Source organism: Bacillus cereus group sp. MYBK220-1, assembly GCF_051916445.1.
GTDB lineage: Bacteria > Bacillota > Bacilli > Bacillales > Bacillaceae_G > Bacillus_A > Bacillus_A cereus.
On sequence record NZ_JBQAGQ010000008.1, the window covers coordinates 57,672 to 115,342 of the forward strand.

The following is a 57,671-nucleotide window of genomic DNA, read 5'->3' on the forward strand; positions in this document are numbered from 1 at the left end:
ATTACTGTTTATGACAGACGATGAAGTAGAACATATTTATAATGTAACGTACTTTTTATATGAGGAAATTGCAGAGTAGTATAATAATCCCCACCTTATTAAAAATATAAGGTGGGGATTATTTCGTTATTTAGCCCACTATTTACAGGCAGTAAAACTCCCACCTTAAAATTCAGGTGGAGCAAGAAGTTAAGTTGAAGTCGCGCTTTCTATAAAGCTCAATTGCTTCAACTTTATACATGAGAATCATTTTCATGTATAATACTGTAAGATTGGAGGAATTTTACTATGAGTTCGTGGCTCTTATTTGCACTATTATCAGCAATTGCTGCTGCCCTTGTATCTATTTTTGGAAAGTTTGGTTTAGACGGCATCGATGCAAACGTTGCAACAACAATTCGATCTATTATTATGGCATTATTTATGATAGGCGTTATTATCATACAAGGTAAATTTCAAAATATCGGCGACGTACTGCTAAATAAAAAAGCACTGCTATTTATCACATTAAGTGGGGTTGCAGGTGCTTCGTCATGGCTATTTTATTTTCTTGCCCTCAAAACAGGAAAGGTTTCACAAGTAGCTCCTGTCGATAAATTAAGCGTCGTATTTTCTATCATTCTCGCTATGATTATCCTCGGTGAAAAGTTAAACTTTATGACCGGTGTTGGTGTAGTCTTTATTACAGCTGGTGTATTATTTATTGCTTTCAGCTAAAAAAACCGCTATTAGCGGTTTTTCTTTTTCTTTATGTACAACCATACAACACATGTAACAACTGCTGAAATTAATAAAATCCATATTCCATAATGATGTAAACTATACTCAACGAAGCGCCACTTCTCGCCTAACTTCCAGCCAAGCCCAATAAAAACACTTATCCAAATGAGCGCACCACCGTAAGCGTACAAACAAAAACGCCAAAGTGTCAAATTTGATACCCCAGCAAAATATGCCGTTAAATGACGTACTCCCGGTATAAAATAACCAATCATTAAAAGAAATGGCCCATATTTTTCAAATAAAATATGTGTTTTTTCAATGTGATGTTCTTTAATTCTAATTTTCGGCCCATATTTCTTTAAAACAGGGAGCCCAAGTTTTAAACCTAATATGTAGCTTAACGTGATCCCTAACATCGCACCAGCCATCCCACTTAAAAAAGCAGCAGTTCCTGACATAACTCCTTTTGAAACATTATAACCAACAAAGGTCAATAAAAACTCGTCTGGTATCGGTAATCCGACAATACCACCAGCCAAAGCTATAACAATTCCAAAATAGCCATAATGCGCGATTAACTCGCCAATATGTTGTTCCATTCGGAAGACACATCCTATGCACGATCGTTATTCCACATTGTACCCTTTCTATCTTTAAGGCAAACATGGTATACATATTCACTATACATTGTTTTTATAATGAACTCTACTTCTATTCTTTCCTTTAACAGAGATAAAGTGAAACTTTAATCAGTGGGAGTTTTGTTCATCCTCTACTAATTATTAACCTATGCCAATCTTGCTTCTACAGACATCCCGACTCCCACATAACTTACTTATATTCAACAATTTTGAGATTAGATTCTTACTGCCCGTAAATAACCCGATAAAAAATAAAAATTCATATGCGTGTTTTTTTGTTACAATAAAGGAAAGTTACTTTTCGCAACGGTTTAACTCTCAAGAAAAATGATATATCTAGCAAAAACATAGTTTGGTCTATATAATGCAACTTCTACCTATTAAAAGAACATACACCCTTTTACATACGACATCATTTTTCTAAATTATACAGGGGGGAACGAACATGACCATTGAAAATCAATTTATTCAAAAAGTTTACTATAAAACATTTTTAACAGAAGAAACTTCTACTCCTGCATCGGAAGTACTCGGTGAAGCATATATAAATGAATCTAAAAATGAATTCTCCAACATTTCTAATATTCGATTTGCTCAAGGTGAATTTTATTATCAAAATAAAGATTTTGAAGCAGCTATATTTAAATGGGAAAAAGTAAATAATGCTCTTGCACTTTGGGCGACAAAAAATATTGCAGATGCTTATTTTGAACTAGGATTCTTACCAAAGGCAGAAGAAATTTATCAATCTATTCAAACGGAAGATACAACTCTTACGATGGAGGTTTCCTTACAACTTCTTTCTCTTTATATCGAACAAGATCGTTTAGGACTCGCTTTTAAGACGATTAGTGAAGCTGTTGCATTCCAACCGGATTATCCAAATATTACTGCAATTGCACGTTCTTTCTATGAAAAACAAGAAGATTGGAACAACGCTATCGAACTAGCTGTTCAAGAAGGTATTCGAACACAATCTTTACACTGGTTTGATACGTTAATAAATTACATAAACAAAGGATTTACAAAAAATATTAAGCCTGAATATTTCTATGAGTCTTTAAAAGCTCTATATGCTGTTGATCAAGCTCAATTTAAAGAGCTTGTTATTGCTCTTTGGAATAGCTATCAACATGAATCCTTATACCTTCCTTGGATTCAAAGTATTAATCATTTATTCTTGCATATTGAAACAGACAATAATGACGATTGGAATGAAATTTCTACTCGCTATCAAGAAACATACTTTGCATTAATTACCGGAAATCATTTTATGCATGAATTAAACGGACTTGTACCAAATTTATTAACAAATTGGTTTAGTTTAACGAAAGCAAAAGATTCTCTAGTTGTCTCTGCAGCAGTGTTAGCATGGAATGAAGTCTCACCTACAACTTTAGAATCATTACTCGTAAAAAGTGCTGGATCCTTACTTTCTAATACATCAGCTGAAGCAGATGTAAATATGGAAACAGTTTCTCATTTATTCGAAACAATCGCTGTATGGGCTGAGAAAAATGATGTAGATTTAAGTCATCAATTTACGCTACTAGTCCATGAACTATGTGATTTAAATGTCACACCACTACTAATAGCTGGAACTAGTGACCATGATAAAACATCATTTGTTAATTCAATATTGGGAGAGAACATCTTAACTGAAACTTTAACAACTCCTATTCTATTTAAAGACGCTAGTCAAACTGAAATAACAGAATTTACCGAGTTAGATATACGAAATATCCCTAACCTTGATGAATTCCATCAAATAACGGCTACATCTGCTCAGTCAGAACTTGAGAAAAAATGTATAGAAATTAAGCTACCAAGTAGGTTTTTAAGAAAAAATAAGTTTACATTTCTTCTTACACCATCCATTCAAGAGCAATTGGATAAAAACAATGCATACTTTGAATACTTACAAGCAGCAGATAGTCTTGTTTACGTATTAAATTCTTCTTCACCATTGCATAGTAAAGAAATTGATACATTAATTTATTTACGTGAACAAGTACCAAACTTACAAATTCACTTCGTATTACACACAAATAATACGACTACTAATGAAAAACTAATTAGTAAACTTAAAGTACATTTTCCAGATGCACAATTCTTCCCATACTCTCCTTCGCAAGAGAGTAGCCAGCAACTTGGAGATGTAACAGAATCTATTCTCTCTAATCTTGCAAAACGCGATATAGAAAAAGAACGTATAGAAAAGCTAATATGGTTTACACAAAAGACAATTGCTTATCTCATAAATGAACGTGTGGAATTAGAAAATACATTAGTAAAATCCGTACGCTGGAATAAACACATCTCAGTGAAACTTACTGGATTTATTAATAACCTTACTGCTCTTGAAAAAGATAAAATTCGCTCTATTACCGAATCCTATCTTTTAACGAAAGAAGAAATTACACGAGATATACATTCTCAAATTCCTGAATTATTACAGAGTTGCTCTGATCTTGTTCAAGAAGATAGTGATTTCAAACTAGTTCATGAAGAATTAAATGCTGCAATGAATGAACGTGTTCAAAAGCATGTACAACAGGTACTTCTTCCTAAATTTACTGGGTCTATTCAAGAATGGATTGAAACAGCACATAATGAATTTATTCAAGCTCAAGCTTATTTAGATGAAATGAGTGAAACGTTTAATAAATTATATAAAGAAGAACGTATGAAACTTCCTTGCGATTTCAAATTATTAGATGATTGGAATCGAGATGTTGCACGAATGACAAATCGAATTACAGTAACGAACATCAATATTTTATTACGCTTTACACCGACACAGTTTTTCTTAAAAAGTGCCGGAAAATTATTTGGTAATATGCAAAAAAACCAATCTATGCTCGCCAACAAATATAAACAATATATTGAAACAGAAGACTATACAGAAATTGCTCACACAATTTCCAAACAATTCTTCCTTCAATTTGAAGTATTTGAAGGTGCATTAGAACGTGATATCATGATGTTCTTCAAAGATCCACTTAATATATTGAAACAAAATGTAGATGCAGCTCAACTTGAGATACAGGAAGACGAGCAAACATTAGCGACGCTAAGAAGCAATCCAGAAACATATCATGATCCTTTGGCGTTATTTAAACTACAATTACTACAACATAAATTTGTTTTAAGTACTACAAAGAAACATGAAGATATCTTTGTATCAAACGAATCTCCTACTGTTTAACAAAAAAACCAAGCAAACTAAAATTTGCTTGGTTTTTTTTACTTTATTATTTTCATATGTTCAAACGGATAATAAATGCCTGCTAACTTTCCTAACACATCTTCTCTATCAATAAAACCTAAACCATTTCTACTATCTTTACTTATTAAGCGATTATCTCCCATAACAAAAATCTTATTTTTAGGAACTGTAATCGGTCCAAAGTCCTCTGTTAAATTCATAAGTTTTTTTTCTGCTTGTTTTTTATTACTATCCAAATACTCTTCATCTTTCACTTCAGAATTTACATATAATTGATCATTTCTCATCTCAATTATATCTCCAGGCAATCCAATCACTCTTTTGACATAAAAATTATCTGTTTTCACAACAATAATATCTTCTCTCCCATAGCTTTCAAATTGTTTTGCTAACTTATTAACAATCACCTTATCTCCATCTTGCAACGTTGGCCTCATAGATGCTCCTTTTACAGTCGTCGGAAAAAACACAAAAATTTTCGCCAAAAACACCAATAAACATGCAATTGCAATAGTTCCAAAGAATTCACGCCAACGTTTTTTCTTTTGCATCATTTCACCATCTCATCATCTTTTTACTTTTATTATAAATAATACAACCGATATTTTTCTACAAAATTCTGAATTATAAAATTATAATATTAGAAATTTCAAAATGGTAATACTGATCAAATTAAACAAGCAAAAAAGATACTCTCAAAATAGTCTATCCACTATTTTGAGAGTATCTTTTTATAATCCCACATATACAATACACATTTGAGCAGCTACATATGTAAACCAAATCCAAAGTGGCTCATACTTCAATTTACGCCCTCCGATATCTGTCACGCCAATAATAAAATCAGAAATCACAAACAGTAAACCACCAAACGCTGGTATCCACCATATTCCTGTATTTTCATAATATAAGGCGAATGCAAAGCAAGCCATTCCTCCAACCCACAATCCGTAAATTAGAGCTCCTATCGTAAACAATTTATCCTGTTTATCATTTCGGATAAAGAAGAACCATCCTACAATTAGAAAGAGCCCATATACGAGTAAACCAATCCAAAAACCATTCCACGAAATTCCTGTTTGCAAAAATGCTTTTACATAAAAACAATGAGCAAGAGCGAAAGTAACCATCCCTCCAATTAACCTGTGACCAATTGGAATCAGCCCAGCCATAAACAAATCTCCCACAGTCGATAAAGTCATACCAAGTGCAACCCACGTACTATACTCTACAGATGGATCTTGTAACCATATCCAAATTGCACTACCTGTTAAAGAAAAACTAAGAATAAGACGGATTGCTAAAGGTAACGGCATATTATCTTTCGTTCTTTTTGTCTGCCGCATTGCATAAATTGCACCGATTAAAAAAAGAAGTATTTGCCCAATTAACACCACGTAAAGTAGATTCATAATATGTTCTCCTCAATAAATGCTTTTTGTATCTTTTTTCGTTACACTTAGTCTATTATCCTTTTTCTATAAAAAAAGAAGAACAGTACTGTTCTTCCATTGTAATCGCTTTTCTGCTTTCTATGCTACTTGTTTTTCTTTCTCTATTTTTTGCTTAGCTGGCGTCCGATTTACCACAATAATTCCCGCGGCTACACATGCTAAACCGAGTAACACAAATGAATGAATTGCTTCACCTAAAATCATGCTCGATAATAACACACCAAATACGGGTATAAAGAACATATACATAGATACTTTTCCAACCTTATTGTACTTCATAATTGTATTCCAAATGCAAAAACCAGCTGCAGATAAGAAAGATAAATAAATCAGCATAAGTAGTGCATGTAGACTAAATGTAAATGGCATGACTCCAACTTGTAAAGCCCCTATACATAATAATCCTATAGAACCAAACATCATTTGGTATGCTGTCATATAGCCAACATCTAATGTTTTACTACCTTCTTTTGCTAATATGTTTCCATATGAATACAGCATTGCTGCACTAAGAAGTAATAAGCTTCCGATTCCAAAATGAAATGATAAGCTACCATCACTCGGCACATTTACTAAAACGACGCCACAAAAACCAATCGATACCCCAATTATTTTTCTTATATTGAGAGCATCATCTTTATATAAAAAATGGGCGAGTAAAATTTGAAAGAATGATGATGTCCCTGAAATGATAGCTCCTTCAATTCCTGAACTATAACTCATTCCAATGTAAAAACAGATATATTGAAGAAACGTTTGGAATAAACCAATTTGTATTAACTGTTTCCCCGTTCCTTTTTTGAAGCTCATATCTTTTCCTAACACTTTAAAGAATAATAAGAGCATGACTCCAGATAACAAGAAACGATAACCGGCAAATAATATTTGTTCTCCAACTTCTTGTGGTTGAATTCCAAGTTCAGCATAACTTAACTTAATAAAAGGAAATGCGCTTCCCCATAAAAAAGTTGCTACTATTGCAGCAATAAATACGCCAATCGGATGGGTAAAAAATTTCTCTGTCTTCACTTGTTGTCTTCCTTTCCGACCTTTTTATGAACAATATTCATATATACCAAAGGAATTGCGAAAACACAAGTTTTCCGTTTATACTTGAAACAAAACCGTACCATCTCATAAAAACATATGATATACTATAGAATAATTACAACATAATAACTATTAAAAACAGATTCAACAGAAATGCTGCTATCCATTATGGATGGCAGCTTTCGTCGTTTTATAGGGGTTTCGATTTTGATTATTTTTCTCAATAAGAATTCGGAAGGAGCGAGTAGTAATGAACTCAGAAGTAAAAACGTTACACGCAAAAGAAACAATTTCTCATCCCTCTTTATGGGACACATTAAAAAAACATTATGAACTTGTATTTGCATTGGCATCTGGTATTTTTATTTTAGCTGGCTGGCTATTCACAAAGAACGATGCAATGAATGCAGGTATTACTTGCTATATCCTTGCTTATATAGTTGGTGGATATGCAAAAGCGAAAGAAGGAATTGAAGATACGATTGAAGAAAAAGAGCTAAATGTTGAAATGCTAATGCTCTTTGCAGCTATCGGTGCTGCAATTATTGGCTACTGGGCAGAAGGGGCTATTTTAATCTTCATCTTTGCGCTCAGCGGTGCTATGGAATCTTATACATTAAGTAAGAGCCAAAAAGAAATTTCCGCTCTTCTTGACTTACAACCCGAAGAAGCATTACGCATTTCCAACGGAACAGAGGAACGTATTCCTGTTGGAGAGTTACAAATTAACGACATTATTTTAATTAAACCAGGTGAACGTGTTCCTGCTGACGGTACGATTCATAACGGTGAAACAAATATCGATGAAGCAGCAATCACGGGAGAACCTATTCCAAATGAGAAAAGACATGGCGATGAAGTATTTGCAGGTACTGTAAATTTACGTGGTGCTATCGAAGTTAAAATTACGAAGCCGAGCGATCAAACATTATTCCAAAAGATTATCCGTCTCGTACAAAGTGCACAAAGTGAAAAATCACCATCACAACTATTCATCGAAAAGTTTGAAGGAACATACGTAAAAGGTGTACTACTCGTTGTTGCGCTTATGATGTTCGTTCCTCATTTCTTACTTGACTGGAGCTGGAATGAAACGTTTTATCGCGCTATGATCTTACTTGTAGTCGCATCTCCTTGTGCACTCGTTGCTGCCATTACACCAGCAACGTTATCTGCAATTTCTAACGGAGCAAGAAATGGAATTCTCTTTAAAGGTGGCATACATTTAGAACGCCTCGCTTCAGTAAAAGCAATCGCCTTTGATAAAACAGGAACATTAACAGAAGGAAAACCTACCGTAACAGATATATATGTTCGAGAAAATATGACAGAAAAAGAAGTACTTTCTATTACAGCATCAATTGAAAGTCACTCTACACATCCTTTGGCTGAATCTATTGTTAAATATGCACAACATGCGTACGACATTACATTAAAAAAACCAGAAAAGGTTGAAGATGTAACTGGTTTTGGGCTAAAAGGAATATTCGAAAACAACGCTTATAAAATAGGTAAAGCTGATTTTATCGGTGAAGAAACAAAAACATTTCATAATGGTATTTCTGCCTCACTTGAAAAGGAAGGTAAAACTGTCGTTTATATTAGTGATGAGGGAGGCATTCTTGGACTTATCGCTTTAAAAGATACGCTTCGCCAAGAAACAATAGCTGCTATTCGTGATTTACAAAGCATTGGTGTCGAAGCAATTATGATTACTGGAGATAATGAAGAAACGGCAAAAGCAATTGCCTCTGAAAGTAATATAAAGGAATATTACGCATCATGCTTACCAGAAACAAAAGTTGAAACGATTAAAAAGTTAAAAGAAAAATACGGTACAGTAGCAATGGTCGGAGACGGTATAAATGATGCACCTGCACTAGCTACTGCTAGCATTGGTGTCGCAATGGGAGAAGGAACAGATGTAGCTTTAGAAACTGCGGATGTTGTACTGATGAAGAACGAACTATCTCGTCTTTCTCAAGCAATCCGTCTATCAAAACGAATGAATCGTATTGTGAAGCAAAACGTAATCTTTTCGCTAGCCGTTATTGCCATGCTAATTTGTTCAAACTTCTTGCAATTTTTAGCTCTTCCATTCGGTGTTATTGGCCATGAAGGAAGTACGATTCTTGTCATTTTGAATGGCTTACGATTATTAAAAGGAAGCAAATAAAACGGGTCCCTCATAGAGGACCCGTTTTTTTTAATGATAGCTATTATGACCGTTCGCACTGCTACTCGTTTTATGCTTTGGGTGCGAACTGCTCTTTTGTTTATTATTACTTTTATTATTATGGTTCTTTTTATTATTACTCATGAAATATCCCCCCTGTTCCTTTTTATTATGGAACAAGAGCTCATTATTCATTACGGGAATTATTGTCACCGGTTCTATAATGGTGGAGTAAACCATTAATTTCACCGCCAAGTAAAATTACCCATCCAGTTAAGTAAAACCATAACATTAAAATAATGATACCACCGAGACCACCATATGTATTGGCGTAATTCGCAAACTTATCTACATAATAAGCAAATGAGTACGATACCACAATCCATCCTACAGTAGCAAATAACGCCCCTGAAATAACTTCTCTTCTTTTTAACTTTCGATCTGGTGCAAATGTATATAAGAAACTAAACAAAGCAAATAGCACGAAGAAACTCGCTACTAATCGTGTAATGCTCCATACGAAAGAAAAACTATCTGATAAACCGAGTGCTTTAAACACTGCTGCTCCAATAACTTGTCCGAATACCGGAACAATTAACGCAAAGACAATCATAAAAATAATAGCTAATGTAAACACAATTGATAACGCTCTTGTTGTAATAAAAGAACGTGTTTCCTTCACGTCATAAGCGCGGTTAAAAGCATTCATAACCGCATTAACACCATTTGAGGCAAACCATAACATGGATAATAAACCAAATGATAATAAACCACCATTTTGCTGGTTTACAACTTTATCTACATTTACCTCAATTAAGTTCATTGCATCATCTGGTACATAAACCTCTAATAAACTAAGCACATCCTCTGTTTGAATGGGAATAAATCCAAGAAGCGTAATTAAGAAAACGAGCCCAGGAAAAATTGCAAGCAAGAAGAAATAAGCGAGCTGTGCTGCCAAGCCCGCTACATCATCGCGCATCGTCCGGTCATATAAATCTTTACCAAACGAATAAGTACGATTTCTTCTCACCTTTTCTAAAATTTTTCTCATATATGTTTAAACGCTTTTCTTCTCTTCTTTATCTTGCTTTAACTCAATGTACGCTTCAGTTTTTTTTTCCACTGCATTTGAGTCTTTCATAAATAATTCACGCGCTTCTTTCATACCACCATCTTCAGCAACTATTGGCTCTTCTTCTACTTTCAACTCATCTACCTTTGGAGATACAGCTTGAATTTCAATCGTTTCTGGCTTTTCTTCTGGCTCAACTTTTTTCTTACTAAAAATTTCTTTCGTTTCTTTTAACGTCTCTACAACAGATGGCGTTAATTTTTTAATTTCTGCTACTTTCGCTTTTACCACATTGAAATCAGCAAGTTCGCGTCCTTTATCTGTAACAGTTTGCACTTTTTCTTTGATCTTTGCATTTTCGCCAATTTCAATCATCTTTGTTTTTGCTTTTTCTGCAGTATTTTTTACTTTTTCACGATTTTCTTTCTTCAACATAGATACAGCTACACCTGCAGCTACACCAATCGCAATGTTTCGAGCAATATTATTTTTCTTTGCCATATTCCTTCACCCTTTCATTTCTTATGTTAGAAAGTATTTCTTTCTAAGCTTCCTCATATTCCTTGTTCATTTCGAATGAAAGCTAATAGCTTTGCACACCCTTCTGTTACAAGGTCATATACTTCTTGGAAATTCCCTGTATAGTAAGGGTCGGGAACGTCTGTCCAGCCACCGTCTGGAACAAAATCGGACAGCCTACCAATATAGCCTCCAGTTTTACCTAAACTTTTTAAATCTGCTATATTCTTGTTGTCCATGGCAATAATATAATCAAACTTTGTTAAGTCTTCTTTTTCTACTTGCCTTGCTTTAATTCCTTCAAAAGTGACTGCATTTTCTTTTAAAATTTTTTGTGTTCCTTTATGTGGCGGATGGCCAACATGCCAATCTCCAGTTCCTGCAGAATCAATGACAATTTTCTCTTCAAGTCCCTCTTTTACGACAAGATTTCGAAAAATCGCTTCTGCCATCGGAGAACGGCAAATGTTCCCAAGACAAACAAACAATACTTGAACCATATTTTTGTTTCTTCCCTTCTTGGTGCATTTCTTAATATATACTTATAGTATAAACAACCAATTATTAAATATAAAGGAAATCCCTACTAATTTAATGGGATTGAAAAGATTCATTAACGAAAATGATAAAAAATGTTAAGATAGCCTTATGTTATTTTAAAGGGGGACACTTCGGTGGATTTATCCGTAAAGTCAGAAGAAAACGTTGAATACATGGTCGAAGCTATTAAAGAAAAATTACGTATGGTTAATGCTGGAGCGATGAGAGCTGCTAGTTTTAACGAAGAAATGTACGAAGATTTACGTGACATTTATGATCATGTTATGAAACGTGAAACATTCAGCATTAGTGAAATGCAAGCTATTACAGAAGAATTAGGTACATTAATTAAAAAGTAAAAAAGCCTCTCTTATATGAGGCTCTTTTTTATTTCCAACAAATTCATGACAACTCTTCTCTTTCCCTCAACCAACTGTAAAATATTGTACAATAGAAGTAGAACCTCACCTTAGATTTTTTCTCCATACATACTACTCACAAATAATAGCAACACTACCATTGCTAACTGTTTTTACTGGAGGTGCTTACTTATGAGCAATTGGTACAGTAAGACGAAAGATCAAACATTAATTGACCTAGAAACAAACGAACAACACGGTTTAACAGATGAAATTGTAAGTGAACGTTTAAAGCAATACGGTTCTAATGAATTAGCTACAAAACAAAAACGCACTTTATTGCAGCGTATTTTCGCCCAAATTAATGACGTCCTCGTATATGTCCTTATTATTGCAGCCCTTATTTCTGCCTTTGTAGGTGAATGGGCAGATGCAAGTATCATTGCGCTCGTTGTAGTTTTAAATGCTGTTATCGGTGTCGTCCAAGAATCGAAAGCAGAACAAGCCTTAGAGGCATTGAAAAAGATGGCGACACCTAAAGCTATCGTCAAGCGAGATGGTGAACTAAAAGAAATTCCATCTGAGCACGTCGTTCCAGGTGATATCGTTATGCTCGACGCCGGACGATATATCCCATGCGATTTACGCCTGATCGAAACCGCAAATTTAAAAGTTGAAGAATCTGCTCTAACTGGTGAATCTGTCCCTGTTGATAAAGATGCAATCTACCACCCTTCCATGCAAAGTGATGAGCAAGTACCACTCGGTGATCAAAAGAATATGGCCTTTATGTCTACTCTTGTTACATATGGACGAGGCGTCGGTGTTGCTGTTGAAACTGGAATGAACTCACAAATTGGTAAGATTGCTACCCTTTTACATGAAGCTGACGATGATATGACACCACTTCAAAAAAGCTTAGCACAAGTCGGAAAGTATTTAGGCTTTGTTGCTGTAGCTATTTGTATCGTGATGTTTCTCATAGGCTTTTTACAAGGACGAGATACACTAGAAATGTTTATGACTGCAATTAGTTTAGCCGTTGCAGCTATTCCAGAAGGTTTGCCAGCTATCGTTTCCATCGTTCTTGCAATTGGTGTGCAACGTATGATTAAACAAAACGTTATCATTCGGAAACTACCAGCTGTTGAAGCCCTCGGTTCTGTCACAATTATTTGTTCAGATAAAACAGGTACGTTAACGCAAAATAAAATGACCGTTACTCACTTTTATAGTGATAACACATACGATCGCTTAGAGAGTTTAAATGTAAATAATGATGCGCAACGTCTATTGTTAGAAAATATGGTGCTATGTAATGATGCGTCTTACAATAACGAATCACAAACGGGAGACCCGACTGAAATTGCTCTTCTCGTTGCCGGAACCACCTTTAATATGCAAAAAGATCATTTAGAAAAAATACATGAACGTGTTAACGAAGTACCTTTCGATTCAGATCGTAAAATGATGTCAACTGTACATACATACGATGAAAGCTACTATAGCATGACGAAAGGCGCTATTGATAAGCTCTTACCCCGATGTACCCATATTTTTAAAAACGGCAAAATCGAGATTTTAACTGATTCTGATAAAAATCAAATATTAAAAGCTGCCGGATCAATGTCTCAAGAAGCTTTAAGAGTACTTTCATTCGCATTTAAACAATACGATTCAAACGATGTGGATATAAATCATCTTGAAAAAAATCTTATCTTTATTGGTCTTGTCGGTATGATTGATCCACCACGAACTGAAGTGAAAGATTCAATTAAAGAATGTAAAAAAGCCGGTATTCGCACAGTTATGATTACTGGTGACCATAAAGATACCGCCTTTGCAATTGCCAAAGAACTTGGCATTGCTGAAGAAATATCGGAAATTATGATTGGAACTGAATTAGATAACGTTTCTGATACAGAACTAGCTAGCAAAATTAATCATTTAAATGTATTCGCTAGAGTCTCTCCTGAGCATAAAGTGAAAATTGTAAAGGCATTACGCGCGAAAGGAAATATCGTTTCTATGACTGGTGACGGTGTCAATGATGCACCATCTTTAAAGCAAGCTGATGTTGGCGTAGCGATGGGCATTACAGGAACAGACGTTGCAAAAGGGGCAGCAGATGTCGTGTTAACAGATGATAATTTCTCATCTATTGTGAAAGCCGTTGAAGAAGGTAGAAATATTTATCGTAACATAAAAAAATCAATTCTCTTCCTACTCTCTTGTAACTTCGGAGAAATTATCGCTTTATTTTTAGCGATTTTACTCGGCTGGGCAACACCACTACGACCTATTCATATTTTGTGGGTGAATTTAATTACAGATACACTGCCTGCATTATCACTTGGGGTTGATCCTGAAGATCCAGATGTGATGAAGGAAAAACCACGACATGCGAAAGAAAGCTTATTTAGTGGCAGCGTTCCTTTCCTGATTTTCAATGGAGTTATCATTGGACTTTTAACGCTAATAGCTTTTATCGCCGGAGCAAAATTCTATACTGGAGATACAAATTTATTCCCTCTTTTCCCAGAGCGAATTGATGACGATGCTCTATTACATGCTCAAACGATGGCATTTGTCGTTCTTAGTTTTTCTCAGCTCGTTCATTCATTTAACTTGCGTTCAAGAACGAAATCAATTTTTTCAATTGGGATCTTTACAAATAAATATTTAGTTTTCTCCCTTCTTATCGGTGTTCTTATGCAAGTTTGTATCATCTCCATCCCGCCCCTTGCAAATATATTCGGTGTACATGCATTAACGATGCGAGATTGGGGATTTGTTCTCTTATTAAGTATCATTCCACTTATTGTGAATGAGATTATTAAATTAGTGAAGAGAAACTAAAAGGCAATGAGGAATAGTCCTCATTGCCTTTTCATTTATCCTACTATTTTCCGTGCAGTAAAACTCCCACCTCAAAATTCAGTTTGAGCAAAGAAGTTAGGTGGTGGATTAACTGCCCATAAATGTCCAATTGGTGAAGGCTAATAATTAGTGGGGATGAACAAAACCCCACTGATTAAAGTTTCACTTTATCCTTGTAATTCTTTTTTGATGTTCTCTGTTAATGTAGCCATACGTTTGCGGCTTTCTTCACGCTCACGTTTGTTTTGCTCTTCAATTTGTTGTGTTTCTTGCATACCTCTTGAAATAATGTTCCAAGTTTCCTCAAGTGTTTCCATCTTAATACTAGAAGAACCTGATAATCTCGCTACTTCTACACTTTGCGTTGCGATATTTTGTGCATTTTTCTTAAGTAATTCATTTGTACGGCGATCCAGTTCAGCCATAGAATCCGCAACAAGCTTTTGACGCTTGGCATTTACCGCTTGAATGATACCATTTTTAAAGATAGGAATGGTTGTAATAAATGCTGTATTGATTTTACCAATTAATTTATTATTACCACGTTGAATCATACGAATTTGTGGTGCTGTAAGTAACGCAACCATACGTGCTTTTTCTAAATCGTCAATACGCTGTTCTAAAATTTCAACAGAGTTTTTAAGCGACTCTAATTCAATACCTGCTAATTGATCATTATTACGTACACGCTCTTCATACATCGGAACTAACTCTGTATTTAAACGCTCTAATAACATTTCTCCTGCTACTACGTACTTCTCTAAGTCTAGATAATATTTTAAGTTTTGCTCATACAAGCCATCTAACGTACCAATTGATTTTTTCATCTCATCTTGGTACTTCGTAATTTCCACATAAACTTTATCAATTTCACGGCCCATCGTTTGATACTTGCTAAAAATTTGTTCAATCATTTTATCCGCTTTTTTAAACATACGTGAAAAGAAACCGCTTTTCTCTTCCGCAAAGTCTTTACTATCGAATCGGTCCATAATTTTACCAAGCTGTTTTAATAATTCACCAGAATCTTCTATCTTTGATAATGACATTGTATGTAAAATTTGATCAGCAAAACGTGAAATTTCCATAGAAGGTTCTTTTCCAAGTTCAATTAATTCTAATTGATCTTTAATATCTACCGCATTATAAATACGTTGTACATCCGCATCTTTTCTAAGTTGTAAGCGAACATCTTGTGCTGTTTGTTCATTTAATTCTGTTTTCGGATCTAGTACGACTGGGTTATTCATATGGTATTCTCCCTTTCCTTATAAAAATGGACGAAATAGTCCTTTTATTGTTTGTGATAAATTTTTATAGGCTGATGAACCATGAAACTCAAGATCGAAATTAACCTCTTCAAGCCAATGTGAATCAAATGCCCCCGCTTCAATATACGGTTCAATATCGTTTCTTCCCGTTGGATTGAAATGAAATACATCTACTCCAATTTGATTCAAAAATAGTAATAAAACAGCATCAGAACGAGTTAACTCTCCACTCTTCTCATTATTAAATATAACAATTTTCGGTACATCTTGTGAATAATCAAATTTCTCAAGCTGTTCTAAAATATTCGGTGGTATTTGAGAAAGTTGCGCGAAAACATATAGCGCTACATCTTGTTTCGTCTCTTTCGCAATTGGTTTACACATTTCACTTTCACACGTATGGATAATCGCTTCTGCAATTCCATGCTGTAAACCTTCCGGTAAACGCTTATGCGGCCACCAATGGCTATTCATAATTAGATCAGGATGCAATTTCCCAGCTCGGTCCAATGCATCTCGATAATGATATTGGAAGTTTGCTTTTTGCTCTTTCGTAAATGGGAATGTATTAATTAATAAACTGTTATCAAATGATGTAACAGCCTTTAATCGTTGAAAATATTCTTTATCATTCTTTGAAACGCCGGATATTTTCGCAAATAAAGAAGGGATATAAATGTGTTTATTTTCAACAAAGAATGTCGGGCGTACAAACGCCTTTTCTTTCGTAATTAAAAAGAGTTCATCATATGTTGTTTTTAGTGTACGAGCTACAGGCGTATAGGAACGGAATTGCCACGGCTTGTACAGCAGTGAATTATCGTGGTGAAGTACTTGTTCAATTTCTTTCGAAGCTTGATACGCTACTGTTGCAACACGCTCACGGCGACGATCAGGGAATGGTTCAAGCGAAATGCGACTTGAATGAGATACAACAAAAGTTCTTCCCTCTTCATCAATATTTTCAAATCCATCTTTTCCTTCTGGGTGATAATAAAGCACATCACAACCGAGCATAATAAGAAAGTATAAGAAATATATACGGCTTTCCTGTGCATCACCGTACCAAATGATACGCGGCATTTGTTTCTTATAGTTAATCGTAGAGAACCACTTCGCTACGTAATTTTCGCTTAGTTTAATTATGTCGATTAAGAAACGACGGAAGCCTTCTGTCTTTAACGACTGATTATGTTGCTTCTCATATAATTTCAATAGTGAAATAAACGTCGTATGTATGTAATGCTGTAAATCAGGATTGTCTACTTTCGGTAAAAGTTGTTTCCCAGATAAGTGTGCAACTAGCCTATTTACTGTCAGACCATTTGGTGCTTCTTGATGTAATCCGAACACTTCTTGAATATGACGAAGCTTTTCCGAATCAATCACTTTGTTTAAATTTTGTTCGTGTAAAACTTCGATTCCTTTCGCTTCACTATAATCAAACAGTTCATTAAAATATTCATCTACATCATTAGGAACGCCAAGGATTCGACATGCTATATAACTAAATTTCATCTCATTCTCTGTCAGCTCATATTGTGGGCGTTTTTCTAAAAGCGTTTCAAATTGCTTTAAATCTGATTCATCTTTTAATGCATATGGTTGAAGTGTAAAACGTGAAAACACAACAGTTCACCTCCAAAAACATTTACGTTTTTTCTAAGTCCTTCTTCTATTATAAACTATTTTTGGTTATAAAAAATGGGCGCTCGCAAAACGAGCAAACCCATTTCAATTATTTATTGTCTTCTTTAGTAGCTGCAACTTCTTCTCTAGCTTGTCCAGAATTCTTCATGTAGTGAAGTATAAATGTTGCTCCAAATGCTACAACTAAAATAATAAAGAATAGTGTATGACTAATCTCAATCTCGATTAAAGACAGTAACATTTTTGCTGCAATAATTAAGATTAAAATGTATGCTGTCGTTTCAAGCTCTGGAATACGCTCTAACAATTTTAAGAATACACCAGCAATACCACGCATCATTAAAATACCTAGCATTCCGCCTAATAGTAAAATCCAAACTTCATTAGATACACCAAATGCAGCAAGTACGCTATCTACAGAGAATGCGATATCCATTAATTCAACCATCGCAACTGTTCCCCAGAAGACACCAAACATTCTAAAGAGAATACTATTTTGATTCATACCGTGAGCTTCGTCTTCTTCACTTGCACCTTTACGCTTATCAATAAAGTATTTTACTGATAACCAAGCAAGGTAAAGTGCACCAAGAAGTTTTACCCACCATAATTTAATTAAGAACATTCCGATTCCAATCGCAATAAAGCGGAACACATAAGCTCCAATAAGTCCATAGAATAATGCTTTTTTACGTTTTTCTTCCGGAAGATGTTTTACCATTACCGCTAACACAAGTGCGTTATCAGCAGATAATAATCCTTCAAGTACAACAAGTGTACCAATTAATCCCCAAGATACTGGATCCTGCAACACTTTAATCCACATGTCCAAGTCGAAAAACTGAGCATACGTATCAAGGATTCCTTGCAAAATACTCATCTTACCTTTATCCCCTATTCTTTGCTAGATTTATAGAAAGGTCAAAAAAAGGAAACGAATATCGTTTCCTTTCTATGCATCCAAGCCATACGCTCTTACAAGCGCACCTAAACCACCTTGGAATCCACTTCCTACTGCATTAAACTTCCACTGTCCATTATGACGGTATAATTCACAAAAGACAACTGCTGTTTCGATGGAGAAATCTTCCCCTAAATCAAAACGAAGAACTTCTTCACTCGTTTCTTCATTCGCTAAACGAACAAACGCATTTCCTACTTGCCCAAAGTTTTGACTACGGCCTTCTGCATCATAAATCGTAACTGTAATAGCAATTCTGTGCACATCTGCTGGAACTTTCTTCAAGTCCACAACAAGTTGCTCATCGTCACCTTCACCTTCACCTGTACGGTTATCTCCTGTATGTAAAACAGATCCACAAGGAGACTGTAAATTATTATAGAAGATAAAATCAGTTTCCTTCGTACATTTTCCGTTTGCATCTAATAAAAAGGCAGATGCATCTAAATCGAAATCGGCTCCGCCGTCATAAGATTTAATATCCCATCCAAGACCAATTACTGCTTTTGTTAAACCAGGGCTTGTCTTACCTAAATCGATTTTCTGGCCTTTTTGTAATTGAATAACCATCTATATTCACCTCTATATTTTTATCTTTAAAAATATATCCATCAGTAAACATACATTTCACCGATGGATATATAAATCAAATCTATTACTCTACATCTAAACCAAAGTTATTACATAGAGACGCTAATCCACCTTGGAATCCACTTCCGATTGCATTGAATTTCCAATCACCTGCATGACGATATAATTCACCTACTACTACGGCTGTTTCAATAGAGAAATCTTCTCCTAAATCGTAACGAATTAATTCTGCATTCTTTTCTTCATCAAGAATACGTACGAAAGAATTAGAAACTTGTCCGAAGTTTTGGCTACGGCCTTCTCCATCATAAATTGTAATTGTGAAACAAATACGTTCGATGTGAGCAGGAACATTTTTCAAATCTACTTTAATCGCTTCGTCATCGCCTTCACCTTCACCAGTGCGGTTATCTCCTAAATGCTCTACAGCACCATTCGCACCTTTTGGATTATTATAGAAAACGAAATCTTCAGCTCCTGAAACTTTACCATTCGCGCCTACTAAGAAAATACTAACATCTAAGTCGAAATCGTTTTGTCCGTCATAACGATTCGTGTCCCAACCAAGTCCTACAAGAACTTTCGAAAGACCTGGATTCGTTTTTGTTAAGTCTACCTTTTGTCCCTTTTTCAATGAAATTGATGCCATATACAATTCCTCCTCGGTTATTTTATTGATAACGTGATACAATCTCACTTAAGTTTTTATCTTGCGTGCCTTCTCCAACTGCTGAAAACTTCCATTCACTTCCGTGACGATACATTTCACCTGCAATTAGAGTTGTTTTGCCAGCATAATTATCCGATAAATTATAGCGTGCTAATTCTTCACCAGTTTGCGGGTTTTGAATACGAATATATGCATTACGAATCATCCCGAAATCTTGACGACGATTTACACAGTCATAAATATTTACAACGAATACTAAACGATTAATACGGCTTGGAACTTTATGTAATTCTACGAAAATTGTTTCGTCATCACCAGCGCCTTCACCTGTTAAATTATCTCCTGAATGAATAATACTACCACAAGTAGAAAGTTTATTTCCGAAGTAAACTAAATCATTTTTGTTTAAAAAACGATCTCCTTCTAACATAACAACAGATGCATCACAATCTACATTTGGTTTACTTCCAAATAATGAAGACAGAAATCCACCTGATTGCCCAATTGGATCCCAGCCTAAGCCAACCTGTAGTTTTGCTACTTTTGGTTGTCCTTTCGTTAAATCGATCTTTTGACCTTTTTCTAAAATAATAGGCATGAAGTTTCTCCCTTTCTACAAAGCATTTTCCAAATCGGAAAATATTGTATTCTTCTCTTATATTGTAGCATTATTTACCTAGCGATAAAAAGGATAAATTCTCAGTTATATGAAAACATTCATATAATTTACTTATGATGATGTAAGAAGTGGTAAATAGCACCAATCATTCCTGCACAATTACCGTTTTGCGCAAGTTCAATCTCACAATTATTATAAATCTCTTGATTTAAGTATTTACTGACCTCTTCTTTTACTTCTTTTAAAAACTCATTTCCTCTATCGGTAATTCCTCCACCAATAATAATCGTTTCTGGATTAAAAATATAAGCAAGATTACTAATTCCGATTGCCAAATGTTTAAAGAAAATCCCAACTGCTTGAGCAACTTCCCGATCTCCTTTATCATACAACTCGAAAATTCTTTTCCCATTCCACTTGCCTTTGCCTTTATATTTGCTTACAAGTCGAATTAATCCTGAAATCGAAGCAACCTCTTCAAACGTTTTTCCTTCTATTAACATATTCCCCCATTCACCAGCACTAAATGAATGTCCTCGGTACAATTTTCCATCTATAAAAATTGCTCCCCCAATCCCTGTTCCAAGGGTGAGCATAATAAAGTTATCTTTCTCTCTTCCACTACCATTCCACTTTTCTCCAAACGCTGCACAATTCACATCATTGTCAATCGATACTGGAACTTTTAATATCTCTTGCAATCTATCAATAATAGGAATAGTACTATATCCCGGAATATGATCCGCACCTCCCGTCACAATTCCTTTATTAATATCAACAATTCCCGCAGTGCTAATACCGATTCCGGCAATAGTATGTTCATTCATTATTTTTTTGGATACATATATAAGTTTTTGAATAATTTGTTCTCCGCCTAAATGAATTTCTGTTGCAACTGTTTGACGCTTTAATACTCTCCCTATTTCTGAAACAATACCATACTTAATTTGCGTACCGCCAATATCAAACGCTATATACTCTTTCATCTGCTGCCACTTCCTCTACCGTTATAAATGTAAATTCTCCCCCTCTACTATTTGCAGGAAATCTACATTAACTCTTTTCTGCTTTGACAAATACACCACCTTTTTCTATATATAGTTTTTTTTGCATAAAACTCTTTTTCCTAAGAAATATTACAAAGGGATGTATTTTAGATGGAACATTAATCTCTTAGGAGGAAAACCATGACGAAAATCTTCATTTTAGCATCAACACTCTCTTTATCTTTTTTTAGCGGTTTAAATATCGGTAATGCTGCAACTGAAAACTTCCAACCATTAACAAACGCTATTGTACAAAATAGCGATCATTTTGCAGAAGGAAACTCAAAGGATAATAATATACCTCCAGGAAATAACGGTTCTCAGGACGATACTGGTTCTGGCGGTAACGGTTCTCAGGACGATGCTGGTTCTGGTGGCAATGGTTCCGGCGGTAACGGTTCTGGTGACAATGGTTCTGGCAGTAACGGTTCTGGTGGCAGTGGCTCTGGTGGCAATGGTTCTGGTGGCAACGGCTCTGGCGGCAGTGGCTCTGGTGACAACGGTTCTGGCGGCAATGGCTCTGGTGGCAATGGTTCCGGCGGTAACGGTTCTGGTGGCAATGGTTCCGGTGACAACGGTTCTGGTGGTAGTGGCTCTGACGGCAGCGGTTCTGGTGGCAATGGTTCTGGTGGCAACGGTTCTGGCGGCAGTGGCTCTGGTGACAACGGTTCTGGCGGTAATGGTTCTGGCGGCAATGGCTCTGGTGGCAATGGTTCCGGTGACAACGGTTCTGGCGGCAATGGCTCTAGTGGCAATGGTTCTGGCGGTAACGGTTCTGGCGGCAATGGCTCTGGTGGCAATGGTTCTGGCGGTAACGGTTCTGGTGGTAACGGTTCTGGTGGTAACGGTTCTGGCGGCAATGGCTCTCAAGGTGGCAATCGTGTTAAAGGTGATAGCAGTTCTCAAGGGGGTAATGGCTCTCAAGGTGGCAATCGTGTTAAAGGCGATAGCAATTCTCAGGAGGGCAACGGTTCTCAAGGGGGTAATGTAAAAGATAATACGAAAAAACAAGGTGATAAATTACCTAATACTGCAACGCATTACCCTATATCTATTTTAATGGGGCTTTCAACATTCCTAATTGGTATGTTACTGTTTATTCGTCGTAAAAACGTAAAATAAGAACAACATCCTTCCATCTAAAAAGTACATGAAATACTGTATAAAACTAAAAAGGACTTTGGATTACATTTTATTATGCAGCCCAAAGTCCTTTTATCACCTATCAGAAAAAGTATTAATACGCTTTTCCCCAATACACCATTTGTTTAGCTTCTTTACCACAACAAATACATTCTTCAGCTAAATGCTCTTGCTCAAAAGGCATACAACGTGAAGATACGCCAACTTCTTCTTTTAGTTTTTCTTCACAAGCTAATTCCCCGCACCACATTGCCTTAATAAAGCCTTGCTTTTCGTCAGCTATTTTTTTCATCTCTTCGAAATTTGTCGCAACATACGTATTCTCATCGCGAAATGCTTTTGCTTTATTAAATAAAGCAATATGAATTTCTTCAAGTAATGCTGGAATACGTTCTTCTAATTGATCCATTGGTACAAACTCTTTTTCCTTCGTATCTCTTCTTACAAGTACAACTTGATTCTTTTCAATATCTTTAGGGCCAACTTCTAATCGAATTGGAATCCCCTTCATTTCATACTCATTAAATTTCCAGCCTGGTGTTTTATTACTAGCATCTATTTTTACTCGTGCAACCTTTTGAATATGTGCTTGTAACTCTGTTGCTTTTGCTAAAACTCCTTCTTTATGCTGAGCAATTGGTACAATAACAACTTGCACTGGAGCGACTTTTGGTGGCATTACAAGTCCATTATTATCACTATGAACCATTATTAGCCCGCCTATCATTCTTGTTGATACACCCCAAGATGTTTGGTGCACATATTGCCACTTACCGTTACGATCTAAAAACTTAATATCAAATGCTTTAGAGAAATTCGTTCCAAAGTTATGAGAGGTTCCTGTTTGAAGTGCTTTTCCATCATGCATTAAACTTTCAATTGTATAAGTTGCCTTTGCTCCAGCAAACTTCTCTTTTTCTGTTTTTTGTCCTTTAATAACTGGTATTGCTAAATAATCCTCACAGAAAGAAGCATATAAGTTTAAAATATTTAATGTTTCAGCCTGCGATTCTTCTGCCGTTTCATGGATTGTATGACCCTCTTGCCATAAAAATTCAGTCGTACGAAGGAATGGCCTAGTTGTCTTCTCCCAACGAACTACTGAACACCACTGATTATATAACTTTGGCAAATCATTATAGGATTGCACAATTTTTGAAAAGTGCTCACAGAATAAAGTTTCAGATGTAGGACGTACACAAAGTCTTTCCGCTAACTTTTCATCTCCGCCATGCGTAACCCATGCTACTTCAGGAGCAAATCCTTCAACATGATCCTTCTCTTTTTGCAATAAACTCTCTGGGATAAACATTGGCATATATACATTTTCATGGCCAGTTTCTTTTAACTTCTCATCCATCACCTTCTGCATATTCTCCCATAAGGCATAACCATACGGACGTAAAATCATGCATCCTTTTACACTTGAATAATCAACAAGTTCGGCTTTTTTTACAATATCGGTATACCACTGCGCAAAGTCCTCTTCCATCTTCGTAATGGCTTGCACTTGTTCTTTTGCCATAGTCAGTCTTCCTCCTTCTAGAAAATACAAAAAAGCCCGCGTCCCTAAATAGGGACCGAGCTTTGTCGGCGTTACCACCCTGATTCATGCACAAAAATTGCGCATGCTCTCTTTTTGATAACGGGAAATTCCCGCTGCATATGCAGAACTCAAAGGCAGGTTCCATATTGCCTTTTTAAGAATCTTTCAGCCTGACGGATTCTCTCTCTGCTAAAAAGGTTGAACATGTACTAGTCCTTTTTCATCGTTATAACGAAATAAATTTGTTGATTATCATAATATAAATTTCAACCCAAAACAAGAGTGAATTTTCTTATTTTTATATTCTTTTCATTTTTTACAGTTTTATACGTAGCTTTTTCGCGTAATTTTTACAAGTTGATGTGCAATCATACCGATAAGTGTACCAAGTAGGACGAAGAAACCAATAAATCCATATCCCATTCCTTCCCACCCACCAATAACCATCATTGTAACGGGAAAGGATGCTAAGCAAAGAAGTATTAAACTAAGTGCAAATATAATATCGAACTGTTTGTCTGGAAACCGTTTCTTTAGTAAATATGAAATAGCAAATACAAGGATAATCGTGACTCCGCCAATGATGTAAAAGATACCAAATCCATCTAACCAATCCATAGTGTTTCCTCCTTCCATAGATTCCCTTATACTTAATTATATGTTTAATTTTTCTGAAAATAAATAATAAATTTTCACATAGAAATATATTTTTATTACTAGGTATTAATAGTAATATATAAGAATAGGTTTTATATAATCAGGAGGGAACTTTATGGATAAAGCATTAACAAACCATGTCATTATTTTATCATTCGACTGTTTATCAGCTTTAGATTTTCCTATACTACAAAAACTACCTCATTTCCAATCTCTAATAAAAAAGGGCACGGTTGTCGAAAAAGTAGAACCAATTTATCCTTCTGTAACATATCCAAGCCACTCAACAATCGTAACCGGTAATTACCCTAACAAGCACGGTGTTGTTAGCAATACGTTACTTCAACCAGGGCGTGAATCACCTGATTGGCATTGGTACCGAAAATCAATAAAAGGAACAACATTGTATGATGAAGCGCGCAAAGCAAATTTAACGACAGCTGCCCTTCTATGGCCTGTTACTGGAAGAGCGAACATCGATTACAATTTACCAGAAATTTTCCCCAATAGACCTTGGCAAAATCAAGTGTTAGTTTCCTTATTTAGCGGTAGCCCACTATACCAATTAGATTTAAATCGTCGTTTCGGCCATATAAGAAATGGTTTATCACAACCAGAACTGGATGATTTCGTCCTCGCCTCTGCTGTGCATACAATCCAGACGAAAAAGCCTAATGTCATGTTTGTACATTTCACCGATTTAGACACACAAAGACACTATCACGGCTTTGAATCTAACGAAACAATAGCTGCTATCCAGAGACACGACGAACGTCTAGGGAAAATTATTCAAGCACTAAAAGAAAGTGACTTATACGAAGAAAGTACAATTATTGCCCTTGGTGATCATAGCGCTTTAAGTGAAAACAAATCCATCCAATTAAATGTGCTATTCCATCAAAGAGGACTTATATCTCTTAATAAAAAAGGAAAATTAGTAGACTGGAAAGCCTATTGCCAAAGTTGCGACGGCTCTGCCTATGTATATGTAAAGGACAAAAATGATACGGATACAATTCGGGAGGTACAACTACTCCTTGAAGAACTACTTCAAAATAAACAAAACGGAATTGAATTTATACTTCATGATGAAGCTGCCAAAGACTGCGGTGCAGATGGTAATTGTTTATTCATGTTAGAAGCACGAGAAGGGTATTATTTCACTGAAAACTATACAGGAGATTTTATAAAAGAAATTACCGAAAAAGATGTTACGCCTAGTAAAAAATATACATTTGGTACGCATGGATACTCTCCAACAAAACCTAACTATGAAACAATTTTTATCGCTGCTGGGAAAGGGATAAAAAGCGGCATTACCATACCGTATATGAGACTTATTGATGAGGGCCCAACTATCGCTAGACTACTCGGTTTACACTTAGGTGAAACAGACGGATCAATTGTAGAGGATTTACTCCAATTGTAAAGAACTTTGTATATATGTAAAAGTTATGTAAAATTCATCATTGTTTCTCTTTTTATAATTTTTATTTTTGTACACTGTTAGTAAAACAAATTTGAGGGGGAACATTATATGAAAAAAATGTCCAGACAAGAAAAAAGCTGGATATTATACGATTGGGCGAACTCCGTATATTCGCTCGTCATTACAACTGCATTATTTCCAATTTACTTTAAAGCAGCTGCAAAAGAAGCGGGTTTATCTGGGGCAACTTCAACAGCATATTGGGGATATGCAAACTCATTCGCAACACTTTTAATTTCTATACTTGCTCCTATTCTTGGCACAGTTGCTGATTATAAAGGATTTAAAAAACGTTTTTTCACATTCTTCTTTGGACTCGGTATCGTATTTACAAGTATGTTAGCAGTCGTTCCAACCTCTCAGTGGTACTTATTGCTAGGGTGCTATATGCTCGCCTTAATCGGCTTTGCTGGAGCAAACATTTTTTATGATGCATTTTTAGTAGATGTCACTTCTGAAGATAGAATGGATCGAATTTCTACGAGAGGTTTCGCTTTAGGCTATATTGGGAGTACTATTCCATTTATCGGTTGTATCACTCTTATCATTCTTGCTCAAAAAGGAACTATCCCTTTATCAGTTGGCATTGCTAGTCAAATTTCATTCGCGATAACAGCTCTTTGGTGGGGGTTATTTACAATTCCAATGCTAAAAAACGTAGAGCAAACGCACTATATTGAACGTCATCCAAGACCTATTAGAATGAGCTTCAAACGCCTTGCTGATACTTTTAAAAATATTAAAGAATATAAAACTGTATTTATGTTTCTAATCGCTTACTTTTTCTATATTGACGGAGTCGATACGATTATTACTATGTCTACCGCTTACGGAACCGATCTCGGTATTAGTGCAACGAATCTATTAATCATATTATTTGTAACACAAATTGTCGCTTGTCCATTTGCTTTACTATATGGAAAACTATCTGAAACATTTACTGGTAAAAAAATGTTATATGTCGGTATCATTATTTATATCATTATTTGCACATATGCTTATTTCTTAAAAACGACACTTGATTTTTGGATTTTAGCAATGTTAGTTGCTACATCTCAAGGTGGTATTCAAGCACTAAGTCGTTCATACTTTGCAAAACTAGTACCAAAAGAATCTGCTAATGAATTCTTCGGATTTTATAATATATTTGGGAAGTTTGCCGCAATTATGGGTCCGGTATTAGTCGGTGTTACAACGCAATTAACAGGAAAAACAAACGCTGGTGTTCTTAGTATTATTGTTCTGTTTATTATCGGAGGATTCTTACTAACTAGAGTTCCAGAAAATAATACATCCGTTACACCACCTAGTCCAAAGACTAAAACGCTCTAAGAAAAGATCCTCTTCTCATAAGAAGAGGATCTTTTTTATTTTTAAAGGTGCGCCTTATAATGAACGACTCTACTGCTTGTACAAAAATAATTTATCAACAGTTGTTCCTAATACTTCAGCTAAACGGAACGCTAACGCTAAACTTGGATCATATTTATTATTCTCAATTGCATTTATCGTTTGTCTAGAAACCTTACATTTATCAGCTAATGCGCCTTGTGAAATATTATTTTCAGTGCGTAATTCATAGATTTGATTTTTCACACCATTGCTCCTAACCTGTAAAATCGTTTTTACAACATCAGTATATAATTGGCTCATATAGTTGTCAAAAGTTCCTCAAAGAAAAAGGGAGCAATATTGCTCCCTTACAATAGTTATTTCGAAGCTAACGAATTTGTTAGTGCCTCTTTATTAGCAACATCTTCTTTTTTTATTTGCATACGTAGAACTGGCCCTATCGCTAATAAAATAAGTGCCATTGCTATACAAAACACAGTAACTAGTGAAGTTAGTTCCTTTAATCCTCCAGCTAGTGAAGTTCCAATTAGCATTGCCCCCATAAACAGTGGTAAAATCGTCCCATTTACTCTTCCAACCATATTTTCTGGTACAAGTTGAATCATAAGCGTACCGACAACAATATTAACACAAGCTAAACAAATACCTGTTCCAAACCTCATGAAACTAGTAATCCAAAATGATGTAGATAGCCCTTCTACTAAAAATGACATTGCTAATATGCCCATACCGAATACAAACATTTTTTTCGGATTCACTTTTGAAGCGAAAATTGCAGCAACAATACCACCAATTAACATACCTATTCCATCAGCTGCAGCTAAATATTGAACTGCTTCCTTTTCCATTCCAAGGCGTTCTATTACAAGAAACACCTCTAATGGAGTTGTTAATCCAACAGCTAAGCCTATAATGGTGAAAGTGATCGTAATCATACGTAAATTTTTCGTATGAAGAACATACTTCCAACCTTCTTTTATATCATTTTTTAATGAATCTCTCGCCACTTGCTCTTTTTCAACCCATTTTGGTAAGAATGAAAGGGCGATAGCAGATAACAAAAATAAAATGATTAAGCTATATAGTGACGTAAATAAACCAAGTTGTGTATACACAAGCGATCCTACCACTGGTCCAAAAATCAGAAATAATGACTGTAATGTTTGGTTAAATGCAATTGCATTTGCTACCTCTTCTTCTTTTACATAGCGCTTAAATATGCGCGAAGATGAGGGCTGAGAAAACTGGCCTACAATCGCGGAAATGAGTGTTGCAAAAAATATAGCCTGCCAATAATCCAGCTTTAACAACAGGACAATTCCTATAATAGACAGTACACTTAATACATCTCCAGCGACCATTGTTCTTTTCGGATTCCAGCGATCAGCTAGCGCACCACCGATAAACGAGAAAATAAAAATAGGTGCATATTCCATAACTGATAACAAAGAAACAGAAACCGGATCATTATTCGTTCGCTCCATTATGAAATATAAAAGAGCCATATTTCTGATCCAAATTGCAAATTGTTGTAAAATATCAGATGCCATAACGAGCATAAATGCTCGGTTTTTAAATAAAGCGTTCATTTTCATCCCCCTTTTACAAACCGACCGTTCGGTCTATTTTATTTTGTAAGAAAAGCAACTGACCTATTATTCAGCTGCCATTCCTTTTAACAATACATCTATTGCCTTTTTATAAATACGCTTCAACTCTTTATAATCTAGCTCGTAGTAAAGTACTCCAAGCCCTGATAATAATCCATTCACAATATACATAAGATCACGAGTATTATCTTCACGGAACTCTCCAGACTGTATACCTGCTTCAATTAATTTCTCAAACATAACATATGATTCTCTAGTTAAAGCTAATAGTTCCTCCAAAATCTCTTTACTTACAACTTGACTCATAGAGAATTCCTCTATTGCATTTGAAATTGGTTGCTGTATGTCCTCTACATGATATTCCGCGAGACCATATAGTTTTTCAGTACTAGTGCTATACAACTTCTCTTTTTCATTCCATTTTTCAACCCAATCATACGTATGCTGTTTCACTACAAATAAAAATAATTCTTCTTTACTTTTAAAGTGATAATAAATGCTTCCTTTACTTCGCTCTGTAATTTCACAAATCTCTTCCATAGATGTAGCTGCGTAGCCTTTCTGTGAAAATAGACTTTTTGCTTTATATGCAATTTCTTTCTTTATCTCTTCTGCGCTTCTTCTCATATTCACACCTCTTTAAACCGACCGTTCAGTTTAATAATAACAAATCAAAAACCTCTATCGCAAGAGGCTATATTCCTTATTTAAGAAAACGTACTTTCAAACCAAGTTCGAATCATATGTATTGTTCCAAATTTAAATGCTAATTTAACAAAAAACACGCCTCCCGCAGCTAATAAAAATAACACTACTTTCCCCTTATTTTTCACTTTCGGTTCCCTTTTCATTTCCATTCCCCTTAGTATGTTAAAAATATTAATCAAACGTTTGTTTAACTGTGTTTATGCATATGTAAGCCAACTAATCAAACGTTTGTTTAAAAAGAAATACGCCTATATAAGGCGCATTTTCATCAATCACCACCGCCACCGCAGCTTCCCCCGCTATCTCCCCCAAAAGACCCTCCACAATCATGTGAACCGCCATCATGCGAGCTATCATTATCCGATCCAGCAAAGAAAAATAATGGTGATGAGCTGTTAGATGAATTATGTATGTTATTTTGTTTCGCCAAGTTCACCTTCTTTTTGTTCGATCGAACTGCTGTTACGATTATTCCAACTACAACAAATAATAGTATGACAATAATAAATCCCATATAAAAGCCTCCCCTATTCCTCGAATAATTGAATGATTCTCTCTAGATTTTCAAGTGAAATGAAGCGTGATTCACGAAGAATTTCTTTTCCATTATGAAATAATAAAATTGTTGGCCCTGTAAATACTCCATATCGCCCCGCAATCTCTTGCATGTCTTGTAGTAATATCTCTATTTTCTCTACGTAATCATAATTCTCTAATACGCAATTTACTTTTCTTAGCATAACATCACAAACACCACAATTTTCCGTTTTAATAAACAGAAGTACCAATTGTTGTTCTTCGATATAGTTCGCTAATTCTTCTATCGTTTTAAATGTAGTCATCTTATCCCTCTTAGCGTAATTTACGAAATACTTTGTCTTGATACATACGAAAAGCTGAACTATCTTTAATCTTTCTCTTTTCCATTACCTGCTGAAAACGAAGCGTTTTTGCTGTTAACTCTTCTCGTAATTTCTTTCTCTCTTCTTCATCATAACAGCAAGCAATTAAATCCTCTATTTTTAATATATCTTTTTGTAGTTCCATTTCTGGTGGAATCATTCCCGCATTTTTTAAAATTTTATAACTCATTCTAAGTTCTGGAGGTACCATTGAAAGATCTTCTAATTGTAGTGGTTTTCCTTTTCCCGGAAGATAATCAAGATCACCATTCCGTATTGCTTGTCGAATTTTTTCTTCAGCAATGTTCAAAAACACATCCACACTATTCCCTCCTTTACATATTTTTACTATTATTTTACATGATATTTCCTTATCTTTCTACGTCTTTAATAATTGGCTCCATACAATTTTTTCTCAAATTTATTTATAATGAGCTTTTTCTTCCCATACCAATCTTTCGTTTTCATATATAGTTTGTATTCAAGCCTTTTTGTATTGAGAAAGTCTTTTTCAACTTAATAAAGCGTTTACACTAAATCTTACATTTGTTACGATTTAATCACCCCCAGCTCCCTTGTATAGACTTCGTGATGTCTGATCATTTTATCTAGACGTTTCATACGTCTAGATTCATTTTGGTTTATTGGCGTATGCCTTTAAATATATCTTTTATTTTGAAAGGAGAAATGGCTATGAGGTCTCAAAAATTCACACTGCTATTACTATCTCTACTACTTTTCTTACCTCTTTTTCTCACAAATTTTATTACTCCAAATCTCGCATTAGCAGATTCACCAAAGCAAAGTCAAAAAATTGTTGGGTACTTTCCTTCGTGGGGCGTTTACGGACGTAATTATCAAGTTGCTGACATTGATGCATCAAAGCTTACTCACCTTAACTATGCTTTCGCGGATATTTGTTGGAATGGAAAACATGGAAACCCTTCTACTCATCCTGATAATCCAAATAAACAAACGTGGAACTGTAAAGAATCTGGTGTACCATTGCAAAATAAAGAGGTTCCTAATGGTACTCTCGTACTCGGTGAACCATGGGCTGATGTTACCAAATCGTATCCTGGCTCAGGGACAACTTGGGAAGATTGCGATAAATATGCCCGTTGCGGAAATTTCGGGGAACTAAAACGATTAAAAGCTAAATATCCTCACTTAAAAACAATTATTTCCGTTGGTGGCTGGACTTGGTCTAACCGCTTTTCTGATATGGCCGCTGATGAAAAAACAAGAAAAGTATTTGCTGAATCTACAGTAGCTTTTCTTCGCGCATATGGGTTTGATGGCGTAGATTTAGACTGGGAATATCCGGGCGTTGAAACGATTCCTGGTGGTAGTTATCGTCCTGAAGATAAACAAAATTTCACTCTCCTTCTTCAAGATGTCCGAAATGCTTTGAATAAAGCAGGTGCTGAAGATGGCAAACAATATTTACTAACAATCGCTTCAGGCGCAAGCCAACGCTACGCTGATCATACAGAGCTAAAGAAAATTTCTCAAATACTCGATTGGATTAATATTATGACATATGATTTCCACGGCGGATGGGAAGCTACTTCTAATCATAATGCAGCTCTATATAAGGATCCAAATGACCCAGCAGCAAATACGAATTTTTACGTAGATGGTGCTATAAATGTTTATACAAATGAAGGTGTTCCAGTCGATAAACTAGTATTAGGCGTACCCTTTTACGGACGTGGCTGGAAAAGTTGTGGCAAAGAAAATAACGGACAATATCAACCTTGCAAACCAGGTAGTGATGGGAAACTTGCTTCTAAAGGTACTTGGGATGATTATTCTACCGGTGACACAGGTGTGTATGATTACGGTGATTTAGCAGCCAATTACGTTAATAAAAATGGTTTTGTACGCTACTGGAATGACACAGCTAAAGTACCTTATTTATATAATGCAACTACAGGCACATTTATTAGCTACGATGACAATGAATCTATGAAATACAAAACAGACTATATAAAGACGAAAGGTTTAAGTGGAGCAATGTTTTGGGAACTAAGCGGAGATTGCCGTACAAGTCCAAAATATAGTTGCAGTGGTCCAAAATTACTTGATACGCTAGTAAAAGAATTACTTGGTGGACCTATTAGTCAAAAAGATACTGAGCCACCAACGAATGTTAAAAACGTTGTAGTTACGAATAAAAATTCAAACTCAGTTCAATTAAACTGGACTGCATCTACTGATAACGTAGGAGTTATGGAATATGAAATTACTGCTGGAGAAGAGAAATGGAGTACAACAACAAATAGCATTACAATTAAAAACTTAAAACCTAATACGGAATACACATTTTCAATAATTGCCAAAGATGCTGCTGGAAATAAATCACAACCTACCGCTCTTACTGTCAAAACGGATGAAGCTAATACGACACCTCCTGATGGAAATGGTACTGCTACATTTTCAGTCACTTCGAATTGGGGCAGCGGTTATAACTTCTCGATTATAATCAAAAATAATGGAACGACTCCTATTAAAAATTGGAAATTAGAATTTGATTATAGCGGTAATTTAACACAAGTTTGGGATTCTAAAATTAGTAGTAAAACAAATAATCATTATGTAATTACGAACGCAGGATGGAATGGTGAAATTCCTCCTGGTGGATCTATTACAATTGGCGGTGCAGGAACAGGTAATCCTGCCGAACTTTTAAATACCGTCATTAGCGAAAACTAGACGTAATATCCATTAATTAATTCACTAAAGTTTGAATTTAGGTTTGAGCAATACCTCCTAAATTCAAACTTTTAATTTTATGAAAAATCAAAAATATCATAATAACCTATTATAATTATATTTAATTTCTAATATGAAGTTTATATGAAGTTCATTTGAATTTTACATGAATTTCCTTTAATTTCTATTGTCTTCCTATAATATCCATATTATCCTTTACATAAAGGAATTATTTTCATTCCATTTTGAACTATCTATATATATAAAGAAAGATAGTCACCTGTTAGGGAAAGGCTTTCGTATTATAAATATAACAAAAGAAAAAGCACGCTTATAAGCGCACCATAAGAGTGCTTCTTCATACAATTCTCATGTAAGAGTTCTCGAAAATCATGTTAATCACAAAGAAAAGGCATTAGCTCCTAAAAGCTAATGCCTTTTCTTTATTCATATTGTTCAGTATTCCAATCTTCTATATTCCATACTTTTGTTATCCACGATTCATAGAAAGAAGGTTCATGTGAGACAATTAAAACCGTTCCTTTGTATTGTTGTAACGCTTCCTGTAAAGCCATCTTAGTTTCTACATCCAAATGATTAGTCGGTTCGTCTAAAATTAAAACATCAGCTTTTTCTATTTTTTCATATAAGGAGCTAACACACTTAAAATCTCTTCTTTATCCTTTTTTAATTCGAGTGATGTTAACATATCCATCGTTCTCGGCCTAGGTAATTTCACTTGTACCTCGCCAACTATTGACGCTGGTCTTTGAGATAAAATAAATACGCGATCTGAAAGCAAGATTGCCTCATCTAAGTCATGTGTCACCATAACGATTGTTTGCTTTTCTTGATGCCAAGAGTTTAAAAGCCAGCTATGTACTTCCATTTTTGTAAATGCATCTAATTTACCAAAAGGCTCATCAAGCAGCATAATTGGCTTTTCACATAAATATGTGCGCAGAAAACTAATTCTTTGACGCATACCACCAGATAATTCATCTGGATAATGGTCTGCATATTCATCTAGTTCGAACTGCTTTAATGCTTCCATTCCTTCTGTCAGCCTTTGTTTTTTCGGCTTTCCTTCAATTTCTAACGGAAGAACGATATTTTGCAAAGCTGATCGCCACGGTAGTAATAAATCTTGTTGTGGCATATAACTAACAACATCTTGCTCTTGTACTTGTTTATCGTTATACGTTACGTTCCCGCTTGTTGGTTTTTCAACATTTGCAATCATGTTTAATAATGTGCTTTTCCCGCAACCACTCGGTCCTACAAAGGAAACAAACTCTCCCTCTTGTATAGAGGCACTAATATTCTCTAATACATTCTTTCCGTCGAAAGATTTCACTATATTTTTTATTTGTAATCCGCTCATTTTTCACTTGGAAGGAATTCATTTGTAAAAGCATCTTTTACATCGATTTTCTTTTTAATAACTTTGTTGTCATATAAGAAATTCATGTAATTCGTCCAAATTTCTTCCTTCTGTACTCCCCATGCTTTAGCATCATCTTGATACTTCGTACTTAACCATTTTTGGCTTTCTTGAACTAAATCTTTATTTACATCTGGAACAGCTTTAATTAAAATATCAGCAGCTTCTTTCGGTTCCTTAATTGCAAAATTATAACCTTCTGTCGTTGCACTCATAAACTTTTTCACAAAGTCTTTATCTTGCTTCGTATGTTTTTCACTCGTAATAATAACAGGACTATAGAAATCAAGCGCTGGATCTAAGTCCTTCACCATAATCGTATTTAACTCTTTTCCTTGACGCTTCGCTTCAATCCCATCCCAACCGTAATAAATCCATTCAAAATCTGCATCACGGCCAATTGATTTAAAGAAATCTGTTTGTCCTAAGATGATTTTTTCAACTTTATTAAAATCAGCTTGATGTTTATCCATAATCGTCTTTAATGTCGCTTCTTCCGCTGGTCCTCCCCAGCCGCCGTAACGTTTACCTTCAAAATCTTTCGGTGACGTCATATTATCTTTCTTAAGCGATGCAAACGCTGAAGTGTTATGCTGAATAATCGCTCCTACAGATACAACAGGAATTCCTTCTACACGAGCTAACGTTACATTTTCTTGTGCGCTTATTGCGAAGTCTGCTTTTCCTGATGCTATCATTTGCTCTGCTGTTACATTGTCACCTGGTTGAATAATTTCTACATCTAATCCTTGCTTTTTGTAATAATCTTTCGTTTGCGCTACATACAAGCCAGTATGATTCGTATTTGGAAACCAATCTAATACTACTTTTACTTTTTGATCTTTACTTGCACTTTCTTCTTTCTTCGCCGGATTACATCCAGCCACACCTACCGCTACTAAGGCAGCTAACATAACTTTCAAACCTTTTTTCATTTTCTGCCGTCCTTTCTATATATCCATGGTGCTGTTATTCTTGCCATAAACTCTACGATAAAATACAGGCATAATGTCACCATAACGATGATTGCTGCAACCCCAAATACTCGGGCAGTCAAAAAGGATTTTGTAGCCCTCGTAAGCATAACGCCTAATCCTTCACTTGCACCGAGCCATTCTCCGATAATTGCCCCCATTACGCTATATGTAACTGCAATTTTTAAACCTGAGAAAAAGTATGGAAGCACTGCTGGAAATTTTACTTTCTGGTAAACTTGCCATTTTGTCGCCTTCATTGTTTGTAACAGTTTCAGCATGTTTTTATCTACTGTTTGAAAACCTTCTAAAATACTAAGCGCAATTGGGAAGAAACAAACGAGTATTACGACCATTACTTTCGGCAACATCCCATATCCAAACCAAATAATAAATAGCGGTGCAAGTACAACAATTGGAATTGTTTGCGAAATAACAAGCAATGGATTTATTAAAATACGAAATAACGGTATAACGTCCATAATAATTGCGATGCTCGTCCCCAATAAAATTGCAAAAAATAGTCCAATTATAACTTCCTGCAGTGTTTGCATCGTATTTGGTAATAGTAAATCTTTCATCCCAATTAATTCTTGAACAATGGCAGAAGGCTTTGGTAAAATCCACGGTTCGATTTTAAATAATGAAACAGATCCTTCCCATATCGCAATGAGAAGGATAAGCCAAATAGTTGTAATAAGTTTAGATTGCTTCTGGTTTTGCATATTCATCACGGTACTTCCAAACCTTTTCATCTATCGTTACACCAGTGCTTGGACGATAATGGATTTTAATAGAAGTAATCACTTCTTCTGCTCCAGCATCGACGCAAGCTTGTTGCGCACGTTTAACGACATCAAGAAGTACATCTAATTCTCCTTCCAAAGTTGTTTCCATTGCCCCTACTTCATAACGAACTCCCGATTGTTGCACAACTTCAATTGCTTTATCGACAACAGAATATACATCTTTCGTTTTCGCTTGTGGTACTACTGAAAATGACATTGTAACTTGTTGTGACATAATAAAATCCCCCTTATAAAATTAAATTTCAAAAATAAGAAAAGGCTTTCCTACTGCGTAGGAAAGCCTTGTATGCAAGTTATTACAGAATAACATATGCTACATCACTTTAAGTAACTCCCTACGCTGGCATTATCCAGATCAGGTTGAGGGTCGATGTTTACTTACATCCTCTCAGCCAATTGGCTCCCCGGTCCTTAATTCGTTTTCATTGTAGCATGATTTATTTTATTGAACAAACAAAAGCATGCATAATCATTTCATTATTTTTGGAAAATAACCAACTTTTTCACCATGAGCTAATAACTGCTGAATAAATTCTTTATTAATTGCTGGTACTATCAATTCTTTTTTCTTAATCCATTTATTCGTTCTACGCGTACCCATTACAATTTCAGATTGCTGCGCTCCATCTCCTGCAACTTGAGAAGCAATTAACTCTGCTATTACTTCATTTCCCTTCGCTAATGCAAGCCCGGTATTTACATATTCTGAAAGTGGAACCATTTCAAGATTGTATCCACACTCTCCAATTAGCTGTATAAATTGTTCAAACTCAATTTGATGTGGATGACAAATATGTAACGTCTCTCCTATAATTTTCGAATCTTGCAAATACGATACAATTGATTTACTAGCAAAATCAATTGGTGTGAAATCAACTTTCCACTTCACATTTGGTGCTTTCCCAATTAATAGCATTGTTTTAATAAGACGATAAAATGCGTTTCCTTCAATATTTTGTTGGAACGAACCTGTTTCTGAATGACATGCTAAATTACCTGCACGATAAATATTTCCACGCAAACCATTTTTCATTGCTTCACGAACAATGTTTTCCGCTTGTAGTTTACTATTTGAATATACATTCTCTAAGTCTACACTGTAATTAAAATCACCAGTTTTCATGTATGTATCCCATTGATCTACCGCTAATTCTAACGGGATACCAATTGTAGAAATAAAATGGAATGTAGCACCTTTCTCCGCTAATGTTAGCATACGGCTAGTTCCTTGGACATTTATATTTTCAAATTGTTTTACATCTCCAAAATGTCTTACATCTGCACCGCAATGAATTATCGTATCCATCTTAGAACTGATGAACATAAATTCTTCTTCGCTCATCCCAAGATACTCTTCTCCCAGATCACCAGCTACGGCCTGTATACGCTGTAACCATTCTTCACATACATCATTAAAGTAGCCTGTTAATGTATCTATAATTCTTTGCTGCACATCTTTAGTTGGTCTTACTAAACAATAAATAGTAGCAGATGTATCTCTCAACAATTCATATAATATGTGTGATCCTAAATAACCAGTAGCTCCTGTTAAAAAGACATTTGAAATCTGGTTTTCTTCCAAAACGTTTGCATACGTGATAGTATTTGGTTCGTGAATCACTTTATATTCACGAAATACTTCTTCTTTCTCTACTTTTACTTCTCGCTCAATTCGAGCTAATCCATATATCGTTCTTTCTTTAAAGAAATCTTGAATTGTTAAATGTGAGAAATCTTCTTTTAACAATGTTAAGACTCGTAATACTTTTAATGAATGTCCACCAATTGTAAAGAAATCATCATGCACTCCAACTTTTGAAATTCCTAATACTTCCGCCCAGGCGTTCGCTATTTGTTTTTCTGCTTTATTAGAAGGTGCAACATATTCTTGTAGCCGAACCGGTTCATACTTTTCTTCTAACTGAGCTAACTTCTTAACATCAATCTTTTTATTAGGTGTAAGTGGCAATTCATTAATATAAATTAGTTTAGATGGCACCATATAATCTGGTAATTGCTCTTGTAACTGATAAACTAATTCTGGTATTTCTTTTTTATTTAAAGTTGTATAGAACGCGATTAAATATTGGCTACCTTCCTTACTCTTCTTAGCAAACACAGCATTTTCTTTTATATTATGATTTTGAGAAATTTTACTTTGGATTTCTCCTAGTTCAATACGATGTCCTCTAATTTTTACTTGATCATCTTTCCGATGTAAAAACTCTATATTTCCATCCTCTAGCAACTTAACGATATCACCTGTTTTGTATATATTAACTATAGGATTAAAAGGGTTCGGAATAAAAGCTTCAATTGTTTTATTAGGCTTATTAAAATACCCTTTTGCTAATCCCACTGAATCTATATATAATTCACCAGGTACACCAATTGGACAAAGATTCATATTCTCATCCAAAATCATAACTTGGTAATTAGCACATGGTTTACCAATGGGAATACTCGCAACATCCTCATTTAACTGACTAGGTATTTTATAGGTTGTCGTCACTACAGTACATTCTGTCGGTCCGTATACATTATAAATTTCAACATTTGTACCTATTCTTTCTCTCCACAATTTAATAACCTCTACAGGCAACATTTCACCGCCAATCGCAATTCTTTTTAGGGAAGCTAGCTTATATATATCTTCTTCTGCTAAATAAGTTGCTACTTGTCGAACAAAAATTGTTGCTAATGCCAAGATTGAAGTTGCTTTCACTTTATAGATTGCATTTGCAAATGCTTCTACAGACAATCGCTCTTCCTCTAATAGTACATATAAGTTTCCTCCACAGAATAAAGAAGCAAATGACTCCCATACAGAAGCATCGAAACTAAAGGAAGGAAATTGGGCAAATACATCCTCTTCTGTCAATTCATATTGCTTTTTCATCCAAGTATACAGATTAACAACGCCTCTATGTGCTAACATTGTTCCCTTTGGATTCCCTGTTGAACCAGATGTATAAATCATATAAGCTACATCATCACAATGAATAGACAACTTTACATCTGTATCTTCATAAGTTTCACTATCATACATTGAAACTGTTTGAACCCCATCACATGTTATAGGCGTCTCTTTCATCAATATAACTTTCGCTTGGCTATCTTGAATAATGTACTGTATTCTACTTTCCGGATAATCTGGATCAATCGGAACATACGCTGCACCAGCTTTTAATATAGCTACCATACTTACTACTGTGTCTATGCTACGTTTCATAAATATTCCAACATAGTCTCCTAACTGGACGCCGTTTTTAATTAACATACGAGCTATTTGATTACTTTTTTTATTTAGCTCCTCATAAGTTAAAGTACCTTCCCTTGAAGATAAAGCTATACGATTTGGAAATTGAGTAACAGTATTATAGAACATATCGACGATACTTTTCTCAGGATATACTGCTGTCGTATCATTCACTTGACTATAAAGTGCCATCTCGGCCTCTGTAATAATATTAAAACCATTTATATGATTATTCTTATTTTGTGATTTATTAATTAAAACACCTTGTATTTGTTGTGCATAACGAGTAATCGTTGTCTCTTTCCAATTAACACTATTAAATATTATTTCTACACTTTGCATATTTTTACTAAATACAAATTGTAATGTATTCGTGTCTTGTAGCTCATAATATGTTTCACCAATAATAATAGGTGACATTTCATATAACGTATTACCGTTTTGAAACTCTTCTATTTCTTCCTCATTCATTTCTTTAATTTGCTCCAGTTGCTCTTCAATTTGTAAATTTAAACTTTCATAGGAGAGAAAATTAGAAACTTCAATAGTAATCGGAAATAAACTTCCTCTTACATGATAAAGCACGACAATATGTTTTTCTTTAGAAATATGATATAACCACGTTGCAGTCGCTCCTATTAAATCTACAATGTGAGTCAAATTTGAAAACAGTTCCGTTTTCCTTTTTATCCTAAGTTCTGTTCCTTGCACATCTTTAGGTATTTTAATACTTCCTTCTACTTTTCCTAAAAATTCTTTTACCATCTCATTATAAGAAATTGCTAATTTCATATTTATGTAAATTCCTCTCTTAAATATAATAAAGGTGTGAAAATTCACACCTTTTTCATCCCTTATTAAAGGGCAGATTCGTTCAATTCATAATCAGTAGCGGAGATATCCCCTTGATTAGAATTGAACTTTCTCCTTATTCGCTTTTAAACTCACCAATAAGCTCTTGTAATTCCTGAGAAAGCCAACTTAAAGAAGTCGCTAATTCTGCAATATCTTGTACTGATATTTCTTGCTCTTTCATGCTTTCTTCAACATTACTACTGCTGTTGGCATAAGTATTTGCAATATGTGATAATTCATTTACGACTTGAACAATATTCTGACTATTTTGTAAAATATCACTCGAATTACCAGAAACAGCTTTTACTTGATCTGTAACAGATTGCGCTGATTTTGAGATTTTTTCAAAGAAATCTCCGCTACTTTGAACAAGCGAAATTCCAGTTTCTACTTCTTTTGAACCTTTTTGCATGGAAACTACAGCATCTTCTGTCTCAGCTTGTGTTTCACCAATTAATTTCGCTATATCTTTAGCAGACGCTTCCGTCTGTTCTGCTAATTTTCGTACTTCATCAGCAACAACTGCAAACCCTCTTCCAGCTGCTCCAGCACGTGAAGCCTCAATAGAAGCATTTAAAGCTAATAAATTTGTTTGATTTGAAATACCTGTAATTACAGTTACGATATCACTAATTTCTTTTGACCTTGTTTCTAACGAATAAATGATGGAAGACAAATCTTGTACTGCATTTTGGATTAAACTCATTTGATTAATAATTTGTCCAATCACTTCATTACCTTCAATTGAATGTTGTTCCATACCTTCAGAAGCAACCGCAACTTGTTTCGCAGCCCCAGTTATCTCTTCTACCTTATCTTCCATTCCATGTACAATCCCTAAACATTGTTGTACTGAAGTTTTTTGAGACTGTGCCCCTACTCTTAAACCTTCAATAGAACTTGCAATCTCTTGAACTGCCATGCTGTTTTCCTCTGTACTCGCCGACAATTCTTGTGAAGAAGAAGAAACTTGCTCAGCAGTTTGCCTTACTTTATCTATAATCCCTTTAAACTTTTCAATCGTGTTATTGAAATAAACATTAATAATTCCAATATCATCTGGTCTTTCTTTTAATTTAATACTCAAGTCACCTTCACCAATTTTACGTAACCCTTCTCGTAAATCTTTTAATGGAGCTAGCGAGTGACGCACGATAAAGAATTGAGTAATAGTCGCAATTGCTAATGAAATAATGATAAAGAGTAAACCCTGTATCATAAACTTCTCTTTTGTAATAGGAACAATGGAAGCATCTAAGTCAGCGGCAACAATTGCAATAATATTGTTTTCTCCATCTGTAATTGGTTCTAATATTGTCACCCACGAACCTATTTCATCTTCATATACTTCTGTCATTTGAGCCTTTTTCGTATCAATCACTTTATCGTATGCCTTCATCCAATGAGCGGGTTGTTCATAATAATCTCCCGGCTTTATAGGAAACGCATTTGTTAACTCTGTAGTCAAACCAACGAGTTGTAATTCTCGCTTTTCATTCGGCTTTGCTCCTGTAACATACGTTTGTCCAACGCTTTTCAATTCTTTTGATACTTCATCTAATTTCTCTGTTAACTTTTCTTTTTTCACTTTTTCGGCTGTAGGATCTTTCGCCATGTCTCTAACTAATTCTACATCCAGTTTTTTCAATACTATTTCTCCTGTTTCAATAGACTGCCTTTCAAATAAAGACATCATACTATTTTGAAACATATTGAAACTTAATGCACCCATACTTCCAACAAGTGTCAAAATAACTAATACGGTTAATAAGACGTTCTTTTGAAGGAACGATAACTTATGCCAATATTTTTTCATTAATATCCACCTTCCTTAATCAACACAAACAAAAAAACAAAATATATGGATATTTTGTTTGAAAATGTTTCTCAATATGTTCGAGAATAAAAAAAAGCCAATGTAAAAGCATTGGCCAAGACCAACCCTATCCGTCCGGTAACTGGCTAGCGTAGCCTTTCGACCTTAGCTCCTGTAGTTTTGCGTCCTCATGTTTCCATCAGTTTGCCTTTCTCGCTGAACGAGTTGAACGATATGGGAGTTCTATGAGAATTAATTTATTCTCTTTCAAAGATTACAACATATAAATCAAAATGTCTACTTATTTAGAGATATAAATACAAATTTTTAATGCATTGCTTTTTCGAAATAATTTCAAAAAGTACGTGAATGTTACTTTTTTTGTGTTATATAATAAAAAATGTATAAATAACAAGGATTTCTTCGGGTATTTATTTAATTTTCATTCAAATTAAACTATTCGAATATATCTTAACTAATGAATTTCGGAGGTAGTTTATCATGTTTTGGCTACAATTTCTTACCTTGTTACTCTGTATTTTTATTGGTGCACGCCTAGGCGGAGTTGGTTTAGGAGTAATGGGTGGAGTTGGTATGGCAATACTCGTTTTTGTCTTCCACCTACAACCAACCGCGCCTCCTATCGATGTAATGCTTATGATTTTGGCAGTAATTACAGCTGCTGGTGCTTTGCAAGCTGCTGGAGGAATGGACTATCTTGTTCATCTAGCTGAAAAAGCATTGCGAAAAAATCCAAAGCGTATTACTTTTTTTGCTCCAATTGTTACTTATTTATTCACACTATGTGCAGGTACTGGTCACGTTGCCTATTCTGTACTTCCTGTTATTGCAGAAGTCTCTCGTGAATCAGGGATTAGACCGGAACGCCCAATGTCGATTGCCGTAATCGCTTCTCAGCAAGCAATTACAGCTAGTCCAATTTCAGCTGCCACAGTTGCTCTTTTAGCAATGTTAGCTGACTATAAAATCACTTTATTAGATATTTTAAAAGTGAGTATTCCTTCTACTTTCATTGCTTGTATGTTAGCAGCATTTGTTGCTAGTAAGATGGGAAAAGAATTAAATGAAGACCCTGAATACTTAAAACGATTAAAAGAAGGAATGATTCCTAAGCTTGAAGAGAAAAAAGAATTTGTAGGTGTAAAGGGCGCAAAATTATCAGTTATCCTTTTCCTTGTAGGAACCTTCCTTGTTGTACTTCTTGGTTCATTTGAAGCACTTCGTCCAGGATGGATAGTTGATGGGAAGTTAGCCCGTCTTTCCATGCCGAACACAATTGAGATGGTTATGTTAACTATCGCGGCTCTTATTATTATTTTCTGTAAACCAAATGTAGAAAGCATTGTGTCTGGTAACGTCTTTAAAGCAGGAGCAACAGCAGTTGTTGCAATTTTCGGTATCGCTTGGATGGGAGATACTTTCTTTAATGGAAACTTAAATATGATTCAAGGATCTATTCAGCATTTAGTAACAAGTGCGCCTTGGCTATTTGCCATCGCACTATTCATTCTATCTATTTTACTGTACAGCCAAGCAGCAACAGTACGTGCCTTAATGCCACTTGGACTATCCCTTGGTATTCCACCAGCGCTACTGATTGCGATGTTCCCTGCAGTAAATGGATATTTCTTCATTCCGAACTATGGAACAATCGTTGCTGCCATTAACTTTGACCGTACCGGTACAACAGGTATTGGTAAATACGTATTAAATCATAGCTTTATGATTCCAGGCTTAATTGCAACATTTACTTCTATCGGAATTGGAATGCTCTTAATTTCAATTATGTTTTAAAGAAAAAGCACAAACCTTTATTTAAAAAGGTTTGTGCTTTTTTAATCAAACTTTTGTTTAAATTTTTTGGGCAGTCTACTTCTCGATGTAGCACTTAAAATACTACATGTCCTTTTCTACAAACTTCGCTTTACTTCTTCAGCTAATTTTCTCGTACTTTCATACGTAGATTCAGCTAAACTAATTGCTGAAATAACTGAAACACCGTCCGCACCCGCTTCTATAACTGCCGCTGTATTTTCAATTGTAATCCCACCAATACCAACGATTGGCACTGTAATTCCTTGTTCTCTAAAATAAGCTAATCCTTTCGTTCCTTGAACCGCTTTCGTATCTTTTTTCGTACTCGTTGGGAAAATAGGTCCAACGCCTAAATAATCTGCTCCGTTTTCGATTGCAAAGCGTGCTTCTTCAATTGTATGAGCAGATACACCGATAATTTTATCTCCCATTTTTTCACGAACCGATGTAATTCCTTCATCATCTTGCCCTACATGAACACCATCTGCATCTAATTCAATGGCTAATTCTACATCATCATTTACAATGAAAGGAACACTATATTCCTTACAAAGCGTCTGCAATTCTTTTGCAAAGCGCACTCTATCTCCTCCGATTAAAGAACCTTCCCCCTTCTCGCGAAACTGAAAAAGTGTCACTCCACCATCTAATGCTTCTTTCAATACAGCTAAAGGATCCCTCGTGCAGTTATTACTTCCCATAATAAAATACACTTGTAATAACTTAGACATCTTCTTTGTTTCAATGCGCATCATGTGTTTCATCCCCCTTACTCTAACTCCTCAATCTTTCCATACTTCTCAATATCACCAGCAGTAGTATTCGCTAACTGATTTAAAAATTCAATTTGGAAACTACCAGGTCCCTTTTCCACGGTCTTAGCAGCTGCCAGTTCCGAAGCTACACCATAAAACGTTAATGCTGCTACTGCTGCTTTTACATAATCTTTTTCCACTGCTACAAATGCTCCTATTACAGACGTTAGTAAACAACCTGTTCCTGTAACTTTCGTTAAAATAGGGTGACCGTTTCGAATAACAATAGTTCTCTCTCCATCTGTAACAACATCTTCTTTTCCAGTAATAACCGCAACTGTATTTAATTCGTCTGCTGCCTGCCTTGCAATACTTACAACATTGCCATTTCCAGTACCAGCGTCTACCCCTTTAATTTCCCATTTCTCATTAATAACGTTTGCTATTTCAGCCGCATTGCCGCGGATAATTGCTAAATCTATTTCGGCTGGAATATGTCTCGCAACTTCTGTTCGATACGAAGTTGCTCCTGCACCAACTGGATCAAATAGTACTGGCACATTTTTCACATTTGCTGATTTACCAGCAAGTAACATCGCTTCTACTTCCTCAGGACGAAGTGTTCCCATATTTAATACTAACGCTCCAGCAATGCTAGCCATTTCTGCTACTTCTTCTTTTGCATACGCCATTACAGGCGATGCCCCAAGTGCCAACAAACCGTTAGCAGTAAAATTTGTTACAACAACATTTGTAATATTATGAACGAGCGGATTAGATTCTCTCACCAAATCCACTACTTTACTAATTTCTTTCATATTCATCCTTTTCATCTCCTAACTATAATGATGGGAGATACACAAAAAGACACTTTGCGCGTACGCAAAGTGCCTGAATATGTGCTTTTACACTCTCCCTACGCTGGCATTATCCAACAGGTTCAAATGGTCAATGACGGACTAGTAGCCATACTCTCAGTTTGTATCCACAAACTCCCATGTGTTTCTTATTCATCTACTTCAAAGTCTACTCTTATTCTAGTAAAATAACAAGTTCTTTACTTTTTCTATTTAATATAGAGGCAACTGATAAAGTGAAACTTTAATCAGTTGGGATTTTGTTAACTCCATTAAAAACAGCTGAAATATGGAGCGAAACTGAATCTCAAGAAGATGTATGCTATATTTAACTTATGGAAATTTGAAAGGATGTTTTTAATATGTCAAAAAGCGTTGTAATCGCTGAAAAACCTTCCGTTGCACGAGATATTGCTCGTGTACTGAAGTGTGATAAAAAAGGAAACGGCTATCTTGAGGGTAGTAAATATATTGTAACTTGGGCTTTAGGCCATCTCGTTACATTAGCAGACCCAGAAAGCTATGATGTGAAATATAAAAAGTGGAATTTAGAAGATTTACCGATGCTACCGGAGCGTTTGAAATTAACGGTTATTAAACAAACTGGGAAACAATTCAATGCTGTGAAAAGCCAGCTACTTAGAAAGGATGTAAATGAAATTATTGTAGCGACAGATGCTGGACGTGAAGGAGAATTGGTCGCTCGCTGGATTATTGATAAGGTTCGCATTAATAAACCGATCAAACGTCTATGGATTTCTTCTGTAACCGATAAAGCAATTAAAGATGGTTTTGCAAATTTAAAACCAGGTAAAGCCTATGACAATTTATACGCTTCAGCAGTTGCGCGTTCAGAAGCTGACTGGTATATCGGTCTTAATGCAACTCGTGCTTTAACGACTCGCTTTAATGCCCAGTTAAATTGCGGCCGTGTACAAACCCCTACTGTTGCTATGATTGCTAGTCGTGAGGATGAAATAAAGAACTTCAAAGCACAAACTTACTACGGCATCGAAGCTCAAACAATGGAGAAGCTCAAACTTACTTGGCAAGATGCAAATGGCAATAGCCGTAGTTTTAATAAAGAAAAAATCGATGGTATTGTAAAACGTTTAGATAAACAAAATGCTACTGTTGTGGAAATTGATAAGAAACAGAAGAAGTCATTCTCTCCTGGTCTTTACGATTTAACTGAATTGCAACGTGATGCGAATAAAAAGTTCGGTTACTCTGCTAAAGAAACATTAAATATTATGCAAAAATTGTATGAACAGCATAAAGTACTAACGTACCCTCGTACAGATTCACGCTACATTTCATCTGATATCGTTGGAACACTTCCAGAACGTCTAAAAGCATGTGGTGTTGGAGAATACCGTCCCTTCGCACATAAAGTATTACAAAAGCCTATCAAACCTAACAAATCATTTGTTGATGATAGTAAAGTAAGCGATCATCATGCGATTATTCCAACAGAAGGATACGTTAACTTCTCAGCATTCACAGATAAAGAACGCAAAATTTATGATTTAGTTGTAAAACGTTTCTTAGCTGTGTTATTCCCGGCATTCGAATATGAGCAACTAACGTTACGCACAAAGGTTGGCAATGAAACGTTCATTGCGCGCGGAAAAACAATCCTACATGCCGGTTGGAAAGAAGTATATGAAAATCGCTTTGAAGATGATGATGTAACTGATGACGTAAAAGAGCAACTTCTACCTCACATTGAGAAAGGCGATACATTAGCTGTAAAGTTAATTATGCAAACATCAGGTCAAACAAAAGCACCTGCACGATTTAACGAAGCGACTTTACTTTCAGCAATGGAGAATCCTACAAAATATATGGATACGCAAAATAAACAACTTGCTGATACGTTAAAATCGACTGGTGGATTAGGTACTGTAGCGACACGTGCAGACATTATCGACAAGCTATTCAATTCATTCTTAATTGAAAAACGCGGTAAAGATATTCACATTACTTCAAAAGGTCGCCAGTTACTTGATTTAGTACCAGAAGAATTAAAATCTCCTACACTAACTGGTGAATGGGAACAAAAACTTGAGGCTATCGCAAAAGGTAAATTGAAAAAAGAAGTATTCATTTCTGAAATGAAGAACTATACGAAAGAAATCGTTTCTGAAATTAAATCAAGCGATAAAAAATATAAACATGACAACATTTCAACGAAGTCTTGTCCAGATTGCGGTAAACCAATGCTAGAAGTAAACGGCAAAAAGGGAAAAATGCTCGTATGCCAAGATCGTGAATGTGGTCATCGTAAAAATGTATCTCGTACAACAAACGCTCGCTGTCCGCAATGTAAGAAGAAACTAGAATTACGTGGTGAGGGTGCAGGACAAATCTTTGCATGTAAATGTGGCTATCGCGAGAAATTATCAACATTCCAAGAAAGACGTAAAAAAGAATCTGGAAACAAAGCCGATAAACGCGACGTTCAAAAATATATGAAACAACAGAACAAAGAAGAAGAACCATTAAACAACCCGTTCGCAGAAGCATTAAAAAAATTAAAATTTGATTAAACAAAAAGGTTCCTACCTCTATCGGTAGGAACCTTTTATTTTAGTGAATGATTTTACTTCCTTTTGCATTCTCAACAAATTTTTCACTTGATTTGTTAATTGGTGTTTTCAGTAATAACGCAGCAACAATCATAACTACTACGAAAGCACTTAACACAAGTAAATCTCGCGTTACGATATCCCAAAGCATTCCGCCAACTGTTTCACGAATTGCGCTAATTGCGTATGTGAATGGTAAGAACGGATAAATCGCTTGGAAGAACGCTGGTGTCATTTGGATTGGGAATGTTCCGCCCGATCCTGCTACTTGTAGTACAAGTAAAATGATCGCCATCGATTTCCCAACGTTTCCGAAAATAGAAACGAGTGAGTATACGATACAAACGAAGACTCCTCCAATAAATAAACTAAATAACACAAACCAGAACTTATCGACTACGTACGTACCGAGTAAGAATATATCTCCCATCGATACGATAAACGCTTGTGAAAGACCTATCGTTAAGAATGTTAATAAACGTCCGAAGTAAATTTCATGGCTCTTATAATTCGCGCCCTCTTCGTGTACTTCTACCGTTAATAATGAAACCATTAATAATGCGCCTACCCATAATGCAAGCACTGTATAGAATGGTGACATAGCTGAACCGTAGTTCGGCATCGCAAATAATTTATTTTCTTTTAAATTTACTGGATTCGCAAAGTAATCACTTTGCTTCTCAACATCATTTTTCAATAAGCGTATGATGTCTTTTAAATCCTCTTCAGATTCAAAATCACGAATTTTATTTGCTAAGTCTTTAATCTTTTTCTCAGTCTCCGGCATTTCAGCTTTAATGTCTACTAATTTCTTTCTACCGTCTACCAAGCCTTTTGATGAATCTTCTAGTAACTTTTTAACATCTGGAAGCTTTTTGTCTGCATCGTTTAAAATTTGAGTTGTATTTTTCGACATCTCTTTTGTACGAGCAATTGCTGTATTGAAGTTAGGTACAATTTCTGAATCATACGTCGATAATACATCTGTTAATTGAGCTGATCCGCCCTTCGCAGCGTTGTTAATACTTTCAATTACATCTTTTGTAGGTTTCTGTCCATTGTTAAGAAGTGTAATCCCCTTATTCGTTGCATCTACACCTTTTTGCAGACTACTTTTCGCTTTATTTAATTTTGCAATTCCATTATTAAGATTTTTATCACTATTTACATCCGCTAAAACCTTATTTGTACTTTCTAGAACAGGAATCATATCATCGATTAAACCGATTCCAGCTTGGAATTGACCATTTAAACTATTTAAAGCTACTTTCGTTGAATCTAAATCGTTAATACCTCTATTCTTTACATCTTCTTTCGCCTTTTGTAAGTCTGCTTTTGCACCTTCAATACCATTTTTTACTTTATCGTAATCTGCTTTTGCATTATCATATGCTGTATTTGCATCAACTTTAGCTTGATCGACTGTGCTAACTGCTTTTTTATAATCTGCTACAAACGTTTCATTATAATCTTTTTCAGCTTGATCAATTAATCCATTTGCTGCATCTAATTTTTGATTCGCTACATCCGTTACATCTTTCTTTACTTCTTGTCCTTTGCCAATAACATTTACAATATCTTTAATACCGTTGTTTGCATTTTCCATACCGCTTTTCAGCTTAGTTAAGCGATCCACTCGCCCTTGGAAAAAGCTTTGACCAAAATCAGTCGTCGCCGATTTTTGAAGTTCAGTAAATACATTAATAAGATACGAAATACCTTCTGTACGAGCTTGCAATTGATCTGATACCGCATTTAAATCTTTCTTTGCTTGTTCTGGATCAAATTGCCCATTTTGCAATCCATTTACAACACTTTTTCCATAAGCTGTTCCTGCACGTGATGAACTTAAAACATTATTTACTGTTTGATTAATACTTTGTGCTATATTTTTATACCCATCACTATTCAACTTAGAAAGATCTGGTTTCGCCGGGAATTCAGGTAATCCATTCATTCCAGAGAAATCAGGGATGTTTAAATCAACACCTGGATTCATTAAAAAGTCAGTAAATGCAGCAGCTCTATCCATAACGCCTTGTGCTGCTACTAAATCATTTCTTATCGTCCCTGGAGCATTTTTTAATGTTTGATCTTGTCTTGCAAAGAACTTATCTAAATTCGCCAATGCTTCCTGCCCATCATTTATTACACTCTCTACAACAGGTAAATCTTTCTGCGCCACTTTCACAATATCTTCTGCTCGAGTCGCATCATCTAACGCCTTATCCATGAGTGTATTCATTTCTGGGAACTGCGCTTCTAACTTAAATACAAGATCTTTTACTTTTTCGATACTTGGTAAGTTTGTTTCTAAATCGATTCCAAGATCATTGAAAATTTTAAAAATCTCACCGTTTGCTGTTTTTACAAAGTTTTTACTAATTTCTTCTGTAATACCTGATGCACCTTTTGCTGTAATCTTCGGTGCAATCGCGTTTACTTTTTCATTCACATAGTAATCCAGTTCTGGTTTTTTAGGATTTTCATCCAGAACAGTTGCAATTTTTTCAGAGAAATCTTTTGGAATCGTAATACTTGCATAATAATCTCCACGCTCAACTCCGTAAATTGCTTGTTTTTCATCTACAAATTTCCAGCCAAGATTTTTGTTTTTCTTAAGGGAGTCTACAATCTCTTTCCCGATATTAATATCTTTCCCTCTTAAATTAGAACCTGCATCTTGGTTAGAAACTGCAATGGGAACCTCTTTTGTATTTCCATACGGATCCCAAGAAGCTTTAATGTTAAACCATGCATATAACGATGGTAAAATCATTAATCCTAAAACAATAACAATTGCAGCCCAATGTTTGGCTACATTCCGTAAATCTGTCTTATAAATACGCCAAATCTGTTTCATAGAAGTTATCACCTAATTATATATTTTTCCTTCTTTAGAAAATGATACATACATTTTGCAATTATATCACTTTCTACATCGTGTATTAACCAAAAACGTACTATTTTTTCCCATTAACTTTCACTTACTTCATTATATAACGAAGTGAGTCAAAGTATGAATACAAAATGACCAAATCGGTTTTACATTCAATAATAACAAATATATATGAAATGTCATAAAAAATACAAGTATTTTCTCTTGGAAATACTTGTATTCCTAAAAAAAATCCTCACAGCTTTTATTCTCTGTGAGGATTTCTTCTATTATATATCTAATTGAACCTCTACACCGAAATGATCTGAAATTACATTTCTGTTTGTACCATTAAAAATAACTTTTGAAGAATGAACTTTTTTACTTTGGTTACACAATATTAGATCGATTCGCAAATTATGTTTATTTTCATCCCAACCAGCAATCTCGCCTTGGACAGTCGTTCCTTCATCCTTCTCTATTGCTAATTCATATGTGTCATACAACCCTTTTTGCATCATATACTCATAACCTTCGCCTTTCAATCGAGCATTGTTATTAAAATCCCCCATTAAGAAGGCGAGCTTATTGCTATCTACACGCTCCATCAAACGATCGACTTGACCTTTGAATGACTCTTCTTCATCATTCCACCAACCGAGATGACAAGAGTAAAACGTTATATCCTTACCATTATAAGCAATTGTTGCACTTACAATTTTACGCGTTTTCCAATACGTTGTATCCTCGTTTTCTGAAATGAAGAACGTATCTTCTTTTATAATATTATGCTTCGTTATAATCGCTAATCCTTCTTCATACACGTCATAACCAATATGAGAGAAATCCCAAGTAATATTGTAATCTTTTACATGTAGCGCTTTTAACTCTTCTAATAGTAAAAGTCCAAAATTATCTTCTTTCTTGTTACCGCATACATTTTCAGCTTGTATGGACTGACTTACTTCTTGCAATGCGATGACATCGTACTCTTCTTCTTGAATTACTTTAGCAAGGTATTGTATCTTTTCTATTTGATTCTCTTCTTGCCAAGAATGACAGTTTAAAGTTAGCAATTTCATATTATTACGCACCTAACATATCTTGAATGTCTGACTTTAATACGTCAGCTTTCGGACCATATACCGCTTGTACACCTTTATCTTTTACAATAAGCCCTAAAGCACCATTTTGTTTCCACTGTGCTTCTGGTGCAACAACATCTAAATCTTTTACTGTTACACGTAAGCGTGTCATACAAGCATCTACGTCAGCAATATTTTCTTTTCCACCTAATAAATCGATAACTTTTGTTGCTAATGAACCGTCTTGTACATTTCCTGTTCCTTCTGATGCCTCATCTTCATTATCAATATAGTTACCTGCACGCCCTGGTGTTGGTAAATTGAATTTTTTAATTAAGAAATTAAATAGTGTAAAGTTAAGACCGAAGAACACTAATGAAACAATAACAAAGTTGATTAAGTCTCTTGTTAAACCTGCGTTAACCATCATTGGCGTACGAGTAATTAACTCAATAAATCCAAATGCATGAACACGTAAGTTAATTAAATCAGCTAGCGCGAATGCAAGTCCTGTTGTAATAGCATATACAACATATAATACTGGAGCAATAAACATGAACATGAATTCAATTGGTTCTGTTACACCTGTTAAGAATACTGCTAATGCTGCTGATAAAAACATTGGTTTATATTTTGCACGCTTTTCTTTATCAACGTTACGGAACATCGCAAATGCAATCCCCATTAACGCTGCTGTTGAGCCGATAACTTGTCCAGCTTTGAAACGAGCTGGTACAACGTTATTTAATAAATCGTTATATGCCTTCGTATCTCCATTTGCTAATAAATTATTTAAATCTGTAATCCATGCAAGCCATAATGGATCTTGCCCTGCTACAACTTGTCCAACTTTTGAACCAGTTAGCATCGTATATGTTCCGCCTAGCTCTGTATAGTTCATCGGAATCGTTAACATATGGTGTAAACCAAATGGTAATAATAAACGCTCTAACGTTCCATATACAAACGGTGCAACAACTGGTGCACTATCTTTTGAAGCTGCAATCCAGCGACCAAATTCATTTAACCCACTTTGGATGAATGGCCATAGAAGTGATAATACAATCGCAGTAACTGTAGACCAAAGAATTACAACGAATGGTACAAATCGTTTTCCATTAAAGAATGCTAATGCCTGTGGCAGTTTATTATAGTTATAATATTTGTTATATAAAGTAGCTCCTAAGAAACCTGTGATAATCCCTACGAACACTCCCATGTTTAATGCAGGTGCACCAAGTACAGAAGTAAAGTAATCTTTTACAATTAAATCTCCCGCTATTACTGAAGAAACTTTCGCTTTTGAATCCGCTAACATTTCAGCGTTTACCCCAAATATAGCTCCTGTAATTCGGTTTGTTAAGACGAATGCTAATAGCGCTGCAAATGCACCACCCGCGCGATCTTTCGCCCAAGATCCCCCAATTGCTACTGCGAATAAGATGTGTAGATTTGTAATGATTGCCCAACCGATGTCTTCCATTACGCGAGCGATTGTATGAACTGCGTTAACATCCCCAGCAGACATACCAATTAACTTACCGATGGAAATCATTAAACCAGCTGCTGGCATTACGGCTACAACAACTAATAACGCTTTCCCGAACTTTTGCCAAAAATCAAAAGACGTAATTTTCATCTGTTCTTCCTCCCCTTTATTTATAAAAACATAGTGATTTAAATTATAATTTCTGTTCCCTTTATGAAAACGATTCCTTATGTTACTTTATTTTTATCTTTACGCAACCGTTTTCATAAATCTATTTTAATAAAAGCGTTTTCACTTTGCAATAGAAATTTATTTTTTTTCATAAAAAAAGATGCTCAAAGAGCATCCTTTTTTATTATGAAATGCGATAAACCCTTGTTTCATAAGGCTTTAAAGCAATTGTTGTTACTTCTTCATGTTCCGCAACTTCATAGTTATTTAAAAGCAAACGTTTGCGTTCTAGTGCAAATGAACCCTCATTATACACAGCTTCCTCTTTTGAGATATTACTAATTACAATGACTTTTTCATCCTGTAACGTACGTGTATATGCATAAATTTGTGGATCGTCTTCTAAAAGTAAATCGTACGTGCCATAGTTCAGTACATCGTGCTCTTTTTTCAGGGCAATCATTTTCTTATAGAAATTGAAAATAGACTTTTCTTCATTTTTTTGCTTCTCAACATTAATTTCTTTGTAATTTGGATTCATGCTAAACCAAGGTGTACTTGTTGTGAAACCAGCATTCATCTCATCATTCCACTGCATAGGTGTACGTGAATTATCGCGGCAAGAAGCCCATATAATCTCCATCATATCTTGATGTGGTACGCCCTCTGCAATTTTCTCGCGATATAAATTTTTAATTGCTACATCATCGTAATCTTCAATATTTGGTAACTGAACATTTGTCATACCAATTTCTTGGCCTTGATAAATAAAAGGTGTACCGTGCATAAAGAAATACATCGCCCCTAGAGCTGTTGCACTTTCACGCCAATATTGTTTATCATCTCCCCATGTTGAAACGATACGTGGTTTATCGTGATTCTCAATATATAAAGCGTTCCATCCTTTATTTTCTAATCCTTTTTGCCATTTCGTTAATACTTTTTTCAATCCTACAACATCAAGGTCTTTCTTCTTCTCTGCATCCCATAAACTTAAATGTTCAAATTGGAATACCATATTGAACTTACCTTGCTCTTCTCCAACCCAAAGCTCAGCATCTTCAATCTTAACACCATTTGCTTCACCAACAGTCATAATATCGTACTTAGAGAATGTATTTTCTTTTAGCTCTTCTAATAAAGGTTGAATACCTTTCACATTCATATGTTTATCAAAAGATGGCACATATTTTAACCCTTTTGGATTTGGCATATCCTTGAGGCCTTCTTCTTTTTTAATATGACTGATCGCATCAACGCGGAAACCATCAATACCTTTATCAAGCCACCAATTAACCGTATCGTATAGTACTTCGCGAACTTCTTTATTCTCCCAGTTTAAATCTGGTTGTTTACGTGAGAATAAATGTAAATAATATTGTTCTGTTTCTTCATCATATTCCCATGCCGAACCATTAAAAATACTTTCCCAGTTGTTTGGCTCCGCACCATCTTTACCATCATGCCAAATATACCAATCACGCTTCGGATTATCTTTAGATGAACGTGATTCAATAAACCATGGATGTTCATCACTCGTATGATTAATAACTAAATCAATAATAAGCTTCATATCACGCTTATGAACTTCATCTAGTAAAGCATCAAAGTCTGCCATTGTACCAAACTCATCCATAATATCTTGATAATCACTAATATCATAACCATTATCATCATTAGGCGACTTATACATTGGACAAATCCAAATTACATCTATACCTAAATCTTTTAAATAATCCAGTTTTGCAATAATACCTTGTAAATCTCCAATACCATCACCATTTGAATCCATAAAGCTTCGTGGATAAATTTGATAAGCAACCGCTTCTTTCCACCATGTCTTATTCATAGTCATTCTCTCCTTTTGCATCCCATCGGAAATTTTATGCAAACGTTTTCGTAACACTATCATAACAAAATATGAACAGTTTGCAACTGTTTTCATTGAACTCTATGTAGATTCTTTATTCTTATGCTTTATTTATTTCTCACAAAGGTAAATCTCATTCTTCACCTCTCCTTGTCCACGCGTATTACAGACATTTTTCATATATTAATAAAAAACTCTGATTATTTTAGAAAGGAGTAATAAATTGAAGCAAACAAAATTAACAGGTCGTATCGTTGTTCCCACAGATCCTGACTACGACGTAGCCCGAATGAATTTAAATTTAAGTATTCCAAAACTCCCTTGTATTATTGTTTTTTGTCAAAATAACAAGGATGTCTGTAACGCCTTAAAATGGGCACATGAACGTCATATACCATTTCGGTTAAGAAGTGGACGTCATAGCTATGAAAATTTTTCTCTTTTAAATAGAGGACTTATTATTGATGTGAGTGAAATGCATCGCATTACTGTTAATACAGAGAAATTAACAGCAACAATTGAGGCTGGTGCAAATCTTGGCACTGTTTATAAAGAACTTTGGAATTACGGTGTTACAATTCCTGCTGGTACAAGTGCAAGCGTTGGAATTGTTGGATTAGCACTTGGTGGTGGTATTGGTATGCTTTCGCGCTTATATGGATTAACATGTGATCAATTAATGGAAGTGGAAATGGTACAAGCATGTGGAAAATTTGGTGCAAAACTCATTCGTGCAAATGAACAAGAGAACTCTAACCTTTTTTGGGCATGCCGTGGTGGCGGTGGTGGAAACTTCGGAATTGTCACTTCATTAACTTTTCGAGTCCACCCGATAAAAAATGTATCAATTTTCTCAATTACATGGAAATGGGAAGAATTTATTGCTGCATTTCAAGCGTGGCAAAACTGGGCACCTTATATAGATGAACGTCTCACTTCATCGATCGAATTATTCGCCAAGCAACGAAATAAAATCGAAGCACAAGGCGAGTTTATCGGTTCTCCCTCTGAACTCCATTCCCTATTATCCCCTCTTCTTGAAACTGGTAGCCCCTCTCTCTTTATAGAAGAAGTTCCTTATATAAAGGCTGTTGAATTTTTTAATGGAGGTAACATCCCTGAAAATTTCAAGCGCTCTGGTTCCTATGTCTATAAACCTATTCCCCTTAAAGGCATTCAAATCATGCAATCCTTTCTTTCTCATGCACCAAATAAAGATGCTAGTATTTGGCATCAATCGCTCATAGGTGCTGTTGAAAATATTTCGCCGAATGAAACGGCTTATTTTCATCGTAAAGCAATTATTGCTCAAGAATACATTACCTCTTGGAAATGCGATGATGAAGAAAATCGAAATATACGCTGGGTTAAAGGTTTACGAGAAAGCTTAGATCCTTATACA

The 57,671-nt window shown here is 35.3% G+C and carries 48 protein-coding genes, 1 pseudogene, 3 riboswitches and 1 other annotated feature (2 of these 53 cut by a window edge); of the genes and pseudogenes, 13 read left to right on the forward strand and 36 right to left on the reverse strand.

Annotated features, from left to right (window positions below):
• A protein-coding gene (locus ACTFRU_RS24315) for a BH0509 family protein (RefSeq protein ID WP_000817786.1) crosses the window boundary here: on the forward strand, positions 1 to 79 show its 3' portion. 68 nt of this gene lie to the left of the window's left edge; 79 of the gene's 147 nt are visible here — the last part of the coding sequence; its start codon lies beyond the left edge, outside the window; the stop codon is at positions 77 to 79.
• Positions 80 to 288: 209 nt separating this feature from the next.
• Positions 289 to 717 (forward strand): EamA family transporter, encoded by a 429-nt coding sequence (locus ACTFRU_RS24320; protein WP_000100296.1) that lies wholly within the window; start codon positions 289 to 291, stop codon positions 715 to 717.
• Positions 718 to 728: 11 nt separating this feature from the next.
• Here ACTFRU_RS24320 and ACTFRU_RS24325 read toward each other — a convergent pair whose 3' ends face one another.
• The gene (locus tag ACTFRU_RS24325) at positions 729 to 1,322 is read right to left on the reverse strand and encodes a DedA family protein (protein ID WP_000434878.1); all 594 of its coding nucleotides are present in this window, start codon (positions 1,320 to 1,322) and stop codon (positions 729 to 731) included.
• 487 nt (positions 1,323 to 1,809) lie between these two features.
• Here ACTFRU_RS24325 and ACTFRU_RS24330 point away from each other — a divergent pair, with 487 nt between their 5' ends.
• A complete protein-coding gene (locus ACTFRU_RS24330; protein ID WP_000151409.1) occupies positions 1,810 to 4,572 on the forward strand; it encodes a tetratricopeptide repeat protein in 2,763 nt (920 codons plus the stop codon).
• Positions 4,573 to 4,610: 38 nt separating this feature from the next.
• On the opposite strand, the gene lepB is transcribed toward ACTFRU_RS24330, so the two are convergent.
• The 3 genes from lepB to ACTFRU_RS24345 form a co-directional block, all read right to left on the reverse strand.
• Complete coding sequence (gene lepB, locus ACTFRU_RS24335) at positions 4,611 to 5,147, reverse strand: signal peptidase I (protein WP_000983308.1); 537 nt, start codon at positions 5,145 to 5,147, stop codon at positions 4,611 to 4,613.
• A gap of 177 nt (positions 5,148 to 5,324) precedes the next feature.
• A complete protein-coding gene (locus ACTFRU_RS24340; protein ID WP_001051080.1) occupies positions 5,325 to 6,005 on the reverse strand; it encodes a lysoplasmalogenase in 681 nt (226 codons plus the stop codon).
• Positions 6,006 to 6,125: 120 nt separating this feature from the next.
• On the reverse strand, positions 6,126 to 7,076 hold the full coding sequence (locus ACTFRU_RS24345; RefSeq protein ID WP_000845697.1) for a DMT family transporter: 951 nt from the start codon (positions 7,074 to 7,076) through the stop codon (positions 6,126 to 6,128).
• 271 nt (positions 7,077 to 7,347) lie between these two features.
• Here ACTFRU_RS24345 and ACTFRU_RS24350 point away from each other — a divergent pair, with 271 nt between their 5' ends.
• Positions 7,348 to 9,273 (forward strand): heavy metal translocating P-type ATPase, encoded by a 1,926-nt coding sequence (locus ACTFRU_RS24350; RefSeq protein ID WP_006927450.1) that lies wholly within the window; start codon positions 7,348 to 7,350, stop codon positions 9,271 to 9,273.
• A 187-nt stretch (positions 9,274 to 9,460) separates the two neighbouring features.
• Here ACTFRU_RS24350 and ACTFRU_RS24355 read toward each other — a convergent pair whose 3' ends face one another.
• Genes ACTFRU_RS24355 through ACTFRU_RS24365 form a run of 3 tightly spaced genes read right to left on the reverse strand, consistent with a single transcriptional unit; the run spans position 9,461 to position 11,367 of the window.
• Positions 9,461 to 10,327 (reverse strand): YihY/virulence factor BrkB family protein, encoded by an 867-nt coding sequence (locus ACTFRU_RS24355; RefSeq protein ID WP_001226536.1) that lies wholly within the window; start codon positions 10,325 to 10,327, stop codon positions 9,461 to 9,463.
• Positions 10,328 to 10,333: 6 nt separating this feature from the next.
• Positions 10,334 to 10,849 (reverse strand): DUF4075 domain-containing protein, encoded by a 516-nt coding sequence (locus ACTFRU_RS24360; protein WP_001085389.1) that lies wholly within the window; start codon positions 10,847 to 10,849, stop codon positions 10,334 to 10,336.
• A gap of 53 nt (positions 10,850 to 10,902) precedes the next feature.
• Complete coding sequence (locus ACTFRU_RS24365) at positions 10,903 to 11,367, reverse strand: low molecular weight protein-tyrosine-phosphatase (protein ID WP_000250916.1); 465 nt, start codon at positions 11,365 to 11,367, stop codon at positions 10,903 to 10,905.
• Positions 11,368 to 11,541: 174 nt separating this feature from the next.
• Here ACTFRU_RS24365 and ACTFRU_RS24370 point away from each other — a divergent pair, with 174 nt between their 5' ends.
• Both ACTFRU_RS24370 and ACTFRU_RS24375 read left to right on the forward strand, forming a co-directional pair.
• Positions 11,542 to 11,766 (forward strand): DUF1128 domain-containing protein, encoded by a 225-nt coding sequence (locus tag ACTFRU_RS24370; RefSeq protein ID WP_000366196.1) that lies wholly within the window; start codon positions 11,542 to 11,544, stop codon positions 11,764 to 11,766.
• Between the two features lie 192 nt (positions 11,767 to 11,958).
• Positions 11,959 to 14,625, forward strand: a complete 2,667-nt coding sequence (locus ACTFRU_RS24375) for a cation-translocating P-type ATPase (RefSeq protein ID WP_088362194.1) — start codon at positions 11,959 to 11,961, stop codon at positions 14,623 to 14,625.
• A gap of 188 nt (positions 14,626 to 14,813) precedes the next feature.
• On the opposite strand, the gene ACTFRU_RS24380 is transcribed toward ACTFRU_RS24375, so the two are convergent.
• The 7 genes from ACTFRU_RS24380 to ACTFRU_RS24410 form a co-directional block, all read right to left on the reverse strand.
• Entirely contained in the window at positions 14,814 to 15,896 is a 1,083-nt protein-coding gene (locus tag ACTFRU_RS24380) for a toxic anion resistance protein (protein ID WP_001064405.1), read from the reverse strand.
• Between the two features lie 18 nt (positions 15,897 to 15,914).
• Positions 15,915 to 17,546: a YceG family protein gene (locus ACTFRU_RS24385; protein WP_000492859.1), complete on the reverse strand. Its 1,632-nt coding sequence runs from the start codon at positions 17,544 to 17,546 to the stop codon at positions 15,915 to 15,917.
• Between the two features lie 109 nt (positions 17,547 to 17,655).
• Positions 17,656 to 18,447 (reverse strand): TerC family protein, encoded by a 792-nt coding sequence (locus ACTFRU_RS24390; RefSeq protein ID WP_000025704.1) that lies wholly within the window; start codon positions 18,445 to 18,447, stop codon positions 17,656 to 17,658.
• Between the two features lie 72 nt (positions 18,448 to 18,519).
• Positions 18,520 to 19,098, reverse strand: coding sequence for a TerD family protein (locus ACTFRU_RS24395; RefSeq protein ID WP_000236643.1), 579 nt, complete (start codon positions 19,096 to 19,098; stop codon positions 18,520 to 18,522).
• A gap of 85 nt (positions 19,099 to 19,183) precedes the next feature.
• Entirely contained in the window at positions 19,184 to 19,768 is a 585-nt protein-coding gene (locus tag ACTFRU_RS24400; RefSeq protein WP_000146726.1) for a TerD family protein, read from the reverse strand.
• 22 nt (positions 19,769 to 19,790) lie between these two features.
• A complete protein-coding gene (locus tag ACTFRU_RS24405; RefSeq protein ID WP_001121586.1) occupies positions 19,791 to 20,387 on the reverse strand; it encodes a TerD family protein in 597 nt (198 codons plus the stop codon).
• Between the two features lie 128 nt (positions 20,388 to 20,515).
• Positions 20,516 to 21,394: an ROK family protein gene (locus tag ACTFRU_RS24410; RefSeq protein ID WP_000666117.1), complete on the reverse strand. Its 879-nt coding sequence runs from the start codon at positions 21,392 to 21,394 to the stop codon at positions 20,516 to 20,518.
• A gap of 201 nt (positions 21,395 to 21,595) precedes the next feature.
• Here ACTFRU_RS24410 and ACTFRU_RS24415 point away from each other — a divergent pair, with 201 nt between their 5' ends.
• Positions 21,596 to 22,576, forward strand: coding sequence for an LPXTG cell wall anchor domain-containing protein (locus ACTFRU_RS24415; RefSeq protein ID WP_440037939.1), 981 nt, complete (start codon positions 21,596 to 21,598; stop codon positions 22,574 to 22,576).
• A 115-nt stretch (positions 22,577 to 22,691) separates the two neighbouring features.
• Here the strand turns inward: ACTFRU_RS24415 and proS are convergent, their stop codons facing one another.
• Together proS and ACTFRU_RS24425 are read right to left on the reverse strand one after the other, a co-directional pair.
• Positions 22,692 to 24,122 carry a proline--tRNA ligase gene (gene proS / locus ACTFRU_RS24420; RefSeq protein ID WP_001040985.1) on the reverse strand — a complete coding sequence of 477 codons (1,431 nt, stop codon included), beginning with the start codon at positions 24,120 to 24,122 and terminating at the stop codon, positions 22,692 to 22,694.
• 47 nt (positions 24,123 to 24,169) lie between these two features.
• Positions 24,170 to 24,376 (reverse strand) — a binding site (T-box leader).
• A gap of 91 nt (positions 24,377 to 24,467) precedes the next feature.
• Positions 24,468 to 24,761: a YesK-like family protein gene (locus ACTFRU_RS24425; protein WP_000383865.1), complete on the reverse strand. Its 294-nt coding sequence runs from the start codon at positions 24,759 to 24,761 to the stop codon at positions 24,468 to 24,470.
• A gap of 154 nt (positions 24,762 to 24,915) precedes the next feature.
• On the opposite strand from ACTFRU_RS24425, the gene ACTFRU_RS24430 reads away from it, so the two are divergent.
• Complete coding sequence (locus tag ACTFRU_RS24430; RefSeq protein WP_000356414.1) at positions 24,916 to 26,229, forward strand: alkaline phosphatase family protein; 1,314 nt, start codon at positions 24,916 to 24,918, stop codon at positions 26,227 to 26,229.
• A 108-nt stretch (positions 26,230 to 26,337) separates the two neighbouring features.
• A complete protein-coding gene (locus tag ACTFRU_RS24435; protein WP_000738816.1) occupies positions 26,338 to 27,621 on the forward strand; it encodes an MFS transporter in 1,284 nt (427 codons plus the stop codon).
• A gap of 69 nt (positions 27,622 to 27,690) precedes the next feature.
• Here ACTFRU_RS24435 and ACTFRU_RS24440 read toward each other — a convergent pair whose 3' ends face one another.
• The 7 genes from ACTFRU_RS24440 to ACTFRU_RS24470 all read right to left on the reverse strand — a co-directional run bounded on the left by ACTFRU_RS24440 (position 27,691) and on the right by ACTFRU_RS24470 (position 31,184).
• Positions 27,691 to 27,942 carry a helix-turn-helix transcriptional regulator gene (locus ACTFRU_RS24440; RefSeq protein WP_002023181.1) on the reverse strand — a complete coding sequence of 84 codons (252 nt, stop codon included), beginning with the start codon at positions 27,940 to 27,942 and terminating at the stop codon, positions 27,691 to 27,693.
• A gap of 56 nt (positions 27,943 to 27,998) precedes the next feature.
• Complete coding sequence (locus ACTFRU_RS24445) at positions 27,999 to 29,231, reverse strand: MFS transporter (RefSeq protein ID WP_044307350.1); 1,233 nt, start codon at positions 29,229 to 29,231, stop codon at positions 27,999 to 28,001.
• 66 nt (positions 29,232 to 29,297) lie between these two features.
• The gene (locus ACTFRU_RS24450; RefSeq protein ID WP_001254452.1) at positions 29,298 to 29,879 is read right to left on the reverse strand and encodes a TetR/AcrR family transcriptional regulator; all 582 of its coding nucleotides are present in this window, start codon (positions 29,877 to 29,879) and stop codon (positions 29,298 to 29,300) included.
• 80 nt (positions 29,880 to 29,959) lie between these two features.
• Positions 29,960 to 30,103, reverse strand: a complete 144-nt coding sequence (locus tag ACTFRU_RS24455) for a histidine kinase (protein ID WP_326302931.1) — start codon at positions 30,101 to 30,103, stop codon at positions 29,960 to 29,962.
• A gap of 125 nt (positions 30,104 to 30,228) precedes the next feature.
• Positions 30,229 to 30,474 (reverse strand): hypothetical protein, encoded by a 246-nt coding sequence (locus tag ACTFRU_RS24460; protein ID WP_000505774.1) that lies wholly within the window; start codon positions 30,472 to 30,474, stop codon positions 30,229 to 30,231.
• A gap of 13 nt (positions 30,475 to 30,487) precedes the next feature.
• Positions 30,488 to 30,802 (reverse strand): thioredoxin family protein, encoded by a 315-nt coding sequence (locus ACTFRU_RS24465; RefSeq protein ID WP_000206514.1) that lies wholly within the window; start codon positions 30,800 to 30,802, stop codon positions 30,488 to 30,490.
• A gap of 10 nt (positions 30,803 to 30,812) precedes the next feature.
• Positions 30,813 to 31,184 carry a J-domain-containing protein gene (locus tag ACTFRU_RS24470; RefSeq protein ID WP_000382375.1) on the reverse strand — a complete coding sequence of 124 codons (372 nt, stop codon included), beginning with the start codon at positions 31,182 to 31,184 and terminating at the stop codon, positions 30,813 to 30,815.
• Positions 31,185 to 31,555: 371 nt separating this feature from the next.
• Between ACTFRU_RS24470 and ACTFRU_RS24475 the strand changes: the two genes are divergently transcribed.
• Positions 31,556 to 33,580, forward strand: coding sequence for a glycosyl hydrolase family 18 protein (locus ACTFRU_RS24475; protein ID WP_001257487.1), 2,025 nt, complete (start codon positions 31,556 to 31,558; stop codon positions 33,578 to 33,580).
• Positions 33,581 to 34,023: 443 nt separating this feature from the next.
• On the opposite strand, the pseudogene ACTFRU_RS24480 reads toward ACTFRU_RS24475, so the two are convergent.
• From ACTFRU_RS24480 to ACTFRU_RS24510, 7 genes and pseudogenes are all read right to left on the reverse strand, one after another.
• Positions 34,024 to 34,218: pseudogene (locus tag ACTFRU_RS24480) on the reverse strand (ABC transporter ATP-binding protein); the annotation flags it as partial.
• Complete coding sequence (locus tag ACTFRU_RS24485) at positions 34,215 to 34,964, reverse strand: ABC transporter ATP-binding protein (RefSeq protein WP_000016084.1); 750 nt, start codon at positions 34,962 to 34,964, stop codon at positions 34,215 to 34,217. The pseudogene ACTFRU_RS24480 and the gene ACTFRU_RS24485, both read right to left, overlap by 4 nt.
• Positions 34,961 to 35,959 (reverse strand): ABC transporter substrate-binding protein, encoded by a 999-nt coding sequence (locus ACTFRU_RS24490; RefSeq protein WP_000715573.1) that lies wholly within the window; start codon positions 35,957 to 35,959, stop codon positions 34,961 to 34,963. Before ACTFRU_RS24490 ends, ACTFRU_RS24485 begins: the two co-directional genes overlap by 4 nt.
• Positions 35,956 to 36,729, reverse strand: coding sequence for an ABC transporter permease (locus tag ACTFRU_RS24495; RefSeq protein ID WP_001057166.1), 774 nt, complete (start codon positions 36,727 to 36,729; stop codon positions 35,956 to 35,958). The genes ACTFRU_RS24490 and ACTFRU_RS24495 overlap by 4 nt, the downstream gene beginning before the upstream one ends.
• Positions 36,701 to 37,021, reverse strand: a complete 321-nt coding sequence (locus ACTFRU_RS24500) for an MTH1187 family thiamine-binding protein (protein ID WP_000082906.1) — start codon at positions 37,019 to 37,021, stop codon at positions 36,701 to 36,703. The genes ACTFRU_RS24495 and ACTFRU_RS24500 overlap by 29 nt, the downstream gene beginning before the upstream one ends.
• A gap of 101 nt (positions 37,022 to 37,122) precedes the next feature.
• A riboswitch (TPP riboswitch) is annotated at positions 37,123 to 37,224 on the reverse strand.
• 52 nt (positions 37,225 to 37,276) lie between these two features.
• A complete protein-coding gene (locus tag ACTFRU_RS24505; protein ID WP_440037940.1) occupies positions 37,277 to 40,858 on the reverse strand; it encodes a non-ribosomal peptide synthetase family protein in 3,582 nt (1,193 codons plus the stop codon).
• A gap of 136 nt (positions 40,859 to 40,994) precedes the next feature.
• Entirely contained in the window at positions 40,995 to 42,737 is a 1,743-nt protein-coding gene (locus ACTFRU_RS24510; RefSeq protein WP_000761079.1) for a methyl-accepting chemotaxis protein, read from the reverse strand.
• A gap of 134 nt (positions 42,738 to 42,871) precedes the next feature.
• Positions 42,872 to 42,956: riboswitch (cyclic di-GMP riboswitch) on the reverse strand.
• Positions 42,957 to 43,238: 282 nt separating this feature from the next.
• On the opposite strand from ACTFRU_RS24510, the gene ACTFRU_RS24515 reads away from it, so the two are divergent.
• Positions 43,239 to 44,552 carry an anaerobic C4-dicarboxylate transporter family protein gene (locus ACTFRU_RS24515; RefSeq protein ID WP_000498704.1) on the forward strand — a complete coding sequence of 438 codons (1,314 nt, stop codon included), beginning with the start codon at positions 43,239 to 43,241 and terminating at the stop codon, positions 44,550 to 44,552.
• A 116-nt stretch (positions 44,553 to 44,668) separates the two neighbouring features.
• Here the strand turns inward: ACTFRU_RS24515 and thiE are convergent, their stop codons facing one another.
• Positions 44,669 to 45,328, reverse strand: coding sequence for a thiamine phosphate synthase (thiE, locus tag ACTFRU_RS24520; protein ID WP_006916691.1), 660 nt, complete (start codon positions 45,326 to 45,328; stop codon positions 44,669 to 44,671).
• 14 nt (positions 45,329 to 45,342) lie between these two features.
• Positions 45,343 to 46,152 (reverse strand): hydroxyethylthiazole kinase, encoded by an 810-nt coding sequence (gene thiM, locus ACTFRU_RS24525; RefSeq protein WP_336457467.1) that lies wholly within the window; start codon positions 46,150 to 46,152, stop codon positions 45,343 to 45,345.
• A 72-nt stretch (positions 46,153 to 46,224) separates the two neighbouring features.
• Positions 46,225 to 46,337: riboswitch (TPP riboswitch) on the reverse strand.
• 210 nt (positions 46,338 to 46,547) lie between these two features.
• Between thiM and topB the strand changes: the two genes are divergently transcribed.
• Positions 46,548 to 48,737: a DNA topoisomerase III gene (gene topB / locus ACTFRU_RS24530; RefSeq protein WP_069604063.1), complete on the forward strand. Its 2,190-nt coding sequence runs from the start codon at positions 46,548 to 46,550 to the stop codon at positions 48,735 to 48,737.
• A gap of 40 nt (positions 48,738 to 48,777) precedes the next feature.
• Here topB and ACTFRU_RS24535 read toward each other — a convergent pair whose 3' ends face one another.
• From ACTFRU_RS24535 to ACTFRU_RS24550, 4 genes are all read right to left on the reverse strand, one after another.
• Positions 48,778 to 51,639: a YhgE/Pip domain-containing protein gene (locus ACTFRU_RS24535; RefSeq protein WP_336457349.1), complete on the reverse strand. Its 2,862-nt coding sequence runs from the start codon at positions 51,637 to 51,639 to the stop codon at positions 48,778 to 48,780.
• A gap of 305 nt (positions 51,640 to 51,944) precedes the next feature.
• Positions 51,945 to 52,736: an endonuclease/exonuclease/phosphatase family protein gene (locus ACTFRU_RS24540; RefSeq protein WP_000771986.1), complete on the reverse strand. Its 792-nt coding sequence runs from the start codon at positions 52,734 to 52,736 to the stop codon at positions 51,945 to 51,947.
• A gap of 4 nt (positions 52,737 to 52,740) precedes the next feature.
• Positions 52,741 to 54,378: a PTS transporter subunit IIBC gene (locus ACTFRU_RS24545; RefSeq protein ID WP_000705560.1), complete on the reverse strand. Its 1,638-nt coding sequence runs from the start codon at positions 54,376 to 54,378 to the stop codon at positions 52,741 to 52,743.
• A 205-nt stretch (positions 54,379 to 54,583) separates the two neighbouring features.
• On the reverse strand, positions 54,584 to 56,248 hold the full coding sequence (locus ACTFRU_RS24550) for a glycoside hydrolase family 13 protein (protein WP_001044710.1): 1,665 nt from the start codon (positions 56,246 to 56,248) through the stop codon (positions 54,584 to 54,586).
• Between the two features lie 244 nt (positions 56,249 to 56,492).
• Between ACTFRU_RS24550 and ACTFRU_RS24555 the strand changes: the two genes are divergently transcribed.
• On the forward strand, positions 56,493 to 57,671 hold the 5' portion of the coding sequence (locus tag ACTFRU_RS24555; RefSeq protein ID WP_440037941.1) for an FAD-dependent oxidoreductase. Its footprint extends 156 nt past the window's final position; 1,179 of the gene's 1,335 nt are visible here — the first part of the coding sequence; its start codon is at positions 56,493 to 56,495; the stop codon falls past the right edge of the window.

Coding starts and splice junctions, on each gene's coding strand:
- ACTFRU_RS24395 (WP_000236643.1), bottom strand. CDS start 19,098: ATGGTTATTCAATTACAAAAAGGCCAGAAAATCGATTTAGGTAAGACA.
- ACTFRU_RS24360 (WP_001085389.1), bottom strand. CDS start 10,849: ATGGCAAAGAAAAATAATATTGCTCGAAACATTGCGATTGGTGTAGCT.
- topB (WP_069604063.1), top strand. CDS start 46,548: ATGTCAAAAAGCGTTGTAATCGCTGAAAAACCTTCCGTTGCACGAGAT.
- ACTFRU_RS24415 (WP_440037939.1), top strand. CDS start 21,596: ATGACGAAAATCTTCATTTTAGCATCAACACTCTCTTTATCTTTTTTT.
- ACTFRU_RS24390 (WP_000025704.1), bottom strand. CDS start 18,447: ATGAGTATTTTGCAAGGAATCCTTGATACGTATGCTCAGTTTTTCGAC.
- ACTFRU_RS24440 (WP_002023181.1), bottom strand. CDS start 27,942: ATGAGCCAATTATATACTGATGTTGTAAAAACGATTTTACAGGTTAGG.
- ACTFRU_RS24350 (WP_006927450.1), top strand. CDS start 7,348: ATGAACTCAGAAGTAAAAACGTTACACGCAAAAGAAACAATTTCTCAT.
- ACTFRU_RS24375 (WP_088362194.1), top strand. CDS start 11,959: ATGAGCAATTGGTACAGTAAGACGAAAGATCAAACATTAATTGACCTA.
- proS (WP_001040985.1), bottom strand. CDS start 24,122: ATGGCAAAAGAACAAGTGCAAGCCATTACGAAGATGGAAGAGGACTTT.
- lepB (WP_000983308.1), bottom strand. CDS start 5,147: ATGATGCAAAAGAAAAAACGTTGGCGTGAATTCTTTGGAACTATTGCA.
- ACTFRU_RS24445 (WP_044307350.1), bottom strand. CDS start 29,231: ATGAACGCTTTATTTAAAAACCGAGCATTTATGCTCGTTATGGCATCT.
- ACTFRU_RS24460 (WP_000505774.1), bottom strand. CDS start 30,474: ATGGGATTTATTATTGTCATACTATTATTTGTTGTAGTTGGAATAATC.
- ACTFRU_RS24510 (WP_000761079.1), bottom strand. CDS start 42,737: ATGAAAAAATATTGGCATAAGTTATCGTTCCTTCAAAAGAACGTCTTA.
- ACTFRU_RS24450 (WP_001254452.1), bottom strand. CDS start 29,879: ATGAGAAGAAGCGCAGAAGAGATAAAGAAAGAAATTGCATATAAAGCA.
- ACTFRU_RS24475 (WP_001257487.1), top strand. CDS start 31,556: ATGAGGTCTCAAAAATTCACACTGCTATTACTATCTCTACTACTTTTC.
- ACTFRU_RS24330 (WP_000151409.1), top strand. CDS start 1,810: ATGACCATTGAAAATCAATTTATTCAAAAAGTTTACTATAAAACATTT.
- ACTFRU_RS24495 (WP_001057166.1), bottom strand. CDS start 36,729: ATGAATATGCAAAACCAGAAGCAATCTAAACTTATTACAACTATTTGG.
- ACTFRU_RS24490 (WP_000715573.1), bottom strand. CDS start 35,959: ATGAAAAAAGGTTTGAAAGTTATGTTAGCTGCCTTAGTAGCGGTAGGT.
- ACTFRU_RS24500 (WP_000082906.1), bottom strand. CDS start 37,021: ATGTCACAACAAGTTACAATGTCATTTTCAGTAGTACCACAAGCGAAA.
- ACTFRU_RS24435 (WP_000738816.1), top strand. CDS start 26,338: ATGAAAAAAATGTCCAGACAAGAAAAAAGCTGGATATTATACGATTGG.
- ACTFRU_RS24320 (WP_000100296.1), top strand. CDS start 289: ATGAGTTCGTGGCTCTTATTTGCACTATTATCAGCAATTGCTGCTGCC.
- ACTFRU_RS24535 (WP_336457349.1), bottom strand. CDS start 51,639: ATGAAACAGATTTGGCGTATTTATAAGACAGATTTACGGAATGTAGCC.
- ACTFRU_RS24545 (WP_000705560.1), bottom strand. CDS start 54,378: ATGAAAATTACGTCTTTTGATTTTTGGCAAAAGTTCGGGAAAGCGTTA.
- ACTFRU_RS24340 (WP_001051080.1), bottom strand. CDS start 6,005: ATGAATCTACTTTACGTGGTGTTAATTGGGCAAATACTTCTTTTTTTA.
- thiM (WP_336457467.1), bottom strand. CDS start 46,152: ATGAATATGAAAGAAATTAGTAAAGTAGTGGATTTGGTGAGAGAATCT.
- ACTFRU_RS24505 (WP_440037940.1), bottom strand. CDS start 40,858: ATGAAATTAGCAATTTCTTATAATGAGATGGTAAAAGAATTTTTAGGA.
- ACTFRU_RS24550 (WP_001044710.1), bottom strand. CDS start 56,248: ATGAATAAGACATGGTGGAAAGAAGCGGTTGCTTATCAAATTTATCCA.
- ACTFRU_RS24425 (WP_000383865.1), bottom strand. CDS start 24,761: ATGGATTGGTTAGATGGATTTGGTATCTTTTACATCATTGGCGGAGTC.
- ACTFRU_RS24540 (WP_000771986.1), bottom strand. CDS start 52,736: ATGAAATTGCTAACTTTAAACTGTCATTCTTGGCAAGAAGAGAATCAA.
- ACTFRU_RS24430 (WP_000356414.1), top strand. CDS start 24,916: ATGGATAAAGCATTAACAAACCATGTCATTATTTTATCATTCGACTGT.
- ACTFRU_RS24410 (WP_000666117.1), bottom strand. CDS start 21,394: ATGAAAGAGTATATAGCGTTTGATATTGGCGGTACGCAAATTAAGTAT.
- ACTFRU_RS24465 (WP_000206514.1), bottom strand. CDS start 30,802: ATGACTACATTTAAAACGATAGAAGAATTAGCGAACTATATCGAAGAA.
- ACTFRU_RS24365 (WP_000250916.1), bottom strand. CDS start 11,367: ATGGTTCAAGTATTGTTTGTTTGTCTTGGGAACATTTGCCGTTCTCCG.
- ACTFRU_RS24455 (WP_326302931.1), bottom strand. CDS start 30,103: ATGAAAAGGGAACCGAAAGTGAAAAATAAGGGGAAAGTAGTGTTATTT.
- ACTFRU_RS24400 (WP_000146726.1), bottom strand. CDS start 19,768: ATGGCATCAATTTCATTGAAAAAGGGACAAAAGGTAGACTTAACAAAA.
- ACTFRU_RS24325 (WP_000434878.1), bottom strand. CDS start 1,322: ATGGAACAACATATTGGCGAGTTAATCGCGCATTATGGCTATTTTGGA.
- ACTFRU_RS24485 (WP_000016084.1), bottom strand. CDS start 34,964: ATGAGCGGATTACAAATAAAAAATATAGTGAAATCTTTCGACGGAAAG.
- thiE (WP_006916691.1), bottom strand. CDS start 45,328: ATGATGCGCATTGAAACAAAGAAGATGTCTAAGTTATTACAAGTGTAT.
- ACTFRU_RS24355 (WP_001226536.1), bottom strand. CDS start 10,327: ATGAGAAAAATTTTAGAAAAGGTGAGAAGAAATCGTACTTATTCGTTT.
- ACTFRU_RS24405 (WP_001121586.1), bottom strand. CDS start 20,387: ATGCCTATTATTTTAGAAAAAGGTCAAAAGATCGATTTAACGAAAGGA.
- ACTFRU_RS24515 (WP_000498704.1), top strand. CDS start 43,239: ATGTTTTGGCTACAATTTCTTACCTTGTTACTCTGTATTTTTATTGGT.
- ACTFRU_RS24380 (WP_001064405.1), bottom strand. CDS start 15,896: ATGAATAACCCAGTCGTACTAGATCCGAAAACAGAATTAAATGAACAA.